The 57,671-nt window shown below is 70.0% G+C and carries 45 protein-coding genes and 1 pseudogene (2 of these 46 only partly in view); 28 read left to right on the top strand and 18 right to left on the bottom strand.

From position 1 onward, the window contains the following. The 3 genes from ABZ470_RS27695 to ABZ470_RS27685 form a co-directional block, all read right to left on the bottom strand. Positions 1-344, bottom strand: partial view of an SDR family NAD(P)-dependent oxidoreductase gene (locus tag ABZ470_RS27695; RefSeq protein ID WP_362914993.1) — the start only. 595 nt of this gene lie to the left of the window's left edge; the window shows 344 of its 939 coding nt (coding positions 1-344); it begins with the start codon at positions 342-344; its stop codon lies off the left edge, out of view. Position 345: 1 nt separating this feature from the next. Next, a complete protein-coding gene (gene tcuA, locus ABZ470_RS27690; RefSeq protein WP_352015713.1) occupies positions 346-1,851 on the bottom strand; it encodes an FAD-dependent tricarballylate dehydrogenase TcuA in 1,506 nt (501 codons plus the stop codon). Between the two features lie 241 nt (positions 1,852-2,092). Next, positions 2,093-3,337, bottom strand: a complete 1,245-nt coding sequence (locus tag ABZ470_RS27685; protein WP_362914991.1) for an MFS transporter — start codon at positions 3,335-3,337, stop codon at positions 2,093-2,095. Between the two features lie 82 nt (positions 3,338-3,419). Here ABZ470_RS27685 and ABZ470_RS27680 point away from each other — a divergent pair, with 82 nt between their 5' ends. Further along, positions 3,420-4,028, top strand: a complete 609-nt coding sequence (locus ABZ470_RS27680; RefSeq protein WP_362914989.1) for a CGNR zinc finger domain-containing protein — start codon at positions 3,420-3,422, stop codon at positions 4,026-4,028. On the opposite strand, the gene ABZ470_RS27675 is transcribed toward ABZ470_RS27680, so the two are convergent. From ABZ470_RS27675 to ABZ470_RS27660, 4 genes are all read right to left on the bottom strand, one after another. After that, positions 4,009-5,553: a GMC family oxidoreductase N-terminal domain-containing protein gene (locus ABZ470_RS27675; RefSeq protein ID WP_362914987.1), complete on the bottom strand. Its 1,545-nt coding sequence runs from the start codon at positions 5,551-5,553 to the stop codon at positions 4,009-4,011. The two genes, ABZ470_RS27680 and ABZ470_RS27675, sit on opposite strands and share 20 nt — an antisense overlap. Before the next feature lie 13 nt (positions 5,554-5,566). Next, positions 5,567-6,061: a flavin reductase family protein gene (locus tag ABZ470_RS27670; RefSeq protein WP_352015709.1), complete on the bottom strand. Its 495-nt coding sequence runs from the start codon at positions 6,059-6,061 to the stop codon at positions 5,567-5,569. A gap of 282 nt (positions 6,062-6,343) precedes the next feature. Beyond that, positions 6,344-7,417, bottom strand: coding sequence for an alcohol dehydrogenase catalytic domain-containing protein (locus tag ABZ470_RS27665; RefSeq protein WP_352015708.1), 1,074 nt, complete (start codon positions 7,415-7,417; stop codon positions 6,344-6,346). A gap of 27 nt (positions 7,418-7,444) precedes the next feature. Beyond that, positions 7,445-8,677 carry an acyl-CoA dehydrogenase family protein gene (locus tag ABZ470_RS27660; RefSeq protein WP_352015707.1) on the bottom strand — a complete coding sequence of 411 codons (1,233 nt, stop codon included), beginning with the start codon at positions 8,675-8,677 and terminating at the stop codon, positions 7,445-7,447. 172 nt (positions 8,678-8,849) lie between these two features. Between ABZ470_RS27660 and ABZ470_RS27655 the strand changes: the two genes are divergently transcribed. The 4 genes from ABZ470_RS27655 to ABZ470_RS27640 all read left to right on the top strand — a co-directional run bounded on the left by ABZ470_RS27655 (position 8,850) and on the right by ABZ470_RS27640 (position 16,017). After that, on the top strand, positions 8,850-12,632 hold the full coding sequence (locus ABZ470_RS27655; protein WP_362914984.1) for a hypothetical protein: 3,783 nt from the start codon (positions 8,850-8,852) through the stop codon (positions 12,630-12,632). Between the two features lie 209 nt (positions 12,633-12,841). Beyond that, on the top strand, positions 12,842-13,870 hold the full coding sequence (locus tag ABZ470_RS27650; protein WP_362914982.1) for an alpha/beta hydrolase: 1,029 nt from the start codon (positions 12,842-12,844) through the stop codon (positions 13,868-13,870). A gap of 7 nt (positions 13,871-13,877) precedes the next feature. Then, the gene (locus tag ABZ470_RS27645; protein ID WP_362914980.1) at positions 13,878-15,062 is read left to right on the top strand and encodes a saccharopine dehydrogenase NADP-binding domain-containing protein; all 1,185 of its coding nucleotides are present in this window, start codon (positions 13,878-13,880) and stop codon (positions 15,060-15,062) included. An 85-nt stretch (positions 15,063-15,147) separates the two neighbouring features. Further along, a complete protein-coding gene (locus tag ABZ470_RS27640; protein ID WP_362914978.1) occupies positions 15,148-16,017 on the top strand; it encodes a PaaX family transcriptional regulator C-terminal domain-containing protein in 870 nt (289 codons plus the stop codon). 80 nt (positions 16,018-16,097) lie between these two features. Here the strand turns inward: ABZ470_RS27640 and ABZ470_RS27635 are convergent, their stop codons facing one another. Then, positions 16,098-17,570, bottom strand: a complete 1,473-nt coding sequence (locus tag ABZ470_RS27635; protein WP_362915246.1) for a SulP family inorganic anion transporter — start codon at positions 17,568-17,570, stop codon at positions 16,098-16,100. A gap of 268 nt (positions 17,571-17,838) precedes the next feature. Here ABZ470_RS27635 and ABZ470_RS27630 point away from each other — a divergent pair, with 268 nt between their 5' ends. After that, a complete protein-coding gene (locus tag ABZ470_RS27630; RefSeq protein WP_362915244.1) occupies positions 17,839-18,258 on the top strand; it encodes a MerR family transcriptional regulator in 420 nt (139 codons plus the stop codon). A 128-nt stretch (positions 18,259-18,386) separates the two neighbouring features. Here the strand turns inward: ABZ470_RS27630 and ABZ470_RS27625 are convergent, their stop codons facing one another. Further along, a complete protein-coding gene (locus tag ABZ470_RS27625) occupies positions 18,387-19,562 on the bottom strand; it encodes an ROK family protein (RefSeq protein WP_362914976.1) in 1,176 nt (391 codons plus the stop codon). Between the two features lie 359 nt (positions 19,563-19,921). Here ABZ470_RS27625 and ABZ470_RS27620 point away from each other — a divergent pair, with 359 nt between their 5' ends. The 4 genes from ABZ470_RS27620 to ABZ470_RS27605 all read left to right on the top strand — a co-directional run bounded on the left by ABZ470_RS27620 (position 19,922) and on the right by ABZ470_RS27605 (position 25,050). Next, positions 19,922-21,814, top strand: a complete 1,893-nt coding sequence (locus ABZ470_RS27620) for a DUF5107 domain-containing protein (RefSeq protein WP_362914974.1) — start codon at positions 19,922-19,924, stop codon at positions 21,812-21,814. A 64-nt stretch (positions 21,815-21,878) separates the two neighbouring features. Then, entirely contained in the window at positions 21,879-23,216 is a 1,338-nt protein-coding gene (locus tag ABZ470_RS27615; RefSeq protein ID WP_362914972.1) for an ABC transporter substrate-binding protein, read from the top strand. A gap of 8 nt (positions 23,217-23,224) precedes the next feature. Continuing rightward, positions 23,225-24,202, top strand: a complete 978-nt coding sequence (locus ABZ470_RS27610) for a sugar ABC transporter permease (RefSeq protein ID WP_362914970.1) — start codon at positions 23,225-23,227, stop codon at positions 24,200-24,202. Beyond that, complete coding sequence (locus tag ABZ470_RS27605) at positions 24,202-25,050, top strand: carbohydrate ABC transporter permease (RefSeq protein ID WP_362914968.1); 849 nt, start codon at positions 24,202-24,204, stop codon at positions 25,048-25,050. The genes ABZ470_RS27610 and ABZ470_RS27605 overlap by 1 nt, the downstream gene beginning before the upstream one ends. A gap of 760 nt (positions 25,051-25,810) precedes the next feature. Here the strand turns inward: ABZ470_RS27605 and ABZ470_RS27600 are convergent. Beyond that, complete coding sequence (locus ABZ470_RS27600) at positions 25,811-28,813, bottom strand: discoidin domain-containing protein (RefSeq protein WP_362914966.1); 3,003 nt, start codon at positions 28,811-28,813, stop codon at positions 25,811-25,813. A 366-nt stretch (positions 28,814-29,179) separates the two neighbouring features. Next, complete coding sequence (locus tag ABZ470_RS27595; RefSeq protein WP_362914964.1) at positions 29,180-29,389, bottom strand: hypothetical protein; 210 nt, start codon at positions 29,387-29,389, stop codon at positions 29,180-29,182. A 140-nt stretch (positions 29,390-29,529) separates the two neighbouring features. Here ABZ470_RS27595 and ABZ470_RS27590 point away from each other — a divergent pair, with 140 nt between their 5' ends. The 4 genes from ABZ470_RS27590 to ABZ470_RS27575 all read left to right on the top strand — a co-directional run bounded on the left by ABZ470_RS27590 (position 29,530) and on the right by ABZ470_RS27575 (position 33,739). Beyond that, the gene (locus tag ABZ470_RS27590; RefSeq protein ID WP_362914962.1) at positions 29,530-30,360 is read left to right on the top strand and encodes a PRC and DUF2382 domain-containing protein; all 831 of its coding nucleotides are present in this window, start codon (positions 29,530-29,532) and stop codon (positions 30,358-30,360) included. Between the two features lie 649 nt (positions 30,361-31,009). Continuing rightward, positions 31,010-31,645: a GPP34 family phosphoprotein gene (locus ABZ470_RS27585; RefSeq protein ID WP_362914960.1), complete on the top strand. Its 636-nt coding sequence runs from the start codon at positions 31,010-31,012 to the stop codon at positions 31,643-31,645. 31 nt (positions 31,646-31,676) lie between these two features. Next, positions 31,677-33,149, top strand: coding sequence for an APC family permease (locus tag ABZ470_RS27580; RefSeq protein ID WP_352015700.1), 1,473 nt, complete (start codon positions 31,677-31,679; stop codon positions 33,147-33,149). After that, positions 33,146-33,739 (top strand): GNAT family N-acetyltransferase, encoded by a 594-nt coding sequence (locus ABZ470_RS27575; RefSeq protein ID WP_362914958.1) that lies wholly within the window; start codon positions 33,146-33,148, stop codon positions 33,737-33,739. The genes ABZ470_RS27580 and ABZ470_RS27575 overlap by 4 nt, the downstream gene beginning before the upstream one ends. 506 nt (positions 33,740-34,245) lie before the next feature. Here ABZ470_RS27575 and ABZ470_RS27570 read toward each other — a convergent pair. Further along, the gene (locus tag ABZ470_RS27570; RefSeq protein ID WP_352015698.1) at positions 34,246-34,389 is read right to left on the bottom strand and encodes a hypothetical protein; all 144 of its coding nucleotides are present in this window, start codon (positions 34,387-34,389) and stop codon (positions 34,246-34,248) included. Positions 34,390-34,753: 364 nt separating this feature from the next. On the opposite strand from ABZ470_RS27570, the gene ABZ470_RS27565 reads away from it, so the two are divergent. After that, a complete protein-coding gene (locus ABZ470_RS27565; RefSeq protein ID WP_352015697.1) occupies positions 34,754-37,579 on the top strand; it encodes a BTAD domain-containing putative transcriptional regulator in 2,826 nt (941 codons plus the stop codon). 36 nt (positions 37,580-37,615) lie between these two features. Here the strand turns inward: ABZ470_RS27565 and ABZ470_RS27560 are convergent, their stop codons facing one another. After that, positions 37,616-38,446 carry an ion transporter gene (locus tag ABZ470_RS27560; protein ID WP_362779962.1) on the bottom strand — a complete coding sequence of 277 codons (831 nt, stop codon included), beginning with the start codon at positions 38,444-38,446 and terminating at the stop codon, positions 37,616-37,618. Positions 38,447-38,547: 101 nt separating this feature from the next. Continuing rightward, complete coding sequence (locus ABZ470_RS27555) at positions 38,548-40,041, bottom strand: carboxylesterase family protein (RefSeq protein WP_362914955.1); 1,494 nt, start codon at positions 40,039-40,041, stop codon at positions 38,548-38,550. Positions 40,042-40,136: 95 nt separating this feature from the next. On the opposite strand from ABZ470_RS27555, the gene ABZ470_RS27550 reads away from it, so the two are divergent. The 3 genes from ABZ470_RS27550 to ABZ470_RS27540 all read left to right on the top strand — a co-directional run bounded on the left by ABZ470_RS27550 (position 40,137) and on the right by ABZ470_RS27540 (position 44,440). Then, the gene (locus ABZ470_RS27550) at positions 40,137-40,748 is read left to right on the top strand and encodes a TetR family transcriptional regulator C-terminal domain-containing protein (protein ID WP_362914953.1); all 612 of its coding nucleotides are present in this window, start codon (positions 40,137-40,139) and stop codon (positions 40,746-40,748) included. A gap of 466 nt (positions 40,749-41,214) precedes the next feature. After that, positions 41,215-43,857, top strand: a complete 2,643-nt coding sequence (locus tag ABZ470_RS27545; RefSeq protein WP_362914951.1) for a S8 family serine peptidase — start codon at positions 41,215-41,217, stop codon at positions 43,855-43,857. 136 nt (positions 43,858-43,993) lie between these two features. Beyond that, a complete protein-coding gene (locus ABZ470_RS27540; RefSeq protein ID WP_352015692.1) occupies positions 43,994-44,440 on the top strand; it encodes a cytidine deaminase in 447 nt (148 codons plus the stop codon). A 4-nt stretch (positions 44,441-44,444) separates the two neighbouring features. Here the strand turns inward: ABZ470_RS27540 and ABZ470_RS27535 are convergent, their stop codons facing one another. Next, positions 44,445-45,137 carry an ankyrin repeat domain-containing protein gene (locus tag ABZ470_RS27535; RefSeq protein ID WP_362914948.1) on the bottom strand — a complete coding sequence of 231 codons (693 nt, stop codon included), beginning with the start codon at positions 45,135-45,137 and terminating at the stop codon, positions 44,445-44,447. A gap of 128 nt (positions 45,138-45,265) precedes the next feature. After that, positions 45,266-45,811, bottom strand: a complete 546-nt coding sequence (locus tag ABZ470_RS27530; RefSeq protein WP_362914946.1) for a heme-binding protein — start codon at positions 45,809-45,811, stop codon at positions 45,266-45,268. Positions 45,812-46,012: 201 nt separating this feature from the next. Here ABZ470_RS27530 and ABZ470_RS27525 point away from each other — a divergent pair, with 201 nt between their 5' ends. Both ABZ470_RS27525 and ABZ470_RS27520 read left to right on the top strand, forming a co-directional pair. Then, complete coding sequence (locus tag ABZ470_RS27525) at positions 46,013-47,185, top strand: sensor histidine kinase (protein ID WP_362914944.1); 1,173 nt, start codon at positions 46,013-46,015, stop codon at positions 47,183-47,185. Then, on the top strand, positions 47,182-47,805 hold the full coding sequence (locus ABZ470_RS27520) for a response regulator transcription factor (protein WP_362914941.1): 624 nt from the start codon (positions 47,182-47,184) through the stop codon (positions 47,803-47,805). The genes ABZ470_RS27525 and ABZ470_RS27520 overlap by 4 nt, the downstream gene beginning before the upstream one ends. 6 nt (positions 47,806-47,811) lie before the next feature. Here ABZ470_RS27520 and ABZ470_RS27515 read toward each other — a convergent pair whose 3' ends face one another. Then, on the bottom strand, positions 47,812-48,480 hold the full coding sequence (locus tag ABZ470_RS27515) for an FCD domain-containing protein (RefSeq protein WP_362914939.1): 669 nt from the start codon (positions 48,478-48,480) through the stop codon (positions 47,812-47,814). A gap of 79 nt (positions 48,481-48,559) precedes the next feature. Between ABZ470_RS27515 and ABZ470_RS27510 the strand changes: the two genes are divergently transcribed. The 8 genes and pseudogenes from ABZ470_RS27510 to ABZ470_RS27475 form a co-directional block, all read left to right on the top strand. Next, positions 48,560-49,690 (top strand): amidohydrolase family protein, encoded by a 1,131-nt coding sequence (locus ABZ470_RS27510; RefSeq protein ID WP_362914936.1) that lies wholly within the window; start codon positions 48,560-48,562, stop codon positions 49,688-49,690. After that, a complete protein-coding gene (locus ABZ470_RS27505) occupies positions 49,687-50,958 on the top strand; it encodes an aldolase/citrate lyase family protein (protein ID WP_362914934.1) in 1,272 nt (423 codons plus the stop codon). The genes ABZ470_RS27510 and ABZ470_RS27505 overlap by 4 nt, the downstream gene beginning before the upstream one ends. Further along, positions 50,946-51,680, top strand: a complete 735-nt coding sequence (locus ABZ470_RS27500) for an aspartate/glutamate racemase family protein (RefSeq protein WP_362779984.1) — start codon at positions 50,946-50,948, stop codon at positions 51,678-51,680. Before ABZ470_RS27505 ends, ABZ470_RS27500 begins: the two co-directional genes overlap by 13 nt. Then, on the top strand, positions 51,680-53,020 hold the full coding sequence (allB, locus tag ABZ470_RS27495; RefSeq protein WP_362914931.1) for an allantoinase AllB: 1,341 nt from the start codon (positions 51,680-51,682) through the stop codon (positions 53,018-53,020). Before ABZ470_RS27500 ends, allB begins: the two co-directional genes overlap by 1 nt. Further along, entirely contained in the window at positions 53,017-54,120 is a 1,104-nt protein-coding gene (gene alc, locus ABZ470_RS27490; protein WP_362914929.1) for an allantoicase, read from the top strand. Before allB ends, alc begins: the two co-directional genes overlap by 4 nt. A 393-nt stretch (positions 54,121-54,513) precedes the next feature. Next, positions 54,514-55,893, top strand: coding sequence for a glutamine synthetase family protein (locus ABZ470_RS27485; RefSeq protein WP_362914927.1), 1,380 nt, complete (start codon positions 54,514-54,516; stop codon positions 55,891-55,893). Between the two features lie 201 nt (positions 55,894-56,094). After that, entirely contained in the window at positions 56,095-56,691 is a 597-nt protein-coding gene (locus ABZ470_RS27480; protein ID WP_362914925.1) for a DUF6230 family protein, read from the top strand. Continuing rightward, positions 56,682-57,071, top strand: a pseudogene (locus ABZ470_RS27475) (DUF6114 domain-containing protein); the annotation flags it as partial. The gene ABZ470_RS27480 and the pseudogene ABZ470_RS27475, both read left to right, overlap by 10 nt. A 120-nt stretch (positions 57,072-57,191) precedes the next feature. Here the strand turns inward: ABZ470_RS27475 and ABZ470_RS27470 are convergent. Continuing rightward, positions 57,192-57,671 carry the 3' portion of an alkyl sulfatase dimerization domain-containing protein gene (locus tag ABZ470_RS27470; RefSeq protein ID WP_362914923.1) on the bottom strand. It continues 1,332 nt past the right edge of the window, so only the last 480 of its 1,812 coding nucleotides appear in the window; its start codon lies beyond the right edge, outside the window; its stop codon occupies positions 57,192-57,194.

The raw sequence follows: 57,671 nt of genomic DNA, 5'->3' as shown, positions 1-57,671 counted from the left end.
TCCCACTCGTCCTCCGTCATGTTGAAGATCATGCGTTCGCGCAGGATGCCGTGGCAGGTGACAAGGCCGTCGAGCGAGCCGAACTCCTCGACCGCGCGCCTGACCAGGTCGGCCGCCGCGTCGAAGGAGACGACGTCGTGCTGGTGGGCCAGGGCGCGACCGCCCCGGGCCCGGATCACCTCGGCCACGGACTCCGCCACCTGCCCGTCCGGGTCGTGGCCGTCGACGGACACCCCCAGGTCGCTGACGACGACGCCGTAGCCCGCGGCGGCGAGGCACTTGGCCACCTCGGCTCCGATGCCCCCGCCCGCACCGGTGACGATCACTCCGCCCGGTACGGTCACCTCACACGCTCGCCGAGGACGTGGCGGAGCGGTCGAGCGCGCCCGAGGCCGCCGACCCTGCGATCCGCCCGAACACCGAGCCCGCCGTGAGCCCGCTGCCCCCCGGGTAGTTGAAGTAGAAGATCCCGCCGACGATCTCCCCGCAGGCGTACAGCCCGGGAATGGGCTCGCCGGTGACGTCGATCACGCGCGCCGACGTGTCGATCCTCAGGCCGCCGAAGGTGAACGTGATTCCGCACGTCACCGCGTAGGCCTCGTACGGCGGCGAATCGAGGGTGTTGGCCCAGTTCGACTTCGGCACCGCCAGCCCGGAGGTGCCCCGCCCGTCCTTGACGTTGGGGTTGAAGGGGACCGACTGGTCGACCGCCGCGTTGTACTCGCCGACCGTCCGCAGGAACCGCTCCTCGTCGATGCCGTCCATCCGCCGGACGAGCTCCTCCAGGGTCGGCGCCACGATCTTCGTGACCTGCCGGATCCGGTACTCGTCCCGCAGCAGGTGGTTCACCTTGCTGTCGAAGACCTGCCAGGCGATCTGCCCCGGCTGCCGCAGGACCTCCTGGCCGTACTTCGCGTAGGTGTAGTTCCGGAAGTCCGCGCCCTCGTCGACGAACCGCTCGCCGCGGCTGTTGACGATGATCCCGAAGGGGTAGCTGTGCTTCTGGAACCCGTCGCCGACCACGCGGTCGCCGAACGCGGGCGCGTTGCTGTCCCAGCCGACCGCGTGGCAGCCCGACCAGTTGCCCCACGACATGGCACCGATGTCCATCGCCATGCGGTGTCCGTCGCCGACGTCGAACTGGGTGCCGCGGACCTTGGCGAACTCCCACCCCGGCCCCAGGTAGCGGGTGCGCCACTCCGCGTTGGCCTGGAATCCGCCGCAGGCCAGCACGACGGCGTCGGCGGAGATCGTCCGGATCTCCCCGCCCGCCCGGACCACGACGCCGGTCACCTTGCCGCCGTCCTCGGTGAGGCCGATGGCGCGGTGGCCGTAGAACACCTTGCCGCCCGCCGACTCGAACGCGTCGAACAGCGAGTCGACGAGCCCGGGACCGCCTCCGTTGGCCTCCAGCGTCAGGCCGCCCCAGAAGGTGAACTTCCCGTCCACCTGGAACGCCTGCCTGCCGTAGATCGGCAGGAACCGCACTCCCTTGTCGCGCATCCACTTCAACGTGTCGAAGCTGCGTGTCACGAGCAGTTCGACCAGGTCGGGGTCGCAGCGGTACTGCGTGACCCGGGCCATGTCGTCGAAGAACTGCTCCTTCGAGTAGCTGCCGAAGTCGGTCTTCGCGAGCTGCTCCTCCGACAGGTCGGGGACGAGCTGGACGATCTCCTCCCTGCCGTCGTAGGCGAAGCGCATGGCCCCCGCGGTGAATCCGGAGTTCCCACCACGCTCGGACTCCGGGGCGGCTTCGAGCAGTGTCACCTCGGCCCCACCCTCAAGGGCGGCCAACGCGCTACACAAGCCGGCGTTACCGCCGCCGATGACAACAACTCGACTCTGACCCATGCCTACCCCTCTCCTTGCATGTGCAACGTAAACTCTAATATATCAGATGTCAACGCTCCAGCAAGGAGGCCAGGGTGGGTCCCAGGACGCCGCCCACCCGGCGGCGGGCGGGAGCCCCTACCCGCCCAAATGACAGAAGGCCCAGGTCATCGACCTGGGCCTTGCTTGTTTCCCGCTTCGCACGCTCGGACTCGACCGGTTCCCCGCCGACGTCACCCGCGTCCGTTCACCGGCGGAACGGTCAACGGGTGGCGGCATCCGCCTGCGGTGCGGGCTCGGGTGTGACAACGGCGCGGGCGCGGCCGGTGAAGAGGCTGCGGGCCAGCGCGAGTACGGCGAGCACGGCCACCAGCAGGCAGACGCCGCCCCAGCCGAGGGCGGAGTAGGCGCGGACCCCGAGCCAGGAGCCGATGCTGCCGCCGAGAAAGGCGCAGGTCATGTAAGCGGTGTTGAGGCGGCTGCGGACCTCGGGGCGCAGGGCGAAGATGCGCGCCTGGTTGGCGACCTGGCCGGACTGCATGGCCACGTCGAGCAGCAGCATGCCGACCGTGACGCCGATCAGCCCGGCGGGACCGCCAAGACCGCCCAGGGTCAGCAGGGCGGCGGCCGCGATGACGCCCACCATGCAGACCAGATTGACCGGGTTGGGCCCGTGACGGTCGACCAGCCGCCCGGCGATCGGGGTTGAGAACATGCTGGCGGCCCCGACCAGGGCGATCAGCCCGACCGCGGAGGCACCGAGATGGTAGGGCCCGGTGATCAGCAGGGCCAGGCTGGTCCAGGCCGCGGTGAAGCCCGCGAAGATCAGCGCCTGGTAGAGGCACGAGCGGCGCAGGTCCGGCTCGGTGCGCATCAGACGCAGCGCGGTGCCGATCAGGGCGGGATAGCGCTCGCGTGACGACGGGGTCGTGGTGGGTACGGCGAACGCCAGGATCACGGCGAGCAGGATGACGACCGCGGCGGCGACCAGGTAGGGGGCGCGCCAGCCGAGCCACTGGCCGAGGCCGCCACCGAAGGTCCGGGCCAGCAGGATGCCGCCGATGAGCCCGCTCAGCAGCGTGCCGGTCACCGCGCCGCGTCGCTGCTCGGGGACCAGCCCGGCCGTCATCGGGATGATGATCTGCGGGACGACCGTCGCGGCACCGATCAGGACGCTCGCGGCCACCAGGACCGGCAGCGTGGTGGCGAGACCGGCGACCAGTGAACCGAGCCCGGCGATGGACAGCAGCGTGACGATCAGTTTCCGGTGCATCAGCCGGTCGCCCAGGGGGACCAGCAGGAAGATGCCGGCCGCGTAGCCGAACTGCGCGGCGGTCACGACCGTGGCGGCCGTGTCGGGAGACACGTTCAGGTCGGCGGCGACGAGGGGGCTGATGGCCTGCGGAAAGTAGATGTTCGCGACGCCGACACCGCAGGACAGGGCGAGCAGGAGGATCATCCTGCGCCCCGGCGCGGCGGCCCCTGACCGGGGCATGTCGATGGGCATGAAGGTCCTCTCTGACCTAGAACCAGTTTGACCGGTTCCAAAAACGGTACCAGTTAAACCGGTTCGCAAGTAGGGTTGATTCATGACGCCAGCGCCGAGCTTCCGATCCGGATCAGGCCGGTTGTGCCTGGACTTCATCCGTACGCTGCGGCATCGCGGTACGGCCCGGCCCGAGGAGGAACTGCCGGACCCGGCGGCGCTGGCTGCGTGGGTGGGCCGGTTCGGCCCCTGGGAGTCGGTGCCCGAGGCCGCGGCGGTGGGTCACGACGCCCAGGCGAGACAGCTGCGGGAGGCGATCCACACGCTGGTCGCGGCGGCGCGTGAACCGGTGGAGGGCGGTACGGCCCGCGCCGCGGCCCTCACCGCGGCCCTCTCCACGGCCGGGGACACCGTGAACCGGATCGCCGCGCTCCCGGTCCCGGCGCCCCAGCTCGACGGCTCGGGCCGGTTGCGATGGCTGGCCACCGCCCCGGTCCCCGCGGTCCTCGCGCTCATCGCCAGGGACGCCGTGGACCTGGTCGCCGGCCCCTCCATCGACCGTGTCCACGAGTGCGCCGACCCCGACTGCCACGCCCTGTTCCTCGACTCCTCACGGCCCGGCACCCGCCGCTGGTGCTCGATGAACACGTGCGGCAACAAGGCCAAGAAGCAGACGCTGCGGGGCCGGAGCGTCAGCCGTCCTGAAGGATGAGCTCACTCGCGCGTTCGGCCAGCATGGTGACCGGGGCGTGGGTGTGCGCCCGTACGATGCTGGGCATCGCCGAGGCGTCCACCACACGCAGGCCGGAGGCGCCTCGCACGCGGAAGCCCGGGTCCACGACCGACAGCGGATCGGCCCCCATCCGGCAGGTGCTCACCAGGTGGTGGATGCTCAGCCCGGTCCGCCGGATGTACGCGGCGATGTCCGCGTCGTCGGTGGCCAGCGCGCCCGGGGTCAGCGGCTCTCCGCGCCAGCGCGCGTAGTCCGGCCTGTCGAGGATCCGGTGGGCCTGGCGCACGCCCGCGATGGCCGTCCGCAGGTCCGTGCCGCCCGGGTCGGACAGGTAGCGGGGGTCGACGACCGGCGCGTCGTGCGGGTCGGCCGAGCGCAGTTCGACGCTTCCCCGGCTGGCGGGACGCAGCACGATGACGCCCAGCGCCAGGCCGTCCCTGGCGGCCGACTCGTGCTCGCCGAAGGGGGTCGTCAGGTGGACGATCTCGACGTCCGGGGCCGTCAGCTCGGGGCGGGTGCGCAGGAAGAGCAGTGCCTCGGAGATGATCGAGTTCAGGGATCCGGTCCGCTCCTTGAGGTAGAGCCGCATGTCCTCCAGGTCCGCGGCGGCGCCGGGAGACTCGAACCCGCGAGCGGCGAAGGCGAGGGGAACCACCAGGTGGTCGGTCAGGTCGCGGCCGACTCCGGGGGCGTCCACCCGTACCGGGATGCCGTGCGCGGCCAGCTGCCCGGCCGGGCCGATCCCCGACAGCATGAGCAGGTGCGGGCTCCCCACCGCTCCGGCGGCGAGGATCACCTCGCGGCCGGCGCTGATCTGGAGAATCCCGTTCTCCGTCTCCACCTCGACGCCGGTCGCCCGGGTCCCGTCCATGAGCACCCTGCGCACCAGGCCGCCGGTGACCAGGGTGAGGTTCGGCCGCTCGCCCGGCTCGCGGAGATAGCCGTCCGCCGAGCTCCAGCGGAGGCCGTCCCGGTGGGTGGCGCGGGCGAGGATGTACCCGTCCTGCCTCTCGGCGGCCGGCTGGTACCCGAGCTGGGCGCAGGCGCTGAGGAAGTCGGCGGTCGGGGGGACGGGATGACGCATCCCCGCCAGCCGGATCCTCTCCTCGGCCCGTTCGAAGTACGGCAGCAGGTCCGTGTGCCCCCATCCGTCGAGCCCGGCCGCCGCCCAGCCGTCGTAGTCCGCCGGGTGGCCACGGGTCCACAGTTGCGCGTTGATCACGGAGGAACCGCCAAGGGCCTTACCCCGGGGAATGGGAATGGTACGGCCGTCCAGCCCGGTCTGCGGCACCGTGGTGAAACCCCAGTCGAGCACGCTGCCGAACATTCTGGGGAACAGCACGGGGACCTGGATCTCGGGGTGCTCTTCGGGCCTGGGGCCTCCGGCCTCCACGAGCACCACGCTGATGCGCGGGTCGGCACTCAGCCGGTGCGCGAGGACACACCCCGCGGAACCGGCCCCGACGATCACGTAGTCGGCGGTTTGCACGATGTCGTTCTCCACTTCTCTAAGGGCGTCAGGAAAGGGCGGCTGTGGCTTTGAGACGGGTGAAGGTGCGGTCGCAGTACAGCAACGGCATCCGGTGCGGGTCCGTGTGAAGCTCCTCGACCCGGCCGACGAGAATGCTGTGGTCACCGCCGTCGAGGACGGCGTGCATGGAACAGGCCAGACGCACCAGCGCGCCGGGCAGCCCCGGCAGGTTCATCTCGTACGGCCGCATGTCACCGGCCGCGAACCGGTCGATCCCGGAGGTGGCGAAACGCTGCGCGACCTCGACGTGCTCGGTCGCCAGGATGTTCACCATGAAGCGGTCGGCGGAGGTGAAGGCGTCGTGCGTGCTGGCGAAGCGGTCCAGGCACAGCAGGACGAGGGGTGGGTCGAGCGACAGGGAGCTGAAGGAGCTACCGGTGAAGCCCCATCGGCGGCCTGCCGCATCGACGGTCGTGGCCACGGTCACCGGGCCGGGGACCCGGGCCATGGCTTGTCGGAACGAAACGGCGTCAACGGACATCGGTGATCTCTTTCTCTGCTGAAAGAAACGGTGCGGGAGGCTCGGCGGACCTGACCCGCCCGGCCGTACCGGTTGACCGGTACGGCCGGAGGTCATCGGCTCAGCGGGTGACGCCGTACCCGGACGCCCGGCGGCGCGATTCGCTCACGCGCCGCCGGACGCCGGTCACCGTGTGGATCGCCGGCGCGGGCACAGACGTCATCGCCTCCGGCGCGCGGGTGGATCAGGCGGGCCGCGACATCTCGGCGGCCGTGCCGGAGGACTCGCCGGACTCGGCCCGGATCACCAGGCGTCCCCCCGGAAGTCGACCACCGTCTTCAGCCCGGTGGTCGTACGGTAGTTCTCCAGGATCTTGACGAGACCGTCGTAGTCGTCGAACGGGTGGACGGTGGACAGCAGGCGCTTACCGTCGACGATCCCCGAGACCAGCATCTGCATGGCGGCGGTGATGACGTTGGCCGTGTGGTGCATGGGGAAACTGCTGACGTCGAAGGGCGAGGCGCTGATGTTGATGCCCTTGGCCAGCATCAGCCACGTGTCGAAGCTCTGCATCTCCTGGGACGCGCCGTACAGCACGTACCTGCCGCGCGGTTTGAGCTTGCGCATCGCGACCCGCCTCGGGTCCTTCGCCGGATCCGCCACATTGACGGTGGGCAGGCAGTCGAAGACGTAGTCGAAGGTGCTCTCCTGCACTTCCTCGATCAGTTCGTCCGGGAAGTAGGCGCGCTCGGAGAAATGCGCCTCCGCATGGGTGTTGCGGTGCGGATTGGCGTCCACGGAGACCACCGAGTGCGGCGCCAGCAGTTTCTTGATGATGCTTCCTGCGATGATCCCGATGGGCCCGGTACCGAGAATGAGCACCCGGTCGCCGATCCTGGGCGCGTTGGCCAGCACCGAACGCAGAACTCCCGTCGTCGGCTCGATGAAGGAGGCCTGCAGGTCGTCGAGCTCTTCGGGCACTTTGACGGCGGCCGCCCGCCGATCGTCATAGAAATTACGATCGGCCTCGAAGACATCCGTTTTGATCTCTCCGGAGAATATAGGACGCAGTGTCCGATATTCAGCGAAGCCGTCGTAGTCGGTCTGTCCCCAGTAGACGATGCGGTCGCCGACCTCGATACCCGGACCGGTGAACTCCGAACCGATCTCCACGACCTCGCCGAGATACTCGTGGCCCAGGACCACCGGATATTCGGAGGGGAACAGGTGACCTTCGAAGAAGGAGACGTCGGTTGAACAGATCGATACGCATCGCGTCTTCATCAGCAGCCCGTCGGCCGGAACCGTGGGCTTGGGAAGTTCGGCCAGAATCGTCTTACGCGGGGCGAGAAGCTGTACGGCCTTCATGGTCTGCATGACTCTCTCCTCTGTACGTGACCGGCGTTAACGTCGCATCATCAGGGGGCCGCCCAGCAGGTACTGGCCGACCGTCTCGAAATGGGTGTGCGACAGGGTGATGTGTTTGACGGCCGTGTGGACGTCGCGGAAGTAACGCTCCAGCGGGCTTGAGGTGTAGATCGCCGTGGTCCCGGCGAGGCGGAAGGCGGTGTCCACGACGCTCGTGGCGTTCTCCGCGACGGTCGCGGCGGTGAGCCGGATCAGCGCGCTGAGCGCGTCGCCGCCGTCCTCTCCGCAGGTTTCCGCGTGCCACGCGGCGTCGACGAGCGCCAGGCGGGCGGCACGCAGCTGCGCCTCGGCCCGCCCCAGCTTCTCCTGCACGGTGTGACTGCCCGCCAGGGGGTTCGTCGCCGCCGCCGGTGTCTTCCTCGTGGCCAGTGACTTGAACGCCTCAAGGGCGCCCTGCGCGGTTCCCACGGCGGTCGACGCCGAGGTGAACGGCCCGAAGTCGTAGTAGCCGATGGCGTACGCCCGGGACGGCCGGGCGGCCGGCGGCCGGAGCATGTCGGCGACGGCGACGGTGAAGTCCTCCGTGACGAAGGTCTCCTCGATCTCGAAGTGCTCGCTGCCGGTGCCCCGCAGGCCGATGGTGTGCCAGGTGTCGAGCATCCGGCACTCGGATTTGGGGACGAAGAGCATGCGCGTCTCCGGCCCGGTGTCCGTCATGTGGGGGGTCCCGTCCTCGCCGGTGACGACCGCCGCGCAGATCAGCCAGTCGGCGTGCGCGGAGCCGCTGGCGAACGCCCAGGTGCCGCTCAGCCGGAACCCGCCGTCGACCGGGACCGCCCGTCCCGACGGGTTGACGCCGCCGACCACAAGCGTGTCGTTCTCCGCGAAGAGCTTGCGGGCGGTCTGCTCGGGCAGGTAGTCCGACAGCCGTCCGATCGCCCCCTGCACACCCATCTGCCAGGCGACCGACGGGTTGGCGGCCGCCAGCCGCTGGATGACGGCCGATCCGGTTCTCAGGCTCACCTGGCCGCCGCCGAAGTCCTTGGACACCCACATGCGGTGGACGCCCGCGGCCCGGAGCGCGTCGATGACGGGCGCGGGAGTCACCCGTTCGTACTCGGCCTGCTCCCGGTGCTCGTCGATCACCGACGCCAGCGCGTCGGCTTTGGCGAGCCAGTGATCGGTCTCCGCGGTGGCCGGTGTTTTGTTCAACAGTCGTTTTGGCTGCTCGTTCACGTATCCCCCGGTCGTGGAAATCAACGCATTCATTTCCTCTTCTTTTCTCTGCCGCCGCCCCACAGTCGGGGCTTCGCGAGGATCCGGCTCTCGCCGTCCGTCTGCGAACCATTCCTAGCCATAGTTCGTTGTCCGGTATCGAAGGCTGCACACCAGACAACAAGCACCGGACAATGGCTCGGTGACCTGATGGGCGGGGGTGGAGATGCCACGAGCTGAGCGTCCCTTGGACGACAACGACAGTGCGTTAACGCGTTTCGCTGCTGACCTGCGGCTGTTACGCGCGAAATCGGGGGGACCTCCTTATCGAGAATTGGCGAGCCGGGCTCACTATTCAGCGGCGACGCTGGCCGACGCGGCGGCGGGCCGGAAACTACCGAGCCTCGCCGTGACGATCGCCTATGTACAGGCATGCGGGGGTGACGTGCATGAATGGGAGGAGCGATGGAAGACGGTCGCCGCAGAATCGGCCGAAGGGAACACCAAGGCCGAAAACGATAAGAAGCGGAATCCCTACTTCGGCCTGACTGCTTTTCAAACGGAAGACGCCGATTGGTTCTTCGGCAGGGAGCGGCTCACCGAGGAGCTGATGACCTGCGTGCGCGAACACCGTTTTCTCATGGTGCTCGGCGCATCAGGGGCAGGAAAGTCGTCGTTGTTGCGGGCCGGGTTACTGTCCGCGTTCGGCAAGGAACAGAAAACGGCTTCCTGGCCGACGTTGCTGTTCACGCCCGGACCGCATCCCCTGGACGAATGTGCCGCGCGCCTGGCCACCTTGGGTCATGAATCGGCCGCCACCCTGCGCAAGGAACTGGACGAAACCCCGCGTGCCCTGCATCTGGCCGTGTTGCAGGCGCTGACCGACCGGCCCGCGGACAGCGAACTGCTGGTGGTCGTGGACCAGTTCGAAGAGGTCTTCGCCCTGTGCCGAGACGCCGACGAACGCGCCCGGTTCATCGAGGCGCTGGTCACCGCCGCCCGGGCGGCCAACAGCCGCGTCCGTGTCGTCCTCGGGGTACGCGCCGACTTCTACGCCCGCTGCGCCGAACACACCGATCTCCTTGAGGCGCTGCGGGAGTCCCACCTGCTGGTCGGGGCGATGAACGTCGAGGAGCTGCGCCGAGCCATCAGCCGGCCCGCGGTGCAGGCGGGCTGTGTGGTCGAAAGCGCGCTGCTGGCCCGCCTCATCGCCGACGCCGCGGGGCAGGCGAACGTCCTGCCGCTGGTTTCGCACGCCCTGCGGGAGACCTGGCGACGCCGTCGCGGCAACGCCCTGACCCTGTCCGGTTACGAGCGGGCCGGCGGCATACATGGGGCGATCACGGCCACCGCCGAACAGCTGTACGCGAACCTGTCGGACGCCCAGGCCCACCAGGCACAGCGGATCCTGCTGCGGCTGATCAACCCGGGTGAGCAGGCGGCAGACACCCGCCGCCCCGCCTCCTACGCCGAGCTGCTTCCCGACACGAGCCCCGACGCCGCCGAGGTGCTGGAACAGCTGGCCGCCACCAGGCTGGTGACCCTGCACGAGGACACCGCCGAACTCGCTCACGAGGCTCTCATCTCCTCCTGGCCGCGCCTGGGCGAATGGATCGATCAGGAACGCGAGCTGTTACGCGTGCAACGGCACCTGACCGAGGCCGCCACCGGCTGGCAGGAACTCGGTGGTGACCCCGGTGCCCTGTACCGGGGAACCCGCCTGAGCGCCGCCCGGCCCCTGCTGACCCACCCGCAGGACCTCACCTCACTGGAGATCGCCTTCCTGCGGGCCTCCGTCGAGGCGGCGGACCAGGCCGAACGCGCCACCGTCCGGCGCAGGAAGCTGGCACGTCTGGCGGTGGCCGCGCTGACCGTCCTGAGCGTCCTGGCCTCGGCCGCCGCCGGGGTGGCCATCACCGCGGCCCGCCAGGCCGACGCCCGCGGCCGGGAGGTCCTGGCCCGGCTCGTCGCCAAGAGCAGCGACGAACTGGCCGCCACCGACCCGGCCCTGGCCGGACTGCTGGCCGCGGCGTCCTGGCACTTCACCCCCACCGCCGAGGCCCGCTACACCATGCTCACCACACTGACCGGCTCCCTGGACGGCGTCCTGAACAACCCGGCCGGGGGCGTCACCACCGTGGCCTTCAGCCCGGACGGCCGCCTGCTGGCCACCGCGGGCACCGATGGAAGTGTGCAACTGTGGCAGGTCGCCGCTCATCACCTCGTCGCCACTCTGCCCGCCGGTCCCGCCCGCGACAGCGATGTCCGCACCATGGCCTTCAGCCCGGACGGCCGCCTGCTGGCCACCGCGGGCGCCGGCGAGGACGTACGGCTGTGGGACGTCGCAGGCCGCCGCCTGACCGCGACCCTGTCCACCGGTCACACCACCGCCGTCGCCCTCGTGGTGTTCAGCCCGGACGGCACCAGGCTGAACACCGTCGGCGACAGCGGGAACGTCCAGGTGTGGGATGTCGCCACCCGCCGCCCGGCCGTCACCCTGCCCGCCACTCCCGCCCACGGCGTGACCGGCGTGGCCTTCAGCCCCGACGGCGCCACTTTCGCCACCAGTTACGTCAACGAGACGCACGTGCAAAGCTGGGACCTGGCCACCCGTCGCATGAACGGTCCGTTGTTCGACGGCGACGTCGGCCCCTCCCCTCGGGTGAGGTTCAGCGCCGACGGCACCACCGTCGCCACTTTCGGCGACAACGCGAACGTGCAGTTGTGGAACGTCGCCACTCACGGGCGGGTCGGCCATCCGCTGCCCACCGGCTACACCAGCGAACTGGCGTTCAGTCCGAACGGCGCCACGCTGGCCATCGTCGGCAAGGGCGAAAAACGCATCCAGTTGTGGGACGCCCACACCCAGAGCTCCATCGGCGTCCCGTTGAGCGGCCACACCGGCCCGATCACGGATATCGCGTTCAGCCCGGACGGCGGCATCCTGGCCAGTTCCAGCGACGACGGAACCATCCGGTTGTGGAACACCTCCGCGCGCCACGAGAACAGTGTCCTTCTGACCGGCCACACGCTCGATGTCACCACCGTGGCCTTCAGCCCGGACAGCCGCCTGCTGGCCAGCGGCGGGAACGACAAGACTTTCCGGCTCTGGGACGTCACGGCACGCCGCCCGATCGGCGTTCCCGTGACCGGCTCCGCCGGCGGCATCGCCACGCTGGCCTTCAGCCCGGACGGCCGCCTGCTGGCCGCCTCCGGCAGCGACACGAGCGTTCACCTCTGGAGCGCCGCCACCCGCCGCCCGATCGGTACCCTCACCCCCAAGGGGAACCAGGGCGCGGTGAACACGCTGGCCTTCAGCCCGGACGGCACCAAGCTGGCCACCGGGAACTGGTACGGCGCCACCCAGCTGTGGGACGTGACCACCCACCAGCCGATCGGCGCCCCCCTCCTGAGCCACAGCGGCGCGGTGAACACGGTGGCCTTCAGCCCCGACGGTCGCCTGCTGGCCACCGGCAGCTGGTACGGCGTCGTCCAGTTGTGGAACGTGGCCACCCACCAGCCGATCGGTACCTCCCTGATGGGACACGGCAGTTCGGTGAACACGGTGGCCTTCAGTCCCGACGGCACCACCCTGGCCAGCGGTGGAACGGACAGGACCGTCCGCCTGTGGGACGTGGCCACCCGCCACCCGATCGGCGCCCCCCTGACGGGACACAACGGCTCAGTGAACACCGTCGCCTTCAACCCGGACGGCACCACCCTGGCCAGCGGCGGAGAGGACAGGACCATCCGCCTGTGGGACGTGGCCACCCGCCACCCGATCGGCGCCCCCCTGATGGGACACAACGGCTCAGTGAACACCGTCGCCTTCAGCCCCGACGGCACCACCCTGGCCAGCGGCGGAGAGGACAGGACCATCCGGCTGTGGCAGGAGAGGATACCGGAGGACCCCTCCGCGGAGGTCTGCGCCGTCGTGGGCCGTTCCCTCACCCCGCAGGAATGGCGGCAGTACATCCCCGGACAGCCCTACCAGCAGGTCTGTCCTTAACGCGTTTCCGCACGTCATCGGCCTGAACGGTACGGCGGGGCAGGGATGGCGCCCCGCCGTGCCCGGCCCTTCGTCCCCCGCCACCTGGTGGCGTACGGGTTCGGCCTGATCACGGCCCATCCGTTCCGAGGCGGGCGCCGATGGCCACGGTACCGACACGACCAATTTTCTATTGACAATCCTACGATCGTATTCATTACGATAGTTACATGAAAGCAAGGAAGCGGGTCGGACCACTCTGGATCGCCCTCGCCTGCGTGCTCGTCCTGGTCGCCGGGGCCGGTGCGTGGATCGTCGTGCAGAACGATTTCGCCGTACGCGAGGTGCGGGTGACCATCCCCGGTCCGAAGCAGCCGCTGGAGGCGGTGCTCGCGCTACCGACGGAGGGGAAGGGGCCGCGAGGGCTGGTTGTCCTCGCTCACGGGGACGGAGTGGCGGACGCCTCCAGGGACGGGTTCTACCGGCCGATCTGGGAGGCGTTCGCACGTGCCGGATACGCCTCGCTGTCCTGGAACAAGCCCGGCGTCGACGGCGCGCCGGGAAACTGGCTCCACCAGAGCATGAGTGATCGCAGCGCGGAGGTCGACGCCGCGCTGGACTGGGCGAAGCGGCGACCGGAGATCGACCCGAATCGGCTGGGAGTGTGGGGGATCAGCCAGGGCGGCTGGGTGCTGCCCAAGGTGGCGGGAGACCGTACCGACCTGCGCTTCATGATCCTGGTAGGGGCTGCGGTGAACTGGTTGCGGCAGGGCGAGTACAACCTGCGGGCCGAACTCCAGGACCAGGGCGCGCCGGGCGACAGGCTCGGCGCCGAACTCCGCCGGCGTGCCGCCCAGATCCGCCTTCTTGAGGAAGGCGCCGGGTATGACGAGTACCTCGCCTCCAGGCTGGACGACCCGCCGATGAGCAAGGACCGGTGGGGGTTCGTTCTCCGGAACTTCCGCGCCGATGTGACGGACCAGCTTCCGAGAGTGCGCACCCCGACTCTTCTCGTGCTCGGGGACCACGACCGCAACGTCGACGTCAAGGAGACCGAGGCCGCCTATCGCGCGGGCGTCCCCCAGGGCCTGCTCACGGTCGAGACGCTCCGGGGCGGCTCCCACAGCGCGGCCAGGTACGAACTGGACACCCCCGGCAGCGTCCGGGGTCTGATCACGTACGTCGCCGCCCCCCGTTCGCTCTACGTACCCGGCTACCTCGACTCGCTCACCGACTTCGTGAAGAAGCACGGGCGGTGAGGTTTCGATGGGCGAGCGATACCGTGTGGTCGCGCTGGGCGGAGCCGGAGCGATGGGCGGACCCGTCGTCGAGGCGCTCGCCGGGCGCGCGGACATCGCGGAACTGGCGATCGCCGACCGTGACACCGCGGCCGCCGAACGCCTGGCCGCCCGTTTCCCGGGCGTCTCGGTCGCGCCGGTGGACGCCTCGGACCCGGTACGGCTCCGCGAGCTCTTCCACGATGCCGACCTGGTCCTCAACACCACCGGCCCCTTCTTCCGGCTCGGTGTGCCGATCCTGCGGGCGGCGATCGAGAGCCGTACCCATTACGCCGACATCTGCGACGACTGGGAACCGACGCTGGACATGCTCGCCATGGACGCCGAGGCGCGGGAGGCGGGCGTGATCGCCGTGGTCGGAGCCGGGGCCAGCCCGGGCACCGGCAACATGCTGGCCGCGCTGGCGAGCCGAGAACTGGACACCGTCGAAGACGTCTTCACCGCCTGGCCGGTGGACGTCCCGTTCGTCGGAGACGACCCCGCCGACGACGCGTCCGACGGAAACTCGGCCGCCCTCGTCCACTGGATGCACCAGCTGTCAGGAAAAATCATGACTTGGTCGGGCGGGGAACCCGCCGAGGGCCCGCCGCTCGAACCCGTCCGGCTCGACTACCCCGGGCTGGGTACCGGAACCGTCTACACCGTCGGCCATCCCGAACCGCTGACCCTCCCGGCGACCTGCTCGGTCACCCGCGACTCCGCCTGCGTCATGGTGGTCAGGCCGGAGACGGCCGCCTACCTGATGACCCTGCGCGATGAGGTCGACCGGGGAAGGCTCTCCCTGGAACAGGCCGCCGCCGCGATCGAGACCCCGACCGCCGCCCGCTTCGCCCGCTCGGCCATACGTCGGCTCTCTCTGCGCGGCCCCGGCTCACTTCCCCCCTTCTTCGCACTGGCCACCGGACTCCGGTACGGCCGGCCGTACCGGGTCGGCGCGAGGCTGATCGCCTCGCCGCGCGGGATGGCCAGGATGACCGGGATCCCTCTGTTGCTCGCGGCGGCGCAGATCCTCGACGGCACGGTGCGCACCCCCGGTGTCCACCCGCCGGACGCCGTACTCGACCCGGCAAGATACTTCGACGAGTTGGCCGCCCACTGCGACCCGCCCCGCACCGGCCGCGACGAGGTCGTCAGGGTGGACCACACCTCATGACCACGGATCATCGGCTCCCGACACAGAATCTTTCATGCATTCGACTATCGAGCCCAATACGATAGTTCTTTTGGAGGGCCGCAGCATGGACGTCCATGTCCCCACCCGGATGCTCGTCGAAGCGCTCGTCCGCACCGACCTCACGGTCGACGCCGGCGACCTCTACGCGACCGCGAACCTGCTGCGCATGAACGACCAGCAGGTTCGCCTGTGCATCAAACGCCTGGTCGCCGAGGGACGCTTCGTCCAGGAGGGACGAGGGCGCAAGGCGATCCTGCGCGCCACCGGCGGCACCGAACGTGCGATGGGCCTCGACGTCGAGTTCGTCACCCACGCCTTCCGCCAGGACGCCGGGCTCGCCCCCTGGGACGGCGCCTGGCACCTCGTCGGCTTCGCCGTACCGGAGAGCGCGCGGCCCGCCCGCGACGCGCTGCGCGCCTGCCTCACCTTCCTCGGCGGCGCCGCCATCCACGGGGGCCTCTACCTCAGCGCCAATCCTTGGGAGCCGTACGTCGAGGAGCACGCCCGCCGCCTGGACATCCTCAACCACGTCACCTTCCTGACCACCCGGGACCTCCGTCGCGGCGAGGAGACCGATCCCGTCGCGCTCACCCGCGCCATGTGGCCGCTGGACGAGATCGCCGAACGTTACGACCGGCTCGCCGCGGTGGCGGAGCCCCGGCTCGCGCTCATCGAGGATTCCGCCGATCTGTCCGGGGCGCAGCGGCTGACCGTCGCGGTGGAGCTGGCCGCGGAGTTCACCCGCGCGATGGAGGCGGACCCGCTCCTGCCTCCCGAGCTCCTCCCCGCGTCCTGGCCCGGCGCCCGAGCCCGCGCCCTGACCGCGCGCTGCTGGTCGCTGCTGGAGGAACAGAGCGACCACGACGACAGCGGTATCCGCCTGTTCAGGCTCTACGGCGACATAAGCCGTCCCGACGCCCCCACGGCGACCTAGCGAGTTCGACGGACAGCGGGTCACCCCCAGGCGACGCACCTCAGCGGACTGTAGCCGCGGGCCCTGTCAAACGGTCGGTGTCAGTGGCTGCCGGACAGTTCTCCGGACAGGGCGTCGTGCATGCGGGCGCTGGGCCGGTTGAGCCCGGTGATCCGTACGGTCTTGCCGCGGGCGGCGTACTTGGCCTCGACGGCGTCCAGGGCGGCCACCGAGGAGGCGTCCCAGATGTGGGCGTCGGTCAGGTCGATGACCACCTCGTCGGGGTCGCTCGCGTAGTCGAACCGGGAGACCAGGTCGTTGGACGAGGCGAAGAACAGCTCGCCGGTGACCGCGTAGACGACCTGGCGGCCGTCGGGGTCCACGACCGCCGAGACCTCGGCCAGGTGCGCCACCCGGCGGGCGAAGATGACCAGGCCGGTCAGCGATCCGGCCACGACGCCGATGGCCAGGTTGTGCGTGGCGACCACGACGGCGACCGTGATCACCATGACGCCGATCTCTCCGGCGGGCATGCGCCTGAGCGTGGCCGGGGCGATGGAGTGCCAGTCGAAGGTGCCGAAGGAGACCAGGACCATGACGGCGACCAGGGCGGCCATCGGGATCCGGGAGACCAGCGGGCCGAAGACGATGCACAGCACCATGAGCATGACGCCCGCGGTGAAGGTGGACAGCCGGGTACGGGCGCCGTTCCTCACGTTGATCATGGTCTGGCCGATCATGGCGCAGCCGCCCATGCCGCCGAAGAAGCCGGTGACGATGTTGGCGACGCCCTGCCCGACGGACTCACGGGTCTTGGAGGAGCGGGTGTCGGTGAGGTCGTCGACCAGTTTGGCGGTCATCAGCGACTCCATCAGCCCCACCAGGGCGAACCCGACCGCGTACGGCGCGAGCAACGTCAGGGTGTCGAGCGTGAACGGCACGTCGGGCAGGCCGGGGACGGGCAGCGACGAGGGCAGCGCGCCGCGGTCCCCGACGGTGGGCACGGCCAGGTGGGCGCCGATGGTCAGGGCGGTGAGCGCGACGATGGAGATCAGCGGAGCCGGGACCACCTTGGTCAGGCGGGGCAGGAACACCATCAGTACGAGCGCGCCGCCGACCAGCGGGTAGACGGCCCACGGCACGTCGACGAGTTCGGGCACCTGCGCCATGAAGATCAGGATGGCCAGGGCGTTGACGAAGCCGACCATCACCGAGCGCGGGACGAAGCGCATCAGCTTGGCCACGCCGAGCGCGCCGAGCACGATCTGGACGAGGCCGCCGAGGATGACGGTGGCGATCAGGTAGCCGAAACCGTGTTCCCTGGCCAGCGGCGCGACGACCAGGGCGATGGCGCCGGTGGCGGCGGAGATCATGGCGGGACGGCCCCCGACGACGGAGATGACCACGGCCATGGCGAAGGAGGCGAACAACCCGACGCTGGGGTCGACACCGGCGATGACGGAGAACGAGATCGCCTCGGGGATCAGGGCGAGGGCGACGACCAGGCCGGACAGGATCTCGGTACGGGCCACCGAGGGCGTCAGCCAGACGGGGCGGCCGAGCCGGGTGGGCATGCGCACGTCGTTTTCCTTACTGGGGGCGGGCGCGGCACCGCGGCGAAGGCTGCGCGGGCCGGGGTGTGACCATGCGGGACGAAGTCATACGATCCCGGACAGCGGCGACTCTACCTTAACGTTAGGGTAGAGATCTGGCGGGGCGGACCGCCCGGCCGTACCGGCCCAGATCGGTTACGTAGCGAGAGCGGGCAGGAACATGGACGAATCCACGGCTCCCGGCTCCCGAGTGGAGAATCCGCCCGGCGTGCACGGTGGTGAGGATCACATGCACATCGGGCAGGTGGCCGAACTCACCGGGCTGTCGCTGCGCACCATCCGCCACTACGAGGAGGTCGGCCTGGTTCCGGCCTCGGCCCGCAGCCAGGGCGGGTTCCGCCTCTACACCGCCGGCGACGTGGAACGGCTGATGGTGATCCGCCGGATGAAACCGCTGGGCTTCACCCTGGAACAGATGCGAGAACTGCTGCGGGTCACCGACCTGCTCCAGGATCACGCCGCGGCCGGTCGGCTGAGCGAGGCCGAGCTGCGCGGCTGCCGCGACCGGCTGGAGTCCTTCGAACGCACGGCCCGCGAGCGGTGTGAGGTCCTGCGCACCCAGGCGCGGTGGGCCGAGGAGTTCGCCGCCGACCTGCGCCACCGCGCGATGGAGATCGCCCCCGCCCCGGCCTCTCCTGGCAACCGGTGAACGACGCCGACATCGGTGTCACGCGGTTCGAAGGCGGCGAGGACCGGGAGTAGGCGTGCCACAAGACCTCCTATTTACTGAAGGCATATAAATAAATGCCTTCAGTAAGAGGCCTGTGCACGGACTTGTCAAGAGGCTCCGCGGATCGCCGCCGGTGTCAGCGGGGTCGCGCTGTCGAGGGCGGTGATGCGCTGTTCGATGGTGTCCAGGGCGAGCCGCACCGCGCCAAGACCGACCGATTCGTCCCCCAGCTCGGAGGTCTCCATCCGAGGGGCGTGCGGACAGGTGTCGGTCAGCTGTTGCCGGAGTCGCGGCAGGAGTAAGTCGGCGGCGTGCGCGAAGCCACCACCGATCACGACGAGGTCCGGGTCGATGGTCAGGACCATCGCGGTCAGACCTCGGGCCAGGTCCATGCTGAACCGCTCAACGGCGAGCCGGCATTTCACGTCGCCGTCCCGCGCGGCGGCGAAGACCTGCGCGGCGGCCCGGTCGAGGTCGGAGGCCGGGCCGGGCGCGGCCGCCGCCAGCCGCTCCGCGGCGTCGTGCCAGCCGTACTCCCGGATCTCGCCGATCTCACCGGCGGCGCCGGCGGAACCACGATGCAGCTGACCACCGATGACCAGCCCGGTGCCGAGCCGTACGCCTGTGAGCAGGTAGATCATGGTGTCGGCGCGGTGGCCGTGCCAGCGCTCGGCCAGCACGGCGAGGTTGCAGTCGTTGACGACCGACACAGGGCAGCGCAGCAGGTGCGACAGCCGCGCCCCGGGGTCGACCCCGGTCCATCCGGGAAGCACGGCCGACTTGCTGACCACGCCGTCCGGGCCGATGATGCCGGTCGACCCCACAGCGGCCGCCCACACGCCCGTCCCGTCGAGCCGGGCGGTCGAGAGCGCCGCCCGCAAGGTCGCCTCCGCCGTGGCGAGCCTGTCGGCCGCCGAATCGCCGGGTGACACCGACACCTGGTGCCTCCCGACGACGGCCCCCGCGAGATCGGCGATGAAGACACTGACGGCGTGCGCGGCGATGTCGATGCCGGCCACGTGGCCGACATCGGCTCGGAAACGGTAGCGGCGGGCGGGCCTGCCCAGGCGCTTGCCATTGGTGTCGGCCTCACCGATCAGCCACCCGTGCGCCTCCAGCGATTCGGTCACCACACTCGCGGTGCGCCAGGACAGCCCCGTTTCGTCGGCGATCTCCCGCATGACCCGTGACGTCCCGTCGCGCAGCACCGCGAGAACGGTCAGTTCGTTCGCCCGGCGCAGCATGGTCTGATCCCGGGCGGCACTGGGCATCGACTCCGACACGGCGTTGTCTCTCCTGTCTTCTTCATTCTCGGCTTGGTGGCATCTCTTGACCAGGCTACGAAAAGTACCAGGGTTGCTTGATCATGATCGCCCATGGCGATCCATCTGGGCCAATACTCGCCCCCTCCCCCCAATAGGAACGAATCGGTAACGGCGTGGCGGGTTCCCCTTGACGACGGGCCGCCCAAAAGCCTTTACTTCAACCACTTATTTACATGCCTATCATAAATATCGCCAGCTCGCGGTGATGACGTCGTGCGCTGGCTCGGGGGCCGGGTGCTCCGGCCACGAGGAGGCCTGCGGATGAAGACGGAGTCGGCGGTCAGCCGAACGATCCAGACCGGGACGGAGTCGGGCCGATGAGCACGGTGCGGTTGTCACACATGGCGATCCCGGTCGCCGATCTCGGTGAGGAGAACCCGCTTCCTTCGCTGCTGACCACCGAGCTGGCGGCGGGACCCCCGCGGGTGGCCGAGGCCGACGAGGAGATGATCGGCAATCTGGCCTACGGACGTGTGGCATCGGTCCTGCCGTACACCATGCAGGACGGGTACACCCGGGATCTGACCGACAGGGCACTGTCCACCGCGGTGGTGGAGAGCGATGTCCTGCGCGCGGAGTTCCTGCTGGGCCTGGGCGGGCGGATGTGGTCCCTGGTGCACAAGCCGACAGGGCGCGAACTGCTCCACCGCAACCCGGCCGTGCAGCTGGCGAACCTGGCACTGCGCAACGCGTGGTTCGCCGGCGGCGTGGAGTGGAACCTCGGTACGACCGGCCACACGGCCCTGACCTGCGCGCCGGTGCACGCCGCCCGCGTGGTGCGGCCGGACGGCGTCGAGGTGCTGCGGTTGTGGGAGTGGGAGCGGATGCGCGGGCTGACGTACCAGCTCGACGTCTGGGCACCGCCTGGATCACCGGTCCTGTTCGTCCAGGTCAGGATCGTCAACCCGAACCGGCACGAGGTGCCTGTCTACTGGTGGTCCAACATCGCCGTACCCGAGCAACTCGGCATGCGGGTGCTGGCGCCCGCCTCCCACGCCTGGCGCGGGCACGACGGCATCCACCTCGACTACGTCACGGCCCCGGACAGCGACCCCTTCACGATCAAGCGTGCCACGGATCATTTCTTCGACATCCCCCACGGGAACAGGAAATGGATCGCCGCGCTCGGCGCGGACGGTACGGGTCTGGTGCACACCTCAACCGACCGGTTGCGTGGAAGGAAGCTGTTCGTATGGGGGCAGGGTACGGGCGGGCAGCGCTGGCAGGAGTGGCTGTCCCCACCGGGATCGCCCTACCTGGAGATCCAGGCCGGGCTGGCCCGGACCCAGCTTGAGCACCTGGCCCTGGCCGCCGGTGAGAGCTGGTCATGGGTCGAGGCGTACGGACTTCTGCACGCCGACGGAGATCCGGAAGCGGCCCTCGAGTCCATGCTTCCACGGTCGGCCATGGACGACGTCGAGGGCTGCCTCGACCGGCCGCCGACGGAGATCCTGCACGCCGGCTCCGGCTGGGGCGCGCTGGAGTCCCGGCTGCGCGAACTCGCGTCGCCCGCCATCCCTTTCCCTGACTCGACGCTGGGCGCGGAGCAGGAGCCCTGGTCACGACTGCTGCGGACCGGCGAGATGCCCGATGGCATGCCGAACACCGCGCCGGTGTCCTACCAGGTCGGGCCGGACTGGCGGGCGCTCCTTGAGACGGCGCCCCCCACCTGGTCGGGGCTGCTCCACCTGGGCGTGGCCCGCTTCCACGCGGGCGATGCCGAAGGAGCGGCCGCGGCGTGGGAGTCGTCGGCGGCTCTCACCCGCAACCCTTGGGCGCTGCGCAATCTCGCTGTTGTGGCACGGCGGGCGGGCGATGTCGAGTCGGCGGCCGTCCTGCTGCGCGAGGCGCACTCCATGGCGCCCGCGGTCCGCGCGCTGGCTGTCGAGACCCTCGACGCGCTCACCGAGGTCGATCCGGTTGAGGCGCTCACGTTCGTCGACGGACTCGCCTCCGACGTGCGTACGCACGGCCGGATCCGCATGCTCGAATGCGCCGCCGCCATCAGAGCGGGCCGTCTGGAACGGGCACAGCGCATCGCCGACTCCAGCCTGGTCGTCGACGACCTGCGTGAGGGCGAGGACTCTCTCGGCGACCTGTGGTTCCGCTACCACGAGGCCCGGGTCGCCGCAGCCGATCCGGCGTCCACTCCACAGCGTGTACGCGAGGAGAACCCGGTGCCGCGACCCTACGACTTCCGGATGGGGTGACACGAGCCCCGTGCGTCCCGAACCGGCAACCAAGCAGAACGACCTCGAAGGAAGGGCGACAACCATGAACATGGCCTGGAAGCGGCACAAACTGCTCGCCGTCGCGGTTGCGGCGATGATCGCGGCACCGTTGACCGCCTGTGGCGCCGACGGCGACGACAACCTCTCCACCTCCTCCGGCGGTGAACTCACCTACTGGTCCATGTGGAAGCAGGGTGAGGACCAGCAGAAGGTCATCCAGGCCGCGATCGACGAGTTCACCACCGCCACCAAGATCAAGGTCAAGGTGCAGTGGACCGGCCGGGACGTGCTCCAGACTGTGGCGGCCCGGATGAACACCGGCAACGTGCCCGACCTCACCGACAACGGCGGCGCCGAGATCAGCGGCGCCCTGGTGAAGGTCGACGGGGTCACCGGCCTCGCCGACGTCTACTCCTCGACCATCGACGGCGAGGACAGGAAGGTCGGCGACGTGATCCCGGCAGGCCTGGTCACCCCGTACAAGACCAGTGGCGGCGAGCCTTGGATCGTGCCATACGAGATCATCGGCAACACCCTCTGGTACAACGGCGCCAACGCCGACAACGGTCTGGCCGCCAAGCAGCCCGCGACCTGGGACGAGTTCATGGCCTGGCTCGACGCCCAGAAGGCCAAGGGCCGCACCTCCATCGCACTCGACGGTGACGTGGCGGGCTACGTCGCAGGCTGGACCACCTGGTCGGTCATCCGGCACGGCGGAGTCGGGCTGCTGAACAAGGCGGCGCAGGACAAGACCGGTGCCACCTTCGACGACCCGGCTTTCACCGCCGCGGCCACGGACGTCGAAAAGCTGATCAAGGGCGGCTACATCGTCAAGAACTCCAACGCCACGAAGTGGCCGGCCCAGCAGAACAACTGGGCGGCGGGTAAGTCCCCGACCGATGTCCTGCTCATGGGCACCTGGGCACCGAGCGAGACCGGCCCTCAGGCCGCGCCCGGATTCCAGTACCGTTCCTTCCCGTTCCCCACGGTCACCGACGGCAAGGGCGACAACGCCGCCAGCACCGGAGTCATCGGCTTCGCGATTCCCGCCAAGGCCAAGCACTCCGCCGAGGCCAAGAAGTTCATCGCGTTCTTCATGAACAAGGACCGCATCGGCAGGATCGCCTCCGAGGCCAAGAACCTCACACCACGAAACGACGTCGCCGCGCCCGCGGAACTCGCCGACTTCCAGAAGGAGTTCCTGGCCGCGGGTGAGAACGTCTTCCCGCCGAACGACAACGTCTCCGCGGTCGCGCCGCAGTGGGCGACCAACGTGTGGGAGCAGACCAACGCCGACTTCTTCAACGGAAAGCTCGACGCGGCCGGTTTCGTCAAGCAGCTCAAGGAGAAGACCGTCCAGCTTTACAAGAACGACCAGTAGAACAGCGTATGCGGACCAAGATCGCGGGCGGCACGACCGCCGCCGCCCAGACCCCACGCCTCATCCGTTCACGGTCTGCTTCGGACCGGTCCAGCGCCCTGAGCCGGCAACGGAAGAAGCTGTACTGGCCGTTCGTCACACCGGCGTTGCTGGTCTATCTGGCGCTGTTCTTCGGGCCGGCCCTGGCCGGGTTATGGATCAGCTTCCAGTCCTGGCGGGGCTCCGGCGACCAGATGCGGTTCGTCGGAGCGAAGAACTACCGGCGTCTCTGGGATGATCCCGCTTTCATGACGGCCTTCGGCAACTCCCTGAAGATTCTCGTCGTCTGCGGCGTGGCGATCTTCGTCCTGGCGTTTCTCATCAGCGCCTTCCTTCGCCACATGAGACTCCGCAAAGGCCTGCAGGCTCTACTGTTCCTGCCCTACATCATCTCGCCGATCGCCATCGGGGTCGGCCTCGGCCTCTTCCTCGACCCCGAGGGCCTGCTCAACGGCGGTCTGCGAGGAGTCGGCCTGTCCTCGCTGGCCAAACCCTGGCTGGCACCGGACCAGCTCTTCACGACCATCCTCGTCGGAATCATCTGGGTCACCACCGGCTTCTACGTCATGCTCCTCATGGCCGGTGAGGACCGCATCCCGAAGTTCTTCTACGAAGCCGCGCAGGTGGAGGGCGCGACACGATTCCAGCAGTGGCGGCATGTGACGGTTCCGCTCAGCTGGGACGTCATCTCGGTAGCGGCCGTGCTCTGGGTCATCAACTCGCTGAGGATCTTCGAGTTCGTCTACGCCTTCACCGGCACCGCGGGCAATCCGCCCGAGCAGGTCCGCACGGTTCCGATCTACCAGTTCCTCATGACGACGGGCGGCAAGAACCCCGCCTACGACATGGGCTATGGATCCGCCATGGGCGTGGTAATGGTGGTACTGATCGTCATCCTCGTCGTCTTCATGCGACGGGTCATGCGCCGAGAGGCGGTGACCTTCTGATGGGAAGGACACTCAGTCCGGTCGTCCGCGCCTTCGTGTGGCTGTGGGTCATATCCAACGTCGTCCTGTTCGTCTGGATCTTGTTCACGTCGCTCAAGAGCAGTGGCGAGGTTTTCGGCTCCCCGTTCAAGCTCCCCACCAGCCCGGAGTGGACCAACTACGAAAGCGCCTGGAGCGTTTCGGAGATGGGCCAGGGCTTTTTCAACTCGGTCGTCATCGTGACCGCGGCGTCTGTGACCACGATCGTCCTGGCGGCGCCGACCGCGTACATGCTGACGCGCGGCGGTACGCGCACCGCCGGTCCGCTGACCGGCTTCTTCGCGGTCGGCATGGGCATTCCGATCCAGGCGGTGATCGTCCCGGTCTTCGTCCTCATGCAGAACATCTCGATGACCTTCAACGAGGCCTTCGGCTGGTGGGACGACCGCATCAGCCTCAGCGCCATCTACGTGGCCACGTCGCTGCCGTTCGCCATCTTCCTGCTCACCGGGTTCTTCCGCACCCTGCCCGGCGAGATCGAGGAGGCCGCCGCCCTCGACGGCGCCGGCGGAATCCGCATCTTCGCCCAGATCATGCTTCCACTCGCCCAGCCAGGCCTGATCACCGCGTTCATCCTCACGGTGATCAGCCTCTGGAACGAGACCCTTCTGGCCCTGATGCTCATCACCGACACCGAGCAGTACACGCTGCCGCAGGCGCTTCTCGGCCTCTACCAGACCATGCAGTACACATCCAACTGGGGCGGGTTGTTCGCCGGCGTCGTCATCGTCATCCTGCCCATCATCGCCGTCTACATCTGGCTCAGCCGCCGGATCATGGAAGGCATGACCCTGGGCGCGGGCAAATGAACCAGGAGACCGAACCGCTCCAGGTCAGATGAGGTCCGATCTCTCGTATCGGATCCGAGCCGTGCCACCGGACGACGTGTGTCCACCGGTGAGCCGGGCGGTACGGCACGAGCGAACCGGTGGCCGAGGCCCCTGACCGTCGAGCCGTACTCGAATCCGGCGGCCTGGGGCCGGCAACGTGGTACACAGGCGCGATCCTCCGACCGGGTCCGGCTTCGAAGCCGTGTGGTTCCGGCGATGGGGAGGCCACGCAGAAGATCTGCGGCGGCCTCCCTTTTTCTGTGCGGCCATGAGCCGCCGGCTCCTCTCTGTGGAGATCCCTCGGACGGGTGTGGCCGGGCCCGGCACGACGCTGTTGACGAACACCTGGGGCGCGGCTGCGCCGTTCGCAGGACCGGTGCCGTGAGGCCTTGAGAATCCCGGCAGGGCCGACGTATGGGACCCCCACCTCGGTCTTCCGGGAAGCGATGAGGGCCGCGTACGCTCACCGGTCCGCCGCCTTCCTGCCCCGCAGGGCCGCCGGGCGTCTGAGCACCTCCGCGCCCCATCCCCGGCTCGTCACGCTCCCTGACCTGTGCGGCCCGCCGCCTGAGCGGCCTGGCCGGTTCCGATCCGCACCACCACACCCGATTCCGGCAGGCTCACGAGCGTCTGAGTACCCGCCTGTTCGGACGGACCCGGGCATGCCTCTGCTCCGCCCCCGGTGTCGACGGTGGGGGCGGAGCAGAGATCTGTCAGGACCGTGGTCTACGACCTCAGGTCAGGGCTTGGTTCCGTTGACGACGACATTGGTGATGTGCCCGCTGGGGTTGGCGGAGTTGGCGGTGACGTTCACCCGTACGTACCGGGCGGTCGTGGCCAGTGGGTAGCTGTCCCCCGCGCTGGTCGCCGGGGTGGTGGTGTTCTTGGTGCCGACCGTGGTCCACGTCGTGCCGTCGGTGCTGACCTGGACGTCGTACTTGTAGTAGCGGCCGTCGGCGTAGTAGTTGGTGACGGTGACGTTGCTGAGCCGGTAGACGTCCTGCAGGTCTACCTGCCACCACCCGGGCAGTGGCCAGGTGGCCCAGTACGACCCGGCGTCGGCGTCGACGGCCATACCCGCGGGATGCCCGGCCTCGCTGCTCTGCGCGGTGGCCGGCTTGTTCAGGGCCAGGTTCACGGCGGGGGTTCCGTTGACGACGACTGTGGCGAGATGCCCGTTGGAACCGGCGGAGGCGCCGGTCATGTTCACCCGTACGTACCGGGCGGTCGTGGTCAGGGGATGGAGGTCACCGGTTTCGGTCGCCGGGTTGGCGTTGTCCTTGGTGGCGACCGTCGTCCACGTCGTGCCGTCGGTGCTGACCTGGACGTCGTACTGGTAGGAGCGGTTGCCGCCCGGAGGATTGACGACGGTGACGTTGCTGAGCTGGTAGACGTCCCGCAAGTCGACCTGCCACCACTGCGGCAGCGGGCCGTCCGCTGCCCAGGACGAGCCGGGGTCGGAGTCGACCGCCAGTTCCGCGGCGTGCTCGGCCCCGCTGCTCTGCGCGGTCGCGGGCTTCTTCAGGGCCAGGTTCAGGGCGGGGACGCCGTTGACGATGACGTCTTCGAGGCGACCTCCGTCGCGCTCCGAGCTGCCGGTCAGGTTGATCCGTACATACCGAGCGGTCGCGGACAGCCGGTGACTGTCTCCGGTTTCGGTCGCCGGGTTGGCGTTGTCCTTGGTGGCGACCGTCGTCCACTTCGTCCCGTCGATACTGACCTGGACGTCGTACCGGTAGGAGCGCTTGGGCCTGTGGTCGTTGACGACGGTGACGTTGCTGAGCTGGTAGACGCCCTGCAGATCGACCTGCCACCACTGCGGCAGCGCCCCGCCCGCGCCCCAGAACGTCCTGGCGTTGGAGTCGACCGCGCGGCTCGCCGCGTGTCCCGGCCTCTCGTTCTGTGCGGTGGCGGGCTTGTTCAGGGCCAGGTTGGTGCTCTGGCCGGCCGCGCGAAAGGCGACGGTCTGCTCACCGGCCGTACGGTTGCCGCCGACGGCGTTGCCAGTCTCGTCGGTCCACGACCGCGTCGGCGTGGTCTCCGCCAGCCGGTCGGCGTCGGACGACATGCCCAGCACCAGGCCGCTGTGGCGGTTGACCAGGCGGTAGGAGCCCGCGGGTGAGACGTTCTTGACGATGAACCACTGCTGCCCGGCCGTACTGTCGGAGGGGACGACGGTGAGCTTGGTGCCCCAGGCGCGGGAGGTGGTCGTGGCGGAGTCGACGCCGAGCGCCTGCCCGCTCGCCACGTTGACGATGCTGTAGGCGCCGTCGCCCGTGGGCTGGAACGACCACTTCTCGCTCGCCGAGCCGGTGGGCGAGGCCACCGAGGTGGTCGCCGTCGAGCCGGGCACCTGGGCCAGGGTCCTGCCCGACGAGCTCGTGATCTGGTAGGCGAGACTCGGGCTGACCGGCGTGGCGGGGGTTGTGCTGTCGACGGTGATGTTGCGCCATTCCGACCCGCCGCTGGGGCAGCCGAAGTCGCAGTACTCGCGGTAGGTGCGACCCGTGACGGTGCCGCCGATCTTGCCGACCGGATCGACGAGCCAGTGGTACCAGTAGTCGGCGTACTTGACGTCGCCGGTGTCGCCGATCTTGTACCACTTCTGGGTGGCCAGGTCGTCGGTGACGTAGATCGGCATCGGGCTCTTGGGGGAGGCGTCGGTGTTGACCGGGTTGGCGGTGCCCATGTAGAGGCCGAGGTAGGCGTTGTAGGTGACGCTCATGTAGAGCAGCGGCGACTGGCCGGGGATCTTCCCTGCGGCGATCTGCTCGGCGACCGTGCCGGTGTTGAGAGGGTCGTACTCCTCGGCCGCCGGGGTGTAGCCGTTGGGATTGGACGTGGTGACCGGGACGATGTTGCTTTCCTTGCCGCCGATGCCGGGCTCGGTCCAGGCGCCGTTGTACCACTTCTGCCAGGTCCCGGGCGCGAGCTTGCCGGACATGGGGGCCCGGGCGACGCGTTCGTGGCGCATGTTCCAGGTGCCGGGCGGGAAGCCTTTGTTGAGGATCTGTGTCCCGTAGTAGACGTAGAAGTAGCCGGACGCCGGGTCGGCGAACAGGCGCTGGTCGCCGCCTCCCATGTAGTAGGTCTGGTTCGGGAAGGCCACGTTGTCCCTGCGTACCGTGCTGTACGGCGAGGTGATCACGTGGTCCTTGATGTCCCATGTCTTGCCCTGGTCGGTGGAGACGGCGTAGTCGATCGAGTCGTAGTGCATGCCGTCGCCGTGGGGCGCCATCGTGAACTCGTTGTGCACCAGCCCGATCCAGTCACCGGTGTCCGGGTCGACCCAGGTCCCGATCAGGTCGCAGTAGTTCTTCTGCCAGGTCGTGGGCGGGGGCGGGTAGGAGGCGATCTTGCCGGTCGGGCTGTTGTTGCAGCGCCAGGTCGTGTCGTTGTTGCGGTCCAAGGGGTTGTTCGGGTTGACCGCGTCGCTGATCGCCGCCGAGCGTTTGGCGTCGTCGAAGTCGGTGCCGGTGAAGAACGCCCAGTACCGAGGGTCGTTGGCGTTGTACAGGGCGGCGGACTGCTGGGTGTAGAACGTTCCGTCCTTGTCGACGAACGGCGAGGCAGGAGAGTCGGTGGAGTACTGGTTGGGACCGGTGGCCCCGGTCGTGACCGTATAGGTGGCGGTGGGGGGAAGCGGGGGTGCCGCCGATGCGGATGACGGTCCCGTCGCGACGACGGCTGTGGCCGCGATGGTGACCCCTAGAGCCGCGACGACCGGGTGTAAGCGGGGCATGGACCCTCCCGATTTTCGGAAGTCACATAAATAAGTGCTTGCAGTAAAGGAGGCCGGTCGCACGTTTGTCAAGGGTTCTTCCACGGCGGGCTCCCCTGCCCCCCTTCGTGCGCAGGCCCCTGGCCGTACGGTCGCGCCACACCGGGCCACGGCCACGACGACGTCCTCCACGCCTCGGCGACCTCGCGGCGCGATCATCGCCCCGGGCGTCGGTTGCCGCGACGTGTGGGCGATCACGCGGCTCGGCCGCCACCGGCCTCGGCGACGGACGCCCGACGGGTCCTCATCGCCCCTGCCAGGGGTCACGACACGATCGGCCGCACCGAATTCTCACGGCCCGCCCATCTCTACCACTCCAGCGAAGAGTCACATATGACGTAACACGCGGCTTTCATTGCAGTCAGAGGCCCGGTGAGACGGGATAGTGGCCTTGCCTTCGTTGACGCGACTGCCAACAACCAGGAAACCGTTGGCAATTTCCGCGCGTTCGCCACCCGCCCCGGCGGCCCTTGTGACGGATTCGACGGCGATGACCAACCGGAGTGCCGCGGCCCGCGTGCCCTCATCCAGGATCACCCGCCACACCCCGCCCAATCGGCACCTCGGCCCCTCGGCAAGGCCCACATCCCGGCGGAGACAGGGAAATCCGCCGATCAGGTTTCCTTTCCCGGCATCGCGGTACGCGATAGGGAGTCGGACAAAAAGGGAGAAACCGGATGATTACCCAGAACCAGATCTCAACGGTGATCGACCAGACCGTCTACGACAACCACGGGGACAAGATCGGCAAGGTCAAGCACGTCTACCTCGACGACAACACCGGTCGTCCCGAGTGGCTGTGCGTGCGGACCGGGCTGTTCGGCATCAACGAGACCTTCGTCCCCATCCAGGGCGCCGACGTGGTCGGCGACCACGTCGAGGTCGCCTACGACAAGGACCGCATCAAGGACGCTCCCAACATCGACGTCGAGTCCGGCGGCCACATGTCGCCGCAGGAGGAGCGCGAGCTGTACAACTACTACGGCATCGACCTGGACGCCTCCTGGAGGGAGGCCAACCAGCCGGGTGAGACCGGCTGGGCGCACACCGGCGGCCAGCGGGAGCGCGAGCGCCTGGGCTCCGTCGGCCGGGAGCGGGAGGCCGGACGCGCGGACCTCACCGGCGACGACGCGATGACCCGCTCGGAGGAGCGGCTGACGACCCACACCGAGAGCCACGAGATCGGCCGGGCGCGGCTGCGGAAGTACGTGGTCACCGAGGAGCAGCAGGTCACCGTGCCGGTCACCCGAGAGGAGGTACGCATCGAGCGCGAGCCGATCACCGAGGAGAACCGGGACGCCGCGCTGCGGGGCCCGGACATCTCCGAGGCCGAGCACGAGGTGACCCTGCACGAGGAACGGGCGGTGGTGGAGAAGAACACCGTCCCGGTGGAACGGGTCCGGATGACCACCGAGAAGGTCACCGACGAGGAGACCATCACCGAACAGGTCCGCAAGGAACGCATCGAAGCCGAAGGAGACATCGGCGAGGACGGCCGCGCCTTCTGAGCGCGGGGGCGACCCGTCCGGAAGCGCCCTCACCGCTCCACGCCCGCCGTCATGACCGGCCGACCGCTCGTCTCGAACCGACGGCTGCGTCCAACAGGTGTCCAGCAGGTCCCGCACGGGGCGAGCACGGCCGGTCAGTCCTCCCGCGCCTCTCGTCGGCTCCCGGAGATCGGGTCGCCTGCCTGTATTCGGGAGCGGCCCTCCTCACGTCGATCGCCCCGGCCCATGCCGTCCCTGGCCGGAGGTGAGGGCCGGAGAACCGGGCGACACAGCTGGAGTTCCAGGACGGCCGGGAGCCGACCGTCACGACGAGGAGGCCCGTAGGGGTATTACGCCAGTCTGAAAATACCAAAAAACACCGTATTAAACCCCATGGGATTCACGAGACGGCACCCTCGGGAGCCTTCTGACCGGGGTTGTTCCGGCCCTGGGAGGCCTTGACGGACCACCCCCCGACGCCCGTCCGCGACCGGCCAAAAATGGGCGAATTCCCAAATTCGGCAGAACTTTCGATAGACCGTTCGACACAGCTCCAGGTTGTCGGCCGCCTGTCCGTTTCTTCGGATCTCACCAGGCTGAGCTATGTCCGGATCCGGAACTTCGTTCACATAATGACAGATTTAATGATTTAGCTATACGATCGCCGTTCGTGGTTGGAGTTAATCCCCCAAGAACCCGATTGGCCGACGACCTGTTCTTTGTCATGCATGACAACTCGACCGGCCGGCTGCGGCTTCACGCCCGCCTGGCCGGTCTGGGGCTGGCCGCCGCCATCCTGGGAGAGCTGATGCTCGCCGGGCGGACAACCGTGGGATTGGCAGCGGGGCAGATACGGCTCGTCGTTCTCGACACGGCGCCGCCCGGAGACGCGGTCACCAGGACCGCCTTGGACCACATCATCGCCGAGCCCGCCCACCGCCTCCATACCTGGTTGCAGTTCTTCGCCCGTACGGCGCTCGCCGACGTGGCGGCCCGGATGACCGCCGACGGGCTGCTGCGCCCGCCCGGCAGACGCCCGTCGCGGAGGCAGGCACCGGTCGACGTGAACATCGCGGCGTGGCCCGGTGGACGCGTCAACCTGGCGATCCAACGCCGTGAACCGCTCAACGTCCAGGACAACGTCCTGCTGGGGCTGCTCGTCGTGACCGGCGGCAGCCGGCTCGTCCTGTGGGAACAGAACCCGGGATATCTCTCCGATTCGGTCGCCGCCCTCCCGGCGCCGCTCCAGGAACTGATCGCCCAGACCGAGGCTGCCGTGGGTGACTCCATCATCAGCCGCCGGTGAACCCACCCCCCTCACTCCAAGGATCCTCCCCATGTCCGTGACAGAACGAAGGGCCAGCGCCGTCTCCGCCGCACTGGCCCAGGACCGCCTCGGTGTGCCGTCGGTGGTGTTCTTCGTCATCTCGGCGGCGGCGCCGCTGACTGTCATCGGCGGTTCGGTGACCTCCGCCTACGCCGCGACCGGCGTGACCGGCGTACCGCTCGCCTTCATCCTGCTCGGAGCCATCCTGGGCCTGTTCGCCGTCGGCTACGTGACGATGGCCCGTTACGTCGTCAACGCCGGGGCGTTCTACGCCTACACCGCGAAAGGACTCGGCAGGCCGATCGGAGTGGCGACCGCGTGGGTCGCGTTGCTGGCCTACAACGCGCTCCAGGTGGGCCTCTACGGCATGATCGGCGCGGCGGCCCAGCAGCCGATCACCGACTGGTTCGGAAGCTCCCCTCCCTGGTGGGTCATCGGACTGGTCGCCTGGGTGCTGACCGGGGTGCTCGGCCTCATGCGGGTCGACGTGAACGGGAAGGTCCTGTCGGTCCTGCTGCTGACGGAGATAGCCGTCGTCATCGTGTTCGACGTCGCGGACCTGATCAACCCGTCGGCCTCGGGCTACAGCCTCGACGTCTTCTCCCCCTCAAGCCTCTTCGTCCCCGGGATCGGTGCGGTGGTCGCGATCTGCATCGCGTCCTTCGCGGGCTTCGAGTCGTCGGTGGTGTTCTCCGAGGAGACCAAGGACCCGAGGCGTACGGTGCCGATCGCGACCTACGTCGCGCTCGCCGTCATCTCGGGCCTCTACGCCGTCTCGTCCTGGGCGATGACCGTGCCGATCGGCTCGGGCAAGATCGTCGACGCCTCACGTGAGCAGAGCTCGGCCCTGCTGTTCAACCTGGCCGGGCGGCACCTGGGGGCGACCATCGCCACCATCGGCTCTCTCCTGTTCGTGACGAGCCTCTTCGCCGCGCTGATCGCCTTCCACAACACGATCTCCCGTTACATCTTCGCCCTCGGCAGGGAGAGGGTGCTTCCCGAGACCTTCGGTCGCACCTCCCCCGGGACCGGCGCCCCGATCAACGGCTCACTGGCGCAGAGCGTCATCGGGCTGATCACGATCGTCGTGTACGCGGCCTTCGGCCTGGACCCGGTCGTCCAGCTGTTCTTCACCGTCGGATCGTTCGGCGGCCTGGGGCTGCTCATGATGCTGGCGGCCACCTCGGTCTCCGTGCTGGTCTTCTTCTCCAAGAACCCCAACGAGGAGAACGCCTGGCGGACCAGGATCGCCCCGGGCATCTCCTCGGTCCTGCTGGTCGTGGTCATCGCGCTCGTCATGATCAACTTCGACACCGTGCTCGGCGTGGCCTCCGACTCCCCGCTGCGCTGGATCATGCCCGCCGTCTACTTCGTCGCCGTGGGGCTCGGCGTCGTGTGGGGACTCACCCTGCGGTCCAACCGGCCGAAGGTGTACGCGAACATCGGGCGGGGCGCCCAGGCCGCCGTGGGAGGGGCCGAATGACAGAGATCATCCGCATCCAGAACGTTCCCGGAGCGGCCGAGGCCGTCGGCGCGATCATCGCCACCTCCTTCCACGAGCAGGAGATCTCGGCCTGGATGATCCCGTCGGACGACGATCGCCGCCAGGTCATGCCCCCCTTCTTCTCCATGGCCACCGAGAGCGCCCTCGTCCACGGCGAGGTCCACGCGACGGCCGACATGACCGCCGTGGCCGTGTGGTTCCACAAGGGCGTCGAGCCGCTTCCCGAGATCCCCGGCCGGGACGCCCGGGTGGCGGAGCTGGCCGGTCCTCACGCGGAGCGCATCGGGCGGATGGGAGAGGAGATGGACAAGCGCCATCCTCACGAACCGCACCACTATCTGGCGTTCCTCGCCGTGCTCCCCGGGCACCAGCGGCAAAGGACGGGGACCCGGCTGCTCCAGGGGTACCACCACGGGCTCGACGAGGCGGGCATACCCGCGTACCTGGAGGCCAGCAGTACCCACAGCCGCAGGCTCTACCTGCGCCACGGTTACCAGGACCTCGGCGACCCGATATTCATGCCCGGCGGCCCGCCGATGTTCCCGATGTGGCGCCCGCCGAACCCCTGACCCGCGTACGGCCCCGCCCCCCCGCCTGACAGGCGCCGGGCAGGCCTCGGGCGGTCTCGCCGACGCCCCTGTTGCCGGCGAGACCGCCCTCACGTCGTCGGATCCCGAACCGGGCGCCCGACGATCACGGCCGACCCGGCGGAGGGTCGGGACGGGCCTGGGAGGCGTTTCCCGAGCCCGCCGGCCCCTGCGCCGGTGGTGATCCATGTGCTTGCCGTACGGATGACCACAGGGAACGCGAACACCGAGCCGTACCAGGTGGTCCTGTCGTCGGCTTCGGAGTCGAAGCCGTATTCGCCCTTTTCCCGGTCACCGGCCTTCGTGTCGCCGATGCCGTAGGAGAGGCGGCGGTGCCGTTCCACGGTCTCCGAACCGATCAGCCTGCTGATTCGGGCGGCTCACCGGGGACACCCGTTGGTGAGAGTGGTGCGGTCCTTGTCCGAAAGCCGATTTTCGGCACGCGCGAAAATGGGCCGGTCGATGCGGTCGTCGATGCCGACGACGGCCTACGAGGCCTCGCCCGCGTCGACGGTCACCGCGGGCCGCTCGGCCGCCGGATCGTCCGGCGCGGCCAAGGCGGAAAAGGCCGTACCGACGACCATGTCGGTCAGCGTGATCTCTGAGATCAGGAGCAGGCGACTGACGAGCATTCCAGGTCATCTCCTTGGGGGTGGACATGGCTCCGTTCCGTTCCTGCGGTGGGATGCCCGTCGGCCGAACGGCCCACCGGTCTGGGATCGTCCCGTCTGCCCGGCCGGTTGAACCGCCACGGAAACGCCTTGGGAGAGGGCGTCTCCACGGTCGGCCGAAATCAAGCTGTTCCGGTCTTTCCAGGTTTCCGGTGAACCACCCGCCTCCGGCGGCCGGCGTGTTTCCCGCATCCGCTCTTCCGCTTTTTTGGTGGAACGAGAACCACTGTGCGCCATTGCCTGTGGACGAACCTTGGGCCAACCTTGAACCGGCTGGTCCGACCGGCTGTCCCGGGCCGGAATTCCCGCTGGAAAGGTGAACGGAATGGCCGTGGAGTTCGGCTTGTTCGGTGGCGTCGAGGCGCGAGCCGACGGTCGGCCGATCGAGCTGGGCCACGCCCGGCAGCGATCCGTGCTGGCGGCGCTGCTGATCGATGCGAACCGGGTGACATCGGTCGAGCAACTGGTGGACCGGGTGTGGGGCGAGCGTTCTCCCCAACGGGCTGAGGGAACCCTGTACAGCTACGTGTCCCGCCTGCGTCAGGCACTGGCTCCGGTCGCCGGTGAGGCGCGTCTTTCGCGGGCCTCCGGTGGCTACGTCCTCGCGGTCGACGCCTCCACCGTGGACCTGCACCGTTTTCGCGACCTGACCGCCCGGGCCCGCACGGCCGATGACGACGGCACCGCCGCCTCCCTGCTGGAGCAGGCGCTCGGCCTGTGGCGGGGAGAGCTCTTCCCCTCCCTGGACACCCCGTGGTTCAACTCCGTACGCGAGTCCCTGGGAAGGGAGCGGTTCGCCGCCGAGCTGGATCTGGGCGATGTCCTGCTGCGGCTCGGACGGCACGCGGAAATGCCCTTCGAGCTGGCCGCCCGCACCAGGGAACATCCGTTGGACGAGCGCCTGGCCGGTCAGCTCATGCTGGCCCTGTACCGCTGCGGCCGTCCCGCCGACGCCCTGAACCACTACCGGGACCTCCGGAGCCGGTTGGCGGATGATCTCGGTATCGACCCGGGCCCGGAGCTGCGGCACCTCCATCAGCAGATCCTCACCGCTGATCCGGCCATCGCCGTACCGTCCCCCGCCGACTCCCCCACGACCGGCGCCCACCCCGCGCCCACTCCGGTGCCGCGGCAACTTCCGGCACCGCCGCCGATGTTCACCGGCCGGGACCTGGAGGTGAAGGTCCTCTGCGGAATGCTGGATCCCGACGAGCCCCGGCACGCCCACGTGGTGGCCGTCGACGGAGTCGCCGGAGTCGGGAAGTCCGCGCTGGCGCTTCATGCGAGCCATCGGATGGCACACGGGTTCCCCGACGGGCAGCTCTACGTCAACCTGCAGGGCGCGTCTGCCGCGGGAGCGCCGCTGACGCCGTACGACGTCCTCGTCCAGTGGCTCCCCCAGCTCGGTGTGGCGGGCACGGATGTGCCCGGCGAAACAGGGGCGGCGAGCGCGCTGTGGCGCTCGGTGCTGGCGGGGCGGCGCCTGCTGCTGGTGCTCGACGACGCCTTCTCCGCCGAGCAGGTCCGTCCGCTGCTGCCCGCGGAACGCGGATGTGTGACGGTCGTGACCAGCAGGAGCGTGCTGTCCACCCTGGACGGAGCCGAGTTCGTGCACCTGGAGCCGCTGGCCCAGGAGGAGGCGGTGACGTTGCTGGAGCGGCTGGCGGGTGCGGGCCGGGTGGTCGCGGACCCGACGGCCGCCGGCGACGTCGTCGGGTTCTGCGAACGCCTTCCGCTCCTGCTGCGCATCGTGGCCGCCAGGCTGGCGGCCCGTCCGAGCTGGTCGATCCGGGTGATCGCCGACCGGCTGGCCGAGGAGCACCGGCGCCTGAACGAACTGCAGGCCGGTGAGCTGAGCGCGCGGGCGAGCCTCGCGGTGAGTCTGCGGGAGACGAGTGAGGAGGGCGCGCGGGTCTTCGCGTCTCTCGCGATGGTCGGCGTGACCGAGCTCGACCTGCCGCTGGCGGCCTCGCTCGCCGGCCTGCCCTGGGCCGCCGCAGAAGCCGTCCTGGAACAGCTCGTCGACGCCCGCCTCATCGACTCGCCCGTTCCCGGCCGTTACCGGATGCACGACGTGGTCCGGCTCTACGCCCGCGAGCAGGCCCGCGTGCGGGCCGACACCGCCGGGTGGAGCGCCACGCGACGCCGGGTGCTGGATCACTACCTGGCCCTCACCCAACAGGCCGCCCTCCTGCTGGACCCGGAGGAGGCCTCCGCGCTCACGACCGGACCGCCGCCGGCCCATCCCTCCGGTTTCGCGTTCGACGACCGCTCCGAGGCGAGTGCCTGGATCGACTTCGTGGCCCCCCATCTGCCGATGATCATGGACGAACTGGCCGGTTCCGACGACCTGACCGCCGACATCGCCCTGCTCGCCCTGGAGGCCTATCCGGCGCTGGTGGTCCGCGACCGCTGGACGGAGCTGATCCGGCTGAGTTCCATCGCGGTCAGGACCGCCCGCGACGGCGACCGGCGGGTCCTTGAGGCACGGGCCCACAATCTGCTGGGCATGGCGTACGGCAACACCGGCCGGTTGGACGAGAGCCTCGCCGAGTTCGATCTCGCCCTCCGGCAGTGGGAGGAGATCGGTGACCGGCACCAGATGGCCCGCGCCCTGAACAACCTGGGCCTCGTCGCACGCCTGCGCGGCGACCTGCCGGAGGCGGTGCGCTGCCACGAACGCAGCATCCTGCTGTTCCAGGAGGTCGGGGACTCCAACGGGCAGGCTCGGGCCCTGTCCAATCTGGGTCTCGTCCACCAGCGCATCGGTGACCACGATCAGGCGATCGTGGCGCACGAGGAGGCCGCCGGGATATTCCGGACCCTGGGCGACCGGTACCGTCTCGGCCTCATCCTGGGCAACCTCGCCCGGTCCGTACGGCTGGCCGGCCGGATCCGCGAGTCCCTCGACCGCTACCAGGACAGCCTGAGGGTCATCCGCGAGACCGGTAACCGTTCCGGTGAGGCCGAGCAACTGTGGGGACTGGCACAGGCCCTGCACGACCTCGGTGAGTCCGACCTCGCGCGTGCGCAGTGGCGCGCCGCCCTGGACATTCTCCGCGAGTGCGGTGACCTCACCGCCAAGGAGGTGGAGGCCATCCTCGCCCAGCCCGTTCCACAGGCGCCGGCGGCCATCAGCAGGGGGGTCTGAACGAGGATCGGCCGTCCGGGCCGGACCCGGGAGCGGTCAGAGTGCCGTGTGGTGGTCGTTCCTGGAGGAATGCATCGTGTCGATTTTGGCGTGCAGCCGGGCCAGGTCCTCGGCGATGGCTGCCAGCCGGTCCTCGGTCCGCTGTTCCTCCGTCGAGGTGTTCTGGTCGTCCATCGCGTTGACCACGACGGCGATCAACAGGTTCAGCACCACGAAGGTCGTCATGAGGATGTAGCCGACGAAGAACACCCACGCCCACGGTTCCCGCCCCATGACCCTCTCGGCGATGTCCGGCCACGCCTCACCGGTCATGACCTGGAACAGGGTGAACAGCGAGGTGGGCAGCTCGCCGAAGTACTCCGGGGCGATCCCTCCGAACAGCTGTGTCGCCAGGACCGCCGAGACGTACATGACCAGAACGAGCAGGCCGACGATCGACAGCATGCCGGGGATGGCGGACAGCAGGGCGTTGACGACGTTGCGCATGCTGGGCACGGCCGACACCAGGCGTAACGCGCGCAGGATCCGCAGGGTGCGCAGTATCGAGGTCGGGCCCGAGGCGGGAACCAGCGCGACGCCCACGATGATCGTGTCGAACCAGTTCCACGGGTCGCGGAAGAAGGCCCCACGGTAGGCGTACAGCCGGGCGGCCAGTTCGACGGCGAAGACCGCCAGGGCGATCCTGTCGACGACGTGGAGCAGTCCGCCGACGTGATCGACGAGGTAGGAGGACGTCTCACAGCCGATCGTGATCGCGTTGATCACGATGACCGCGACCACGGCCCGCTGCAGGAGGGAACTCTCAAGAAAACGGCGCGTCCGTTCCCGTACCGGCACCTGGTCGATTCCTGAAGGATGGGGGTTCACCCGACGATCATCGCAAACCGCCGTCCACGATTTTCGGACAGATCCCCCTATGCGGCTCATCACAGGAGAATTCGACCGATGATCGGCAGGCGCCGCGGCGTCTACGGGAGGTCGAAGGGGGCCGGGAAGTGGTCCTCCCAGATCCGGCGGGAGGCCTGCTCCGGGTAGGGCAGGGTCTCCGACGGGGCGTCCAGGACGCGGGTGAGCCGCCGGTCGGGCCGGTGGGCGGCCCACCCCGCGTCACCGGTGGTGACGAAGCGGATCCACGCCTCCTTCAGCTCGCGGGAGAGAGCGACGGCCTCGGGGGCGGGCTCGTCGCCGAGGAGCTGTGTGCCGACGGGGCTGTCCAGGGTGCCGAACGCCAGGGGGACGTCGAGGCTGTGACAGGCGCCCAGGGCACCGCCGAGGGCCGGAGCGCTCCAGCGCAGCTCGAACAGGTACGAGGTGCCGCCCGCCGCGGCGTTCGCCTCGGCGAGCTTCTGCGACGGCATGCGGAAGAGCGCGTCGGAGTACACCGCCTCCACCAGTTCCTCGGGGCCGGCCTGCGCGAACGCGGCGCGGTACGCCTGCGCGCCGTGCGGCTGGGGGGCGAGCAGTTCCAGTGCCGTGCGGGCGTCCTGCTCGGTGAAGGTGCCCCGCCGTCCGCCCATGACGCTGAACAGCCGGAACTCGTCCCGGGTGTGGCCGGCGAGCAGTTCGGTCCCGCTCGCGCGCGTACCGGTCAGCGCGGGCCAGGGCGTCTCGGGAAGGACCTCACCGTCGACGACGGGGCACAGGGAGGTGCCGGTTCCCGTGATCCGCCCCCAGCTCTCCCGGTGCGCGTGGAGACCGGCGTTGAAGGAGGTGAGCTCCGCGGCCAGGCGCCAGGGGTCGACGTCGCGCAGGGCCGCGGCGGTGGGGGCCGCCGCCCCGAACCGGTCCGCGAGCGCGGCGGTGATCCGCCGTGCCAGCGCGGGGGTGCTGTGCAGTCCCGGCACCGAGTGGGCGATGGCCCGCCGGAACAGGCCGCGCGCCGGTTTCATCGTCAGGAGGGCGGCGACCGACCCCGCCCCGGCGGACTGTCCGGCCACGGTGACCTGGTCGGGGTCGCCTCCGAAGGCGGCGATGTTCCGCCGCACCCATTCCAGTGCCGCGATCTGGTCGAGGAATCCGCGGTTGGGCGGCGCGTCGTCGAGGAACGCGAACCCCTCCGCGCCCACGCGGCAGTTGACGGTCACCACGACGAGTCCCGCCTCGGCCAGCGCCGCCGGGTCGTACATCGGGTCGCTCGACATCGCCGTGACGTAGCCGCCCACGGGCAGCCACACCAGCACCGGCAGTCCCGCCACGCCCGGGTCCGGAGTGCCGACGTTGAGCGTCAGCCAGTCCGTGCCCCGCTGCGGGCCCACGTCGACCGGCAGGGACAACGGCACCGCGGGACCGAACTCCGTCGCCTGCCTCGTCCCCTCCCAGCGGTCCGGCGGGGACGGCGCGGCGAAGCGGAGCTCCCCCACCGGAGGCCGGGCGTAGGGGATGCCGCGGAACACCGCGTGCCCCTGCCGCCAGAGCCCCCGCACCGGGCCCTCCGTGGTCCGCACCCTCGGCTGTCCAGACATGACGTCTCCTTCCCTGAGTGGGGCCAGGATTATAGGTCAGCTGTATTATGTCAACTGTATTGGAAAGACTCCGGGACACGAGGGAGGGACCGGCGATGCCGAAACAGGTGGACCATCGTGAACGCCGCGAGGCGATCGCCCGCGCGTTGTGGCGGGTCGTGGAGCAGCGCGGCGTCACACACCTGACGCTGCGCGTGGTGGCGCAGGAGGCGGGCATCTCCCTCGGGCAGCTGCAGCACTACTTCGCCTCCCGGACCGCCATGCTCTCCTTCGCCATGGACTTCGCGTCCGAGCGGACCTCGCTACGCGTCGCCCAGGGCCTCGAAAAGCTCGGCGACCACCCACACCCCCGTGACGTGCTGCGACTGACGCTCATGGAGATGCTCCCCCTGCACGCCGACGCCCGCGCGACCAGCCGGATGAGCACCGCCTACGTCCTGGAGGCACTGCACGACGAGGCCGTCCACGAGCAGGCGCGTCACGGCCTCACCCAGGGACGGGCCCTTGTCGAACGGCTGGTCCGCCATGCGATCGCCGATGGGCACATCGCCCCCGGCCGCGACCCGGCGACCGAGACCAACCTGCTCCTCGCCCTCACCGGCCTCACCCCCCTGATCGAACTGAACGTGATCGAACCCCGGGACGCGCTCGCCGCGATCGACCTGCACCTGGACAGGTTGTTCGACGGGAACGACCGGAGGGCGTGACCCACACCCGAAGCGGATTCCGCGCCGGATCGGCGGACCGGTCGTCAACCCACGCCCGAGGAAGCGTTCCGCGTGACGGGAAAAGCCGTCAGAATCATTTCCACAGGACGGAACGCATCGGGAAATTTCGAATTCCAACCTCTTCGCAGAAACGCGCCGATCTCCATCGGCCCAATGGATTCCCTACGACGCGAAATCGGCGTTGTCAAGCCGGTGCACAGCCAATTTCCTGCGACAACGGCCAGCACAATGACGCTTCGCATCCACCCGGAAGCCAATCGTGCAAATCAAATTCACAGTTGATTTTCACACATGTGATCGGCCTATGCTGACCCGTCGGCTCCCTTGGTCCCACAACAAACCCATCGCGCGGGAAACGCGCCATTCGGCGTGCCCGCACGCCCAAAGTCACGAACGCCGGGCGGCACCCGCGCACCCCAGAGGACGACGAGAAGAGGAGAATTCGGTGCCAACTCACTCCGCCACCCGGGGTCACGGAGGACCACGGTCACGGTGGCTCACCGCGGCCCTGCTCTCCGTGGCCGTCGGCGCGCTGTCCGGCGTGGTCGCCGCGAATCCCGCCTCGGCCGAGCCCGCCCCGGCCTACGACCACAGCAAGGACAAGGGCACCGCCCCGGGCACCCACGCCCCCCTGCCCAAGGGCTTCTCCACGACCCAGCTCTCGGTGAAGTTCAAGCCCGGCCTCGCCGTACGGCTGCGCGGGCAGGGGCTGGTCGCCAAGGACTCCGGAGACGCCGCGGACATCCAGAAGGTCCTGGCCAAGTACAAGGACGCCTCCATCAGGCCCCTGTCCTCGACCTCCGAGACGAAGACCACCGAGCAGCGCCTCCAGCTGGAGAGGAAGACCGGCAGGCAACTGCCCGACCTCAACTCCTGGTTCGTCGTCACCGCCCCCAAGAGCGGCGTCGAGGGCCTGCTGAAGGACCTCAACGCCCTGCCCTCGGTCGAGATCGCCCAGGCCAAGCCGAACGTCCGCTCCTTCTCGGAACCGCTGCGCCCCCATCAGAAGTACCTCAACTCGGCCACCTCGGTGTCGGGCGGCGGGGTGGACGCCGAGTACGCCCACACCCAGACGGGTGGCAAGGGCGACGGCATCACCGTCACCGACATCGAGGTCCAGTCCACGATCATCCCCGCCTACGGCGGACAGACGATCTCCGCCGGAGACGACCACTCGCTGATGCTGGACTCCCTCGGCCATGTCTGGGCCTGGGGTGACAACAGCCAGGGACAGCTCGGCACCGGGGACACCGCGGCCAGGAAGATCCCGGTGCAGGTCCCCGGCCTGAACAACTTCATGTCCGTCGCCGCGGGCAACGACTTCTCCGTGGCGAGGAAGAGCGACGGCACCGTGTGGGCGTGGGGTGACAACAGCCAGGGACAGCTCGGTAACGGCACCCTGACCGACAGCTCCGTCCCGGTGCAGGTCGCCGGGATCTACAACGCCGCGAGCATCAGTGTCGGCCCCAACCACGCCCTGGCCGTCCTGACCGACGGCACCGTACGCGCCTGGGGCGACAACAGCCAGGGACAGCTCGGCTACGCCGGCTCCGACTCCCCCGTCGCCATCGCCGTCCCCGGCCTCACCGGCGTCATCACCTCGACCGGTGGAATCGCGGCGGGCTACGGCCACTCCGTGGCGCTCATCAACGACGGCACCGTCAAGGCCTGGGGCGGCAACGGCACCGGCCAGCTGGGCGACGGCACCACGACCAACCGCACCACCCCGGCCGCCGTCACCGGCCTGACCGACGTCAGGCTGATCAGCAGCCGGGGCTACCACACCCTGGCCGTCCTCACCGACGGCACCGTCAAGGCCTGGGGGGACAACGACCAGGGACAGCTCGGCGACGGCACCACCGTGGACCGCAAGACCCCGGTCGCCGTCCCCGGCCTGACCAACGTCAGCGACGTCTCGGCCGGAGCCCTGCACAGCCTCGCCACCACCTCCTCGCTCACCTCGACCACCTACGCCTGGGGCGACAACGCCCAGGGACAACTCGGCGACGGCACCACCGTCGACCGTCCCTCCCCCACCGCGATCTCCCCCTCCCTGGAATGGGTCGCGGCGGGCCGTACCCACAACATCGGCAAGGCCGGCTCGTCGTTCTTCACCTGGGGCGTCAACGGCACCGGCCAGCTGGGCGACGGCACCACCACCACCCACATCACCCCGACCCAGCTGAGCGGAGTGGCCAACCGCTGGAACCTCTGCCACGAGGACCTCGCGGGACGCGTCGCGGCGGGTCAGATCGTCCAGCTGCCGTCCGCGTTCGGTGACCCGTGCTCCACCGACGCCGGCACGATCTACCACGGCACCGCCGTCGCCGGGATCATCGGCGCCCAGGACGACAACGGCGTCGGCATGGCGGGCATCGCGCCGCACGCCACCCTGCACCTGACCGGCAACGCGATCCCCGACCCCGTCGCCTACACCACCGCCCACTCCCAGCCGGGCGACGTCATGCTCTTCGAGTTCGGTGCCGAACCCGAGGCGTACAAGCACTACCCCTGGGAGTACGACAGCAGCGTCTACGACCAGATCGTCCTGGCCGTCGCCGCCGGAGTGACCGTGGTCGAGGCGGGGGGCAACGCGAGCAGCAACCTCGACGATCCCCTGGACCCCTACTCCGCCGTCATCATGGGCCGCCCCGACTCGGGCGCCATCATCGTCGGCGCCGGAGCGCCCCCCAGCCCCGGCGGCACCAACTGCCTCGGCTCGACCCCGCCCGCCGAGCGGACCGCGATGTCCTTCTCCACGTACGGCTCCCGCGTCGACCTCCAGGCCTACGGCGCCTGCGTCGCGACGCTGGGCGTCCCCTTGGCGAACGACCTGACTCCCTCGGAGACCAACCCCAACAAGATCTACTCCGGCAGGTTCAGCGGTACCTCAAGCGCCAGCGCCATCATCGCCGGAACCGTCGCCTCCCTGCAGGGCGTGGCCAAGGCCAACGGCGGCGTGCTCACCCCCGTCCAGGCCCGCGACACCCTCAAGCTCACCGGAACGGGACAGCCCGCGAGCGACCCCCGCCACATCGGCCCGCAGCCCAACCTGCACGCCGCCATCGACGACATCCTGACCCCCTGACCTGCTGACCTGCTGACCTTTGGCCGGAACGACCTCCTGGCCGGAACCGAGGGCCGGTGAACGCGCGGGCCACGGGACGCCTCCCGTGGCCCGCGCCTCGTATCGTGGAGGCCTGTTCTACAACGGGAGACACCGGATGCGACTTGATCAAGCCCTTGTGGACGCGGCCGTCGCGCAGATGGAACGGCGCTGGCCCGCCGACGAACCGGGGGGCGCCGCGGCCGTCTACCTGGAGGACGGGCAGATCATCACCAGCGTCGGCCTGGACAACTTCAACGGCGGGGTTTCCCTGTGTCATGAGACCGGGGCCTTCTGCCAGGCCTACACGCTCAACAAGAGGATCACCGCCTCCGTGTGCGTCTTCCGGGAGTCCGCGCGGGACCGCGTCCTCTTTCTTCCTCCCTGTGGCGTCTGCCAGGAGCGCCTGGCCCTGTGGGGGCCCGACGTGCAGGTCGGTGTGCCCGACGACTCCAGCCCGGCGGGATGGGGCGTTCGCACCCTTCGCGAGGTGAACCCGTACTACTGGGCGCAGCAGTTCACCGAGGACGGCACCTGGCCCACCCTTGAGGCCCACTCCTCCTGAGCCGTCAGTGCGCTCCGGCGGCGCGGAGCAGGCCGGCTACCGCGGTCTGCCTCCTGGAGACCGCGTGGGCGAGTGGGGTGACGCCCTCGCGGTCACCGAGGTCGACGTCGGCGCCCGCCGCGATGAGCAGGCGGACGATCTCCTGGTAGGGCCGGCCGCCGTCGCCGAGGATGACCGCCTCAAGCAGGCCGGTCCAGCCGAGGTCGTTGACGTGATCGACCTTGATGCCGGTCTTCAGCACCTCCCGGACGTAGTCCACGTGCCCACGCTCACAGGCGGGGATCAGGGAGACGCCCCCGTAGCGGTTGCGTATGGTCAGGTCGGGCCTGCCGGGCAGAAGGGCCCTGAGCATCGCGACGCTTCCGGTCACGCCCGTGACCAGCCAGGGGGTGTCGTGCCTGGAGTCCAGCGCGTTCGGGTCCGCGCCGGCCGCGATCAGCAGTTCGGCGACCTCCACGTGGTCGCCCGCCACGGCGAGCAGCAGTGCCGTACGGCGGAGCCCGTCGCGGGCCCCGACGTCGGCCCCGGAGGTGAGCGCGTCCCGGACACCCGCGACGTCGCCTCGCGCGGCGCGCGTCAGCAGTTCATCGTTGAGCACCTTCTCCCCTTTCACCGTGCGACTCACCGTACGGCCGCCGCAGGCAGCGGCCAGCAGGCCGAGTCCGGAGAGCAGGATCGCCCGGCGCCTCATCCACATCGTCCCTCTCCCCTGCTTCCGATACCCGGTCTCTCGACCTCCGGCCTCCCGGATCCCTGACCTCCTGGTCCCCTGCCTCGACTCCCGGCCCCCGACGACGTCCGGCCCGGCGGGGCGGGACGGGTCGGTCAGCGGAGCCGACCGGCGACGGCCTTGAGGCCCTCCTGGGCGATGGCCTCGTCGATGTCGCCGCTCGGCGCGCCGCCGACACCGATGCCCGCGACGGGCGCGCCGCCGGAGACCACGGGAACACCGCCGCCGAGGAAGAGAGTGCCCGGAATGTCGGCGATGTTCGGGCCGCCGCCGGTCACGCCCTTGCCAAGCTCACTTGTCGTCTTACCGAAGGAGACCGCGGTGAAGGCCTTGCGCCGCGCCGACTCCTCGGTCTGCGGGCCCGCGCCGTCGCCCTTCAGCACCAGACGGGTCACGCCGGACCGGTCGACGATCACCACCGTGACACGCTGCTTCCGCCTGGCGGCCTCCTTCATCGCGGCGTCGGCGATCGTCAGGGCGGCGTCGGCGGAGAGCACGTCGGTCTGCACGACGACCTGCCCGTTCTTGGCGGGGGCGGCCTGCGCGGGGGAGGCGGCGGCGAAACCGAGGGTGCCCGCCATGATGGCGAGCCCCGCGAGGGAGCCGACGACCAGGCGGGGACGCGCGGAACGGACTGTCATTGGTTTCTCCAGGTGCGGGTCGGTGGAACCTTGCACACCCAAGGTTTCCGGAGACGGCGTTCCCGGCCATCGCAAGCATGGGTGGTTCCCGGACGCCGAAGGGTCGAGGAAGAAGTCAACCGATCGGTTGACGCGTGGCCGTACCGCTCGGGCCGATCCTCGCCAGGGGATAACGTCGAGAAAGACCAGACAAGGAGGGTGATGAGGGAACGTATCTGGCTCAACTGGGCCATGCACGCGGGGTTCTACCTGCTGCTCGCCGCCTCCGCCCTGCGGCTGGTGTCCCGGCACGACATGGGGACGCGGACCGTCGCCTCGCTGGTCGTCGGCGGTCTCCTGGCCCTGACCTACACGGCGGGCGTCGTCCTCTGGAACCGCCTCGGACGCGGGCGCGTCGTCTGGCTGGCGGGAGTGGCGGCGGTCTGGCTCGTGCTCGTGGTGCTCGCGCCGTCGTTCAGCTGGTGCGCGGTCCCCCTGCTCTTCCTGTGCCTGCGGTCGCTGAACGCGCGTGGTTTCGCGGTGGCCGCGGCCGCCCTCACACTGGTCGTGATCGCGGCCCAGCTCAAGATCGCGCGGGAGTTCGATCTCAGCCTGATCCTCGCGCCGATCGGCATCGCCGCCATGACCGCGGTGATCTTCTGGGAGCTCCAGCGGGAGAGCGCCGCCCGGCAGCTCCTCATCGACGACCTGATCAGCACCCGGGGAACGCTGGCCGACTCCCGGCACCGTACCGGCGTCCTGGAGGAGCGCGAGCGGCTGGCCAGGGAGATCCACGACACCCTCGCCCAGGGGCTCACCAGCATGGGCATCCTTCTGCAGGCCGCCGACCGCATGTGGGCCTCCGACCCCGAGCTGGCCCGCGCCCACGTACGGCGGGCGGCGGCAGCGGCCGCGGAGAACCTCGACGAGGCCCGGCGCTTCGTCCGCGACCTCCAGCCCCCGGGCCTGGTCGAGGCCTCGCTGCCCGAGGCCCTGGCCAGGCTCTGCGCGGACACCGGGAACGGCACCGGGCCTGACGTGCGTTTCCGTCAGGAGGGCGAGCAGTACCCGCTGGAGCCCGAGGTGCAGGCGGCGTTGCTGCGGGTGGCGCAGGGGGCGCTGGCCAACGTCCGCGACCACTCCCGCGCGGGCACTGCCATGGTGACCCTGTCCTACCTCGACGGTGAGGTCACGCTGGACGTCTTCGACGACGGCGCCGGGTTCGACGCCCCGGCCCCCGCGCCGGGCCGGGGATACGGGCTGCGGGCGATGCGCGACAGGATGGCGGAGGTGAACGGCGTCCTGGTCGTCGAGAGCGTCCCCGGCGAGGGAACGGGGATCGCGGCCACGGTCCCGACCGGCGCGCAGGCACGAGACGGGGAGGAGGAGCGATGAGGCTGTTTCTGGTCGACGACCATCCGGTGGTCCGGGCGGGGCTGGTGGCGCTGCTCGGCGGTGAGCCCGACATGGAGGTCGTCGGCGAGGCCGCCGGTGGGGACGAGGCACTGCGGGGTGTCGCCACGAGCTCCCCGGACGTCGTGCTCATGGACCTGCAGCTCGGCGACGGCGTCGACGGGGTCGAGGCCACCCGGCGGATCCGGGAGCTGCCCACTCCGCCGCAGGTCCTGGTGCTGACGACGTACGAGACCGACGCGGACATCATGCGGGCCGTCGACGCCGGGGCCACCGGTTACCTGCTCAAGGCGTGCCCGCCGGAGGAGCTGTTCCAGGGCATCAGGGCCGCGGCCAGGGGCGAGTCGGTGCTGTCCGCCAAGGTCGCGGCCCGGATGATGAGGCGGATGCGCGACCCCGGCCCGGCGTTGAGCGCCCGGGAGGTGGAGATCCTGGAGCTGCTGGCGAGCGGCGCGGGCAACCGGGAGATCGCCAGGCGGCTCTTCATCACCGAGGCGACGGTCAAGACCCACCTGGTGCACATCTACGGCAAGCTCGGCGTGGACACGCGTACGGCCGCGGTGACCGCCGCCGTCGAGCGGCGCCTGATCAGGCTCCCCTGAGGCGCTTCAGAGATCGTTCTCCTGCTCGTTGAGGATGGCGAGCGCGATCGTGACCGCGCCCGCCGCGTCGCCCGCCTCGATCGCCCGGTACAGGTCCCGGTGGGTGGAGTCGGCGTCGAGCACGGCGTGTTCCATGCACTGGTCGCGGCGGACCGTTTCGCGCACCGCCTCGCTCATGCCCCGGTACAGGTCCAGCAGCACGGGGTTGTGCGAGGCCGCGGCGACGGCCAGGTGGAAGTCAACGTCGGCGTCGGCGAACGCGTCGAGGTCGGCGGCCTCGTGGGCGGCGGTGCGCCGTTGCAGCGTCTCCCGCAGCGCGTCGAGGTCGGCCGGTTCGCGTCGTTCGGCGGCGAGCCTGGCCGCCACGAGGTCCAGGCCGCGCCGTACGTCGATGATGTCCATGGTGGCCGCGCGGTCCAGGCGGCGCCTGAGGGCGACCTCGTTCTCGTCGGTCGCGGTGACGTAGGTTCCGTCGCCCTGACGGGTGGCGAGCAGGCCGGCGTGGACGAGGACGCGGACGGCCTCGCGCACCGAGAGCCTGCTCACGCCCAGGGTCTCGGCCAGCCGCCCCTCTGTGGGGATCTTGGTGCCGACCGGCCAGACGCCGTTCGCGATCTCCTGGCGGAGCTCGTGGATGGCGGAGTCGACGAGGGAGGTCCGGCCCACGTGGCGCATTCTTCCTCTGCTTCTCTAATCATCTGATGTCTGATAATTCTAGGACACTGTCGCCCTCAGGTTAAGGGGATCAGCCGGTATGGCTCAGATTCTGTTCACCCATGTCCGCCCCCACGACGTCCTGGTCGAGGACGGTCGCGTCGTCCCCCTCGAACGCAGAACCGAGGACTGCGAGGTGGTGGACTGCGGCGGGCTGCTCGCCCTGCCCGCCCCGGTCGACGCGCACATCCACCCCGACAAGACCACCTGGGGGCAGCCCTGGCTGAGCCGTACCCCGGCCGGGACGCTGCGTGACCTGATCGAGGGCGACGTCGCGGCACGGGCCGGGATGACCGCGCCGGTCGCCGAGCGGGCCGGGGCGCTCATGGACAGCGCGATCGCCCGTGGCACCCGGGCGTGGCGGGCGCACGTGGACGTCGCCCCGGTGTACGGGCTGAGCAACGTGCACGGCGTGCGGGAGGCCGCCCAGGCGCGCGGGGACCTGCTGGACGTGCAGATCGTCGCCTTCCCCCAGCTCGGCCTGCTCACGGCGCCGGGGACGGCGGAGCTGATGGAGCGGTCACTGCGGGAGGGCGCCGACATCGTCGGCGGGCTCGACCCCGTGGGCGTCGACGGCGACCTGCACGGCCACCTCGACCTGCTGTACGGCATGGCCGAGCGGCACGCCGTACCCGTCGACATCCACCTGCACGACCGCGGCGAGGAGGGTGTCGCGCAGGTGGTCGAGATCGCCCGCAGGGCGAGGTCCAGCGGGGTGCCGACCACGATCAGCCACGCCTTCTGCCTGGAGGGCCGCGAGGACCTCGCCGAGACGCTGTTCGAAGCAGGAGTCTCATTGACCACCTGCGCGCTCGGCGCGTCCCCGATCCCGCCCGTCGGGCCGCTGCGCGAGGCCGGGGTGCCGGTCGGCCTCGGATCCGACGGGGTGCGGGACCCGTGGACGCCGTTCGGCGACGGCGACATGATCAACCGTGCGCACCTGCTCGCCTACCGCACCGACGCCCGTACCGACGAGGAACTGGCCGCGTGCTACGAGGTCGCGGCGCACGGGGGCGCCGCCCTGCTCGGTCTCGAACCGGTCAGGTTCCAGCCCGGCGACCCCGCCACCTTCGTCCTGGTCCGCGCCGAGTCCATGGCCCAGGCCGTGGTGGACCGGCCGATCCCCCAGGTCGTGGTCCGTGACGGCCGGGTCATCCAGGCCGGATCGTGAACGGCCCCGACCTCACCACCGGCCTCGCCGCCGAACTTTCCGCCGAGCTTTCCGCCGAGCTGGATGTCCGGCTGGCGGCGGCGGACGAACGGCTGCGCACGGCCTACCCCGGCGAGCCGACCGGCAGGCAGCCGGTGCACACCGTCTACGTCCCGGCCGACCGCTACACCCCGGACACCGTACGGACGTGGGGCGAGCAGGCCCGGACGGCGCTGGCCGCGCACGGCCGGACCGCCGAGGAGTTCGCCGACGCGCTCGGCCTGCCGCCGGGGACGGCGGCGGAGGTGTACGACCTGGTCCTGGCCAAGCTGGAGCGCGAACCGGTCGAGGACCTGAGGATCGACTTCGAGGACGGCTACGGCGACCGCCCGGACGCCGAGGAGGACGCGGCCGCCCGGACCGCCGCCAAGGCCCTCGCCTCCGGTGACGGCACGCCCTTCTGCGGAATCCGGTTCAAGAGCTTCGAGGCGCCGACCCGGCGGCGCGGCCTGCGCACCCTGGCGATCTTCCTGGAGGCCCTCGGCCCGCCGCCCGGCGGCTTCGTCGTCACGCTCCCGAAGGTGACCTCCGTCGAACAGGTGGAGGCGATGACGCTGACCGCCGAACGGCTGGAGGCCGCCCACGGGCTGCCGCACGGGAGCCTGCGGTTCGAGATCCAGGTGGAGACACCACAGGCGATCATGGGCGTGGACGGCGTCTCGCCGCTGGCGCCGATGATCCACGCCTCGGCCGGGCGCTGCACGGGCCTGCACTACGGCACCTACGACTACTCGGCGGCACTCGGGGTCTCGGCCGCCCACCAGAGCGTGGAGCACCCGGTCGCCGACCACGCCAAGGCCGTCATGCGGGTCGCCGCCGCGGGCACCGGCGTACGCGTCTGCGACGGCTCGACCAACGTGCTCCCGGTCGGCGACGGCGACACGGTCCGCGCCGCCTGGAGGCTGCACGCGCGCCTGGTACGGCGTGCCCTTGAGGACGGCGTCCACCAGGGCTGGGACCTGCATCCGGCCCAGTTGCCCAGCCGGTACGCCGCCGTCTACGCCTTCTTCAGGGAGGGGCTGCCGGGCGCGGCGGCCCGGCTGCGCGGCTATCTCGACCGCCGGGAGTCCGGCTTCCTCGACGAGCCCGCGACCGCCAGGGCGATGGCCGGGTTCCTCGCCCGGGGCCTCGACTGCGGCGCCGTCGGCGAGGCCGAACTGCGCGACCTCACCGGCGTCACCCCCGCCGAACTGCGGGCCGTACGAGGTGGGCCGTCATGCGCATCCTGATCGTGAACGTGAACACCACCCGGTCGATGACCGAGACGATCCGTGCCCAGGCGGCGGCGTACGCGTCGCCGGGCGTCGAGATCGTCGGCCTCACCCCGTCGTTCGGGCCCGAGTCGGTCGAGGGGAACTTCGAGAGCTACCTGGCCGCGGTCGCGGTGATGGACCGGGTCGTCCGGTACGCCGAGCCGTACGACGCGGTGATCCAGGCCGGGTACGGCGAGCACGGCCGCGAGGGGCTCCAGGAACTGCTCGACGTCCCCGTGGTGGACATCACCGAGGCCGCCGCGCAGGTCGCGATGCTGATCGGGCGCACCTACTCGGTCGTCACCACCCTCGACCGCGCCGTGCCGCAGATCGAGGACAGGCTGCGGCTCGCCGGGCTGACCGGCCGGTGCGCGTCGGTCCGGGCCGGCGGGCTTTCGGTCCTCGAACTCGACGAGGACCCCGGCCGGGCCGTCGGCGCGATCGTCGCCCAGGCCCGCAGGGCCGTCGAGGACGACCGGGCCGAGGTGATCTGCCTCGGATGCGGAGGGATGGCCGGTCTCGACCGGGAGATCGCCGCCGCCACCGGGGTACCGGTCGTGGACGGCGTCGCCGCCGCGGTCGCCCTCGCCGAAGGGCTCGTCCGGCTCGGCCTCACCACGAGCAAGGTGCGAACCTACGCGAAACCGCGCCCCAAGACCGTGACCGGATGGCCGGTCCACACCGGGGGTGCCTCCTGATGGCCGGGCTTGACCTGCTGTTCCGTGCCCGTCGCGTCGTCACCCCCGCCGGGGAGAGGGCGTGCGGCGTCGGCGTGCGGAACGGGACGATCGTCGCGGTCGAACCGCCGGACACGGATCTCGACGCCGCCGAGGTCGTCGAACTCGGCGACGACGAGGTGCTATTGCCCGGCCTCGTGGACAGCCACGTGCACGTGAACGACCCCGGCCGGGCCGAGTGGGAGGGGTTCGCGACCGCCACCCGGGCCGCCGCGGCCGGTGGCGTCACGACGATCGTCGACATGCCGCTGAACAGCCTCCCGCCAACCGTCGACACGGCCGCGTTGCGGGTGAAGCGGGAGGCCGCCGAGGGGCGGGTGCTCGTCGACGTCGGCCTCTGGGGCGGTGCCGTACCGGGCAACCTGCGTGAGCTGCGCGGGCTCCACGACGCCGGGGTGTTCGGGTTCAAGTGTTTCCTGCTGCACTCCGGTGTGGAGGAGTTCCCCCACCTTGAGCCGGACGAGCTGGCGGACGCGCTCAGGGAGATCCGGGCGTTCGACGCGCTGATGATCGTGCACGCCGAGGACCCGCACGTGATCGATCACGCCCCGGCGGCGCACGGCGCGAGCTACCGGGACTTCCTGCGCTCCCGGCCCCGTGGCGCGGAGAACCTCGCGATCGCACGCGTCATCGAACTGGCCCGCACGACCGGCTGCCGGGTGCACATCCTGCACCTGTCCAGCTCGGACGCGCTGCCGATGATCCGCTCGGCCCGGGACGACGGCGTCCGGATCACCGTGGAGACCTGCCCGCACTATCTGACGTTCACTGCGGAGGAGATCGCCGAGGGGGCCACCCAGTTCAAGTGCTGCCCGCCGATCCGCGAGGAGCCCAACCGCGAGTCGCTCTGGCGGGGTCTCGCCGACGGCACCGTCGACTGCGTGGTCTCCGACCACTCGCCGTGCACACCGGAGCTCAAGCGGTTCGACACCGGGGACTTCGGCGCGGCCTGGAGCGGCATCGCGTCGCTGCAGCTCGGCCTGCCCGCCGTGTGGACCGAGGCCAGGCGTCGCGGCCACACCCTGACCGACGTGGCGCGCTGGATGGCCGAGGGCCCCGCGAGGGTGGCCGGTCTGTCCCGCAAGGGCCGGATCGCCCCGGGCCACCAGGCCGACTTCTGCGTGTTCGCCCCCGACCAGGTGTTCACGGTCGACAGGGACCGGCTGCACCACCGCAACCCCGTCACGCCCTACCACGGCCGCGAGCTCACCGGCGTGGTCCGCGGCACCTGGCTGCGCGGCGTACGGATCGACATCGACGGCCCGCCGCAGGGCCGACTGCTCAACCGAGGAGAGGCATGACCTTCACCCACCTTCCCGACCTGGCCTCCCGCGCGCTGGCCGGCAGCGTCGTGTACGCCAACGACGAGTTGTTCGCCGAACGCGAGAACCTGATCAAGCCCGGTCCCTCGGTGTTCTCGACGGAGGACTTCGGCCACAAGGGCAAGGTGTACGACGGCTGGGAGACCCGGCGCCGCCGCGAACCGGGGAACGACCACGCGATCATCCGGCTCGGTGTCCCCGGCGTGGTGCGCGGCGTGGTGATCGACACCGCCTGGTTCAGGGGCAACTACCCGCCCTACGCCTCGGTCGAGGCGACCAGCGTCGAAGGAGCGCCGTCACCGGCCGAGCTCGAAAAGGCGACCTGGGAGACGATCGTCGGCAGGAGCGCGATCGAGGGCGACGCCGAGAACGCCTTCGAGGTGACGGACCCACGACGCTGGACCCACGTCCGGCTGAGCATCTACCCCGACGGCGGGGTGGCCCGGTTCCGGGTGTACGGCGAGCCCGTGCCGGACCCCCGCCTCCTGGACGGCACGATCGACCTGGCCGCGCTGGAGAACGGCGGATCGGTGATCGACTGCTCGAACACCTTCTACTCCTCGCCGGTGCAACTGCTGCTGCCCGGCAGGGCCGCGACCATGGGCGACGGCTGGGAGAACGCCCGCCGTCGCGACGGCGGCAACGACCACGTGTCGATCAGGCTCGCGGCCCGGGGGCGGGTCCGCCGGGTGGAGATCGACACGTCGTACTTCGTCGGCAACGCGGCGGGCTGGGCCACGCTGAGGGGGACCGACGCCGATCGTCCCGGCGAGGACACCGAGTGGTTCGACCTGATCCCCAGGACCAGGCTGCAGCCGGACACGCGTCACTTCTTCCGCCCGGTCTCCGCCGCCCCCGTGACGCACGTCCGTCTCGACGTCTTCCCCGACGGCGGCCTGGCCAGGCTCAGGGTGCACGGCGAACTGACCGCCGACGCCCACCGGGCCGCCGTCCTCGACTGGCTCACCCTGCTCCCCGAGGAACACGCCGTCCAGGTCCTCGGCGAGGCCGGTGTGCCCCGTCAGCCCGGCGAACTGCCTCCGGCGGTGCTCGCCGCGCTCATGGGAGAGTCCCGGTAGGAGCGCGCCTTCTTCGCCCGGTGGCGGCCGAGGCGGGCGCGGGAAGCTCGTCGCCACGGGCCGGTCGGTGGCCTGGGTCGGACCGGCCACCGAGGCGCCCTCCGGCACCGGTGACCGCCGTGATCGCCTGAACCGTGGCCTCCGGAGACCCACCTCGCCTGCCGGAGTGGGACGGCCCCGGCTCCTCGGTGCTCTCCCGGCGTGTATCCGGATCTTCGCCCTCGTCGCCGTGACCCCAGACGGTATCTTCGCCAGCGTGCCCCTCGACGCGAAGAACGCCCGCCCGGCACACCGGTTCCGGCCATCCCCGTCGCGCCCGGCCGTACCCTCCACGCCCCGGACCACGTCTCGCCGTGACCGCCTGACAACCACCGAACTCCCAAGGAGCGATCCATGGCACAGAACGTGACGACCGTCGATCTCCAGGCGAAGGCGGAGGCGTTGGCGAAGGAGGGCGTCGTCGGCATCACCATCGCCTGGGCGGACAACAACGGCATCACCCGCTCCCGTACGGTCCCGGTCGACCAGCTGGCGTCCGTGGCGGAACGCGGGGTCGGCGTCACCACGCTGTTCGCGGTTTTCGACTCCCACGACGGCATCACCTTCGGCCACCCGGGGCTCGCCACGCCGTCCGGCGACATCCGGCTGATCCCCGTCTCCGACCGGATCGTCCAGCTGGCCGGACAGCCCTCGTTCGCGTGGGTCCCCGGCAGGCAGGTCGCCGCCGACGGCTCCGCCTGGCCGTACGACCAGCGGGGCGCGCTGGAGCGTCAGGTCGGCCGGGCGGCGGAACTCGGCCTGGAGTTCCGCGCGGGCTACGAGATGGAGTTCCACCTCAGCCACACCGAGCCGGGCCCCGGCGGGAGCACCCAGCTCGCTCTCCCCGGCCCGGCCTACGGCCCCCGCGTCCTGCTCGACGTCGACGGCTTCGCCGCCCAGCTCCTGGGTGACCTGCGGGACAACGGCGTGCGGGTCAACCAGTTCCACGCCGAGTACGGCCCGGCCCAGTACGAGCTCAGCATCGCGGCGGCCGACCCCGTCACCGCCGCGGACCAGCAGTTGCTCGCCCGGCAGACCATCCACGCCGCCGCGAGGGCGCACGGGCTGCGGGCGAGCTTCGCCCCCCTGATCACCGGCGCCGGGGTCGGCAACGGCTGGCACCTGCACACCTCGCTGTCCCGCGACGGGGTCAACCTGCTCTCCGGGGGCGACGGGCCGTACGGCCTGACCGCCGAGGGAGCCGCCTACCTGGCCGGTCTCCTGCGCGACCTGCCGGCCATCACCGCCGTCACGGCGCCCAGCGTCCCCTCCCTGCACCGGCTCAGGCCCGGTTACTTCTCCAGCGCCTACACCTTCTGGGGGGTGGAGAACCGGGAGGCCGCCCTGCGGTTCGTCCCCGCCACCGAACTGCTCGGCGCCTCCCACGCCAACGTCGAGCTCAAGCCCTCCGACGCCTCCGCCAACCCCCATCTCGCGCTCGCCGTCGTCATCGCCTCCGGCCTGGCCGGGATCGCCGACGGCCTCACCCCGCCGGAGCCCGTCCAGGAGAACCCGGACATGTGGTCAGCGGAGCGGCGCGAAGCGGCGAACATCCACCGGCTTCCCGCCACCCCCGACGAACAACGCGCGGCCCTGCTCGGCAACGACCGCGTCCGCGACGCCCTGGGCGAGGAACTCCTGGGCGCCTTCGCCGCAGTCCGCGCGGCCGACCAGGCCTGGGCCGAGGGCAAACCCCTCGAAGAAGTCATCACCGCCCACCTGTGGCGCTACTGACAGCCCTTTCCAAGATCTCGTCGAACTGGTTCAGGGGTCTTTCCGGTCTTTGGAAAGGTTGTCCAGCTTCGGGTCATAGGTGGTGGGGGGTCCGGCGTGTGCGTCGACAGGCTCGGCGAATGCCGCTCATGATCTGAAACGGGTCGGGCCACGGCGTTCCGTGGTGAATCGCCGGCTCTTCCGGGGTGGTGAGGGGCGATCATGGCCGAGCAGGGGCGCGTGCACTGGAGGCGCTTCCTCCTGATCCTCCTTCCCGTCGCGACGGTGACGTCGCTGCTGGTCGGCGCCGTCGCCCAGGGGGTCGTCGGCGCCACGTTCGTCGTCTCAGGGCAGGCGTTCAAGCTCTTCACCGACGAGTTGCGCGGGCAGGACTTCACGTTGTCCGCCGGTGTGGTGCGCGACCGGGAGGGCCAGGCCATCCCGGTCATCGTGACCGGCGTACGGCGGGCGTTCGCCAAGGGCCTGTGCCAGAGCGCGCTGGTGCGGACCCCCGTGGGCACGGTGACCATCAGGATCACCGGCGGCCAGGACGGCAACGAGGTGACGATCGAGGACATGGTGATCGACACCGCGGCGGCCCGTGGCGCGGCCACGCTGCGGGGCGTCGAGCTGGGCCGCGACGCCTCCACCCTGAACGGGGTGCCCGCCGCCCGAGGCCCGGCGGGCACCTTCGGCGGCCAGAGCCGGACCTTCACCCTGCACGACGTACGGCTGAGCGCGCGGGCCGTCTCCGCCGCGACGCTGAGCCTGCCCGACCTCGGGCTGAGGATCCTGCGCGGCGAGCACGAATGCTTCTGACCCGCGAACGGCTCCTACCCAGCGAACCGCTTCTGACCCGTGAACCGCTTCTGACCCGCGAACGGAGGACCATGAGATCGTGGCGGCGCTCACGACCCTTCTGGGGCGGCCTGTTCATCGTGACGGCGGGCCTGGAGCTGCTGTCCGTCTCCCTGACGATCGACGCCCTGCCGGTGGCCGTCATGTTCGGCGCGGTGGGGGCGGGCTACCTGGTCGCGCTGGTCATGGTGCTCGCGGGAGTGCTCATCTGGTTGCAGCCCGGCCAGCGGGTCTTCCTCGGCCTGGTGAGCGTGGTGCTGTCCCTGGCCTCCTTCGTCTACTCCAACCTGGGCGGTTTCCTGGCCGGTATGGTCCTGGGCCTGCTGGGCGGCATGCTGGCGGCGGCCTGGGCCCCCGTCAACCGGCCCGCCGCCCGGCCGGGCGGTCAGACCGTCAGCCAGTCCGCCGACCGGGCGAACGGCCGGACCGTCAGCCATGCCGCCGACCGCTCGGGCGGCCTCTCAGGGGGTGACGATGGCGAAGTCCGGCGTGGACTCCTCCAGTACGGCGCCCAGCCTCCGCAGGACGGTGGCGTCCCCGTCATGGTCGACGCCGTCAAGACCACCGGAGCCGTCCCCGACGATCAGGTCGAGCAGCCGCTGCCTGGTCAGCCGTAGCGTCAGGTCGGCGCTCTCCCCCGGCGACGTCCGCCGGTGGGTCAGCGCGCCGTTCGACATCGTGGTGCGGTGGTGTTCGTCCAGGTCGGTGAGGTGCCAGTCGATGGCGAACCGCTCGTTCCACGCCTTCGGGCCGTTGACGCGGATGGCCAGGGAGCCGAAGATCTGCTCGGCGGACAGCGCGCTGAGCATGTCCGGTGAGGTGGTGTCGGCCGTACCCGCCGAGGGGCCCTCGGCCAGTTCGGCGGCACCGGCCAGATAGAAGTTGCGCCAGGTGGCGTTCTCGGCGCCGTGCCCGAGGCGGGTGTAGACCTCGGCCAGGAG

This window comes from Streptosporangium sp. NPDC020072, from assembly GCF_040631445.1.
GTDB lineage: Bacteria > Actinomycetota > Actinomycetes > Streptosporangiales > Streptosporangiaceae > Streptosporangium.
The sequence above is the reverse complement of the archived record's forward strand: the minus strand, read 5'-3'. Positions and strand labels throughout refer to the sequence as shown.

Bases quoted from the DNA above. Each gene is read 5' to 3' on its own strand.
- tcuA (WP_352015713.1), bottom strand. From the start codon at position 1,851: ATGGGTCAGAGTCGAGTTGTTGTCATCGGCGGCGGTAACGCCGGCTTG.
- ABZ470_RS27685 (WP_362914991.1), bottom strand. From the start codon at position 3,337: ATGCCCATCGACATGCCCCGGTCAGGGGCCGCCGCGCCGGGGCGCAGG.
- ABZ470_RS27680 (WP_362914989.1), top strand. From the start codon at position 3,420: ATGACGCCAGCGCCGAGCTTCCGATCCGGATCAGGCCGGTTGTGCCTG.
- ABZ470_RS27670 (WP_352015709.1), bottom strand. From the start codon at position 6,061: ATGTCCGTTGACGCCGTTTCGTTCCGACAAGCCATGGCCCGGGTCCCC.
- ABZ470_RS27665 (WP_352015708.1), bottom strand. From the start codon at position 7,417: ATGCAGACCATGAAGGCCGTACAGCTTCTCGCCCCGCGTAAGACGATT.
- ABZ470_RS27660 (WP_352015707.1), bottom strand. From the start codon at position 8,677: ATGAATGCGTTGATTTCCACGACCGGGGGATACGTGAACGAGCAGCCA.
- ABZ470_RS27655 (WP_362914984.1), top strand. From the start codon at position 8,850: ATGCCACGAGCTGAGCGTCCCTTGGACGACAACGACAGTGCGTTAACG.
- ABZ470_RS27650 (WP_362914982.1), top strand. From the start codon at position 12,842: ATGAAAGCAAGGAAGCGGGTCGGACCACTCTGGATCGCCCTCGCCTGC.
- ABZ470_RS27645 (WP_362914980.1), top strand. From the start codon at position 13,878: ATGGGCGAGCGATACCGTGTGGTCGCGCTGGGCGGAGCCGGAGCGATG.
- ABZ470_RS27640 (WP_362914978.1), top strand. From the start codon at position 15,148: ATGGACGTCCATGTCCCCACCCGGATGCTCGTCGAAGCGCTCGTCCGC.
- ABZ470_RS27635 (WP_362915246.1), bottom strand. From the start codon at position 17,570: ATGCCCACCCGGCTCGGCCGCCCCGTCTGGCTGACGCCCTCGGTGGCC.
- ABZ470_RS27630 (WP_362915244.1), top strand. From the start codon at position 17,839: ATGCACATCGGGCAGGTGGCCGAACTCACCGGGCTGTCGCTGCGCACC.
- ABZ470_RS27620 (WP_362914974.1), top strand. From the start codon at position 19,922: ATGAGCACGGTGCGGTTGTCACACATGGCGATCCCGGTCGCCGATCTC.
- ABZ470_RS27615 (WP_362914972.1), top strand. From the start codon at position 21,879: ATGAACATGGCCTGGAAGCGGCACAAACTGCTCGCCGTCGCGGTTGCG.
- ABZ470_RS27610 (WP_362914970.1), top strand. From the start codon at position 23,225: ATGCGGACCAAGATCGCGGGCGGCACGACCGCCGCCGCCCAGACCCCA.
- ABZ470_RS27605 (WP_362914968.1), top strand. From the start codon at position 24,202: ATGGGAAGGACACTCAGTCCGGTCGTCCGCGCCTTCGTGTGGCTGTGG.
- ABZ470_RS27600 (WP_362914966.1), bottom strand. From the start codon at position 28,813: ATGCCCCGCTTACACCCGGTCGTCGCGGCTCTAGGGGTCACCATCGCG.
- ABZ470_RS27590 (WP_362914962.1), top strand. From the start codon at position 29,530: ATGATTACCCAGAACCAGATCTCAACGGTGATCGACCAGACCGTCTAC.
- ABZ470_RS27580 (WP_352015700.1), top strand. From the start codon at position 31,677: ATGTCCGTGACAGAACGAAGGGCCAGCGCCGTCTCCGCCGCACTGGCC.
- ABZ470_RS27575 (WP_362914958.1), top strand. From the start codon at position 33,146: ATGACAGAGATCATCCGCATCCAGAACGTTCCCGGAGCGGCCGAGGCC.
- ABZ470_RS27570 (WP_352015698.1), bottom strand. From the start codon at position 34,389: ATGCTCGTCAGTCGCCTGCTCCTGATCTCAGAGATCACGCTGACCGAC.
- ABZ470_RS27565 (WP_352015697.1), top strand. From the start codon at position 34,754: ATGGCCGTGGAGTTCGGCTTGTTCGGTGGCGTCGAGGCGCGAGCCGAC.
- ABZ470_RS27555 (WP_362914955.1), bottom strand. From the start codon at position 40,041: ATGTCTGGACAGCCGAGGGTGCGGACCACGGAGGGCCCGGTGCGGGGG.
- ABZ470_RS27550 (WP_362914953.1), top strand. From the start codon at position 40,137: ATGCCGAAACAGGTGGACCATCGTGAACGCCGCGAGGCGATCGCCCGC.
- ABZ470_RS27540 (WP_352015692.1), top strand. From the start codon at position 43,994: ATGCGACTTGATCAAGCCCTTGTGGACGCGGCCGTCGCGCAGATGGAA.
- ABZ470_RS27535 (WP_362914948.1), bottom strand. From the start codon at position 45,137: ATGTGGATGAGGCGCCGGGCGATCCTGCTCTCCGGACTCGGCCTGCTG.
- ABZ470_RS27530 (WP_362914946.1), bottom strand. From the start codon at position 45,811: ATGACAGTCCGTTCCGCGCGTCCCCGCCTGGTCGTCGGCTCCCTCGCG.
- ABZ470_RS27525 (WP_362914944.1), top strand. From the start codon at position 46,013: ATGAGGGAACGTATCTGGCTCAACTGGGCCATGCACGCGGGGTTCTAC.
- ABZ470_RS27520 (WP_362914941.1), top strand. From the start codon at position 47,182: ATGAGGCTGTTTCTGGTCGACGACCATCCGGTGGTCCGGGCGGGGCTG.
- ABZ470_RS27515 (WP_362914939.1), bottom strand. From the start codon at position 48,480: ATGCGCCACGTGGGCCGGACCTCCCTCGTCGACTCCGCCATCCACGAG.
- ABZ470_RS27510 (WP_362914936.1), top strand. From the start codon at position 48,560: ATGGCTCAGATTCTGTTCACCCATGTCCGCCCCCACGACGTCCTGGTC.
- ABZ470_RS27500 (WP_362779984.1), top strand. From the start codon at position 50,946: ATGCGCATCCTGATCGTGAACGTGAACACCACCCGGTCGATGACCGAG.
- allB (WP_362914931.1), top strand. From the start codon at position 51,680: ATGGCCGGGCTTGACCTGCTGTTCCGTGCCCGTCGCGTCGTCACCCCC.
- alc (WP_362914929.1), top strand. From the start codon at position 53,017: ATGACCTTCACCCACCTTCCCGACCTGGCCTCCCGCGCGCTGGCCGGC.
- ABZ470_RS27485 (WP_362914927.1), top strand. From the start codon at position 54,514: ATGGCACAGAACGTGACGACCGTCGATCTCCAGGCGAAGGCGGAGGCG.
- ABZ470_RS27480 (WP_362914925.1), top strand. From the start codon at position 56,095: ATGGCCGAGCAGGGGCGCGTGCACTGGAGGCGCTTCCTCCTGATCCTC.